Source organism: Kribbella sp. NBC_00359, from assembly GCF_036097425.1.
In the GTDB taxonomy this organism is placed as follows: Bacteria; Actinomycetota; Actinomycetes; order Propionibacteriales; family Kribbellaceae; genus Kribbella.
The window spans coordinates 6,072,517-6,129,467 of sequence record NZ_CP107975.1; the positions used below are offsets into that span (position 1 = coordinate 6,072,517).

Genomic DNA, 56,951 nt, shown 5'->3' on the forward strand with positions numbered 1-56,951 from the left:
TCGGCCGCGGCGCGTACGCACCGAGCCCGACCGAGGCCCGGGTGCCGAGTTGGATGAACGCCTTGTCCACGTCGTTCTGGATCGCCTTGACCTTCGGGTCGTCGGCGTTGATCGGTACGGCGTACTGCCCGTCGGCCTTGAAGTTGCGGCCCTCGATCCCGTTGGTGAGCAGGATCGAGCCCTCCTTGGACTCCAGCTTGTCCAGCGTCTGCAGCACCTGGTCGAGCTGCTCCTCGCTCCGGATGTGCTGCTTGGAGATCGCCATCACCATGTTGTAGCCGGTGAACGGGTAGGAGAACTTCTGGCCGTCGGAGCGCTTCAGGTTCCCGACCAGGGTGACCTTGTCGAAGTCCTTCGGGTTCTTCTCCTTGAACAGGTCGAGCAGCTGGGTGGCCCGCACGTTCACGTCGATGATCATGCCGCCCTTGCCCTGCACGAACGGGTCGTTCCAGTTCGCGCTGTCCAGGGTGGCGAAGTCCGGGTTGACCAGGCCTTCCGACACCCACTTGCGCAGCCACTCGTTAGCGGTCAGGAACTCGGGGGTGTCGAAGCCCGGGACCAGCTTGCCGTCGCGCTCACCCCACCCGTTCGGAGCGCCGAACCAGGTCTCGACCACGTCGTAGGGGCTGGCGCTGGCGTAGTTGCCGGGCCACTTCGGGATGATCAGGCCGTAGGTGTCCTTCTTGCCGTTGCCGTCCGGGTCCTGCTCGGTGAACGCCTTGGCGATCGTGTAGAGGTCGTCGACGGTCTGCGGTTCCTTCAGGCCGAGCTTGGCCAGCCAGTCCTTGCGGATCACGATGCCGGAGCGCAGCAGCGGGCGGACCCGGTAGATGCCGTAGGTCTTGCCGTTGGTCATCGAGTTCTTCGCGGTCTGCTCGTTGGCCGGCTTGAGGTTCGGGTACTTGTCGAGCTTGCCGGTCAGGTCCCAGAACGCGCCGGCCTCGGCGGCCTTGACGAACGAGGGGCTCTTCTCGTTCGCGACCATCACGTCCGGGATCTTGTCCGAGGCGAGCGTGACGTTCGACTTGTCGCCGTACTCGGCGTTCGGCACCCAGGTGATCTTGAGCCTCTTGCCGATCAGCTTCTCGACGGCCTGCTGCAGCTCGCCGCCCGGGTCGGGCGCGGTGCCGAACAGCGGCGCCATCACCGTGAGCTCGCTACTGGCCGCCTGGGCTTCTTTGCTGTCGCCGCCACCGGAGCAGGCGGAGGCGAGCAGTGCCGTCGTCAGGGCGACGGTGACGGCGAGGCGCCGTCGGGAGAGGATGGTCATGAGTTCCCTTTCAGGTGCAGGCGCGCCTCGTTCTCGGCGAAGAAGCGCAGGCAGAGCCAGGTGTTGAGCTGGATCCAGCCGCCGCCGGCCAGCACGATCCCGAGCACCGGGAACTTGGCTGACCCGTAGGCGATGGACACCGCGACGAACAGCAGGACCAGCGACGACGCCGGCCGCGCGAGCGCGACCAACGATGCCTTGGGCAACAACTCGCGGACCCGGAGGTCGTAGTGCACGGCCAGCGGGAGCAGGTAGGCGGCGATCACCCCGAGTGCGACCAGGGCGACGAGGCTGATCAGCCGGGGAAGTGACGCCTTCGCGCCGAGCGACGCGAAGTACAGGTAGTTGCCGATCAGGAGGACGGCGGCCGCGACGAGCGGCAGCACCACGAGCGAGCCGCGGCGGAACTCCCGGCGGACCGCGGAGCGGAAGGCAGGCAGAGCATGAAACGATTCACCGAAGGACCTGCGTCTGGCCAGGGAATACGCTGCGAGCGTGGCCGGGCCGATACCCAGCGCGACACCGCCGAGCAGGGTGAACAGGATCCAGAGGGCGTTCAGTTTGATCGCCCAGACGACCTCATCCGTTGCGTTGTAGAGCTTGATCGACCAGCCACTCATGCTGCCTGCCTAGGTGTTTCGGGCGAAAAGTGATGTGACCATATAGTTGAATCGTCTCAACGTCAACGCCTCGGAAAGCGTTTGTCAGGGAGTGGTCACGGGGAGCTGGATCGAGTGCGTGGACGAGGTGCTCAGGCCGGGAGAATCCGCAGGTTCGCGTACTCGCCGATCAGCGGCGCCATCTGGCGGAAGCCGATCTTGCCGCCGGTCAGCGGCTGGTCGTCGTACCACTGAAAGCTGATCAAATCGTTGACTGCGAACGTGATCAGGCCGCGGTCGACGGAAAGCCTCAGTTTGTAAGGACCTTGGGCGTCCTCGACGCCCGGGATGGGATCGGCGCCCTGCGCGACCAGGTGGAAGCCGTGGCTCTTGCGCAGGTTGCAGGTGTGGAAGGCGCGCTCGGCCGGCCAGCGGCGGCGGAAGTACGAGACGTGGTAGGTGTCCAGATCACCGTGGTGGTACTGCTCGTACGGGCCGGTGCGTGGACTCAGGTCGAAGAGGTCCTCGCCGCCGCGGCCCTTCGCGTGGAAGAACAGGATGCACAGGCCGGGCTCGCGGATGGGCCAGAAGTCCCACTCCACAGTGATATCCGGCGGGAAGTCGTCGGGACACCAGAGCACCACGTTGGCGTCCTGGCCGTCCTCGGCCGGGCGCACACTCTCCAGGCGAAGCCGGCCCAGCGGGAACGAGACGGCGCCGTCGCCTTCCATCCGGAAGCCGGCGAGATCGTCCGGCGACGCCAGTGGGTTCTCGTAGAGCATCAGCGGCGGGTGTGGTCGCTGGACTCGCGGACGATCAGATCCGGCTGGAAGATGACCTGCCGATGGCGATGCCGGTCGGCCGCCTCGACCTCCTCCTGCAGCAGTTCCATCGCGGACCGGCCGAGCAACTCGGCCGGCTGCCGCACCGACGACAGCGGTACGGCGGCCGCCCGCGCGAAGTCGATGTCGTCGTACCCGACGATCGCCATGTCCTCCGGCACGCGCAGGCCGGCCACGGACATCGCCTGCAGGAAGCCCAAGGCGAGCAGGTCATTGGCGAGGAAGGCCGCGGTCGGGCGTGATCGCGCGGGCATCGCGGCGAGCTGCTCACCGATCGCTCGGCCCTCGACCACGCCCATCACGTCGACCTCGTAGTACTGGAGATCGACGTTGTCCGCCTTCGCGACGGTTGCGGTGATGCCGGCCATCCGGTCGGACACCTGCTGCATCGTGAAAGGCCCACCGATAAAGGCGATCCGCCGATGGCCGGCCTCGATCAGATGGTTCCCGGCGAGGCGTCCGCCGAGCTGGTCGTCGACGCTCACCGAGCACAGTCCGCGGTCCGCGGCGCGGTCCACCAGGACGACCGGCGTACCGCGCGCGACCAGTGCGGTCAGGCGGGGATCGGTGCTGTCGAACGGCGTGATCAGTATGCCGAGGACGCGCTGCTGCTCGAGCTGGTCGAGGTGATGGCCTTCGCGCACCGGGTCTGTCTTGCTGTTGCAGAGCATCACCACGGTGTCGTGCTCGTAGGCCAGCGCTTCGGCGCCTTCGGCCAGGTCGGTGAAGAACGGGTTCGCGACGTCGAGCACAACCAGTCCGACAGTCCGGCTCCGCCCCGCCCGCAGGTGCCGCGCCGCCTCGTTCCGCACGAACCCGAGCGCCCGGATGCTGTCCTGCACCCGCTGCCTCGTCGCCGGCGCGACGATCCACGGCCGATTGAGCACATTGCTGACAGTGCCCACCGAAACCCCGGCCCGATGCGCAACCTCCTTGATGCTGGGCGTCGCCATCGTCCCCCGTCCAGCAGCCGTCATCGTCCGCCGCAGTCTATCCAGCCCCAATTGAATCGTCTAAATACGACCTACGGCCCCGCTTTCGCGCCCGCTGATCCTGACCACCTTCGGCCGAAGGGCCATGACAACGCCGTGCCAACCCTCCGACACCGCCACGCTGCTCGGCTGGATCGCGCCTCGGGGCCGCCGGACGGCGCCCCGAGCCCAAACGCCCTCATTCACCCCGGCTCGGCGAACCGTGAGCATCAACTGTCGCCAACTCCTCAGCATCTCGGCCGTCACGTCGTCGCATATCCACCCACCCTCGCCATCTCGGTGTGATGTTTCCCCTTGTGGATAAGGGTTTTCGGGGCATCATCGGATTTGCCGCCGCATGGTAGGTCTGCGTAGAATCGCACACATGTTCGAAGGAGATCTGGCGACGCTGTCGACGGCCGACCTGCTGGAATCGGCCGCCGAACACCGCGCCGAGGCCAACCGCATGGCCGCGCGACAACTCGAACACGCCCAGCTCTACGCCGACCGCCACCACCCCTCCACCCGCCCGGACCAACCCACCCGCCCCGGCCGCCGCCCGTACGACGGCCGCGAACGTGCCGTCGTGCTCGGAGGCGACGGCTGCCCCGAAGTCCTGGAATTCGCGATCGCCGAATTCGCCGTCGTCCTGGGCATCTCACCTCGGGTCGCCGCCGACTACCTCGGCCACGCCCTGGCGCTGCGCCACCGCTTCCCCCACACCTGGGCCCGTGTCCAAGCAGGCGACGCGACCCCCTGGAAGGCCTGCCGGATCGTCGCCGACTGCGCCAAGCTCTCCGAGGACGCCGCGCACTACGTCGACCACCGCATCGCCCGCCTGGTGGACTCGATCACCCCCTACCGGCTGCAGAAGATCGTCACCGCCGCCAAGCTCCATGCCGACCCCGACCTGGCCCAGACCGAGGCCGATGAGAAGGCCCGCGAACGCGGCGTGTTCATCGGCCGTTCCACCGAACACGGCACCAAATCCATGTACGTCAAAGCCGCCGCCGGCGCGATCATCCGCCACGACGCCACTCTCACCGCCATCGCCGACGCCCTCAAAACCTTCGGCGACCCCCGCCCCATCCAACACCGCCGCGCCGCCGCCATCGGCATCATCGCCGACCCCCGCTACACCCAAGAACTCCTCACCCAATCCCGCACCCACCACCAAACCCCCACCCCAGCCATCACCGCCACCCCAGTCACCGCCGCGCCAGTCACCGCCGCGCCAGTCACCGCCGCGCTCGGCGGGACCGCGCCAGCCAGCACCGCGCTGGGCGCGACGACGCCGGAGACCATTGCTCAGGAGGCCACCGGCCCAGACCTCGCCACTGCGGACCGCACGCGCCGCGACGCCGACGACAGTGCCCGTCACGCAGCCAACCCCGGCGCCGACGACAATGCGCGTCACGCAGCCAACCTCGGCGCCGCCCCGGCCCATGCTCGCCCCGACCACCCAGACCACCCCGACCGCCCCGATCGCCGCGTCGACTCAGGGGCGCCGGCCGCGGCCGCGGCACTCAGACACGATGCGGATCCCGGCTCGGGATCCGGTTCCTGGTGCGATGACGAGGACCTGCTTGACGACCAGGCGAGCATCTGGGCGAGTGCCTGCGACGAGCCCGGCCCGGGCGACGAGGCAGACCGCGACGCACCCCACCCCAGCACCAGCGACCTGCCCGACCCCCTCGACATCCCCTACACCGTGCCGATCGAACCACTCGACCCGCTCGACCCCGGCCTACACATCGACCCCGACCACAGCGACGAAGGCGAGCCCCTGGACGCCGCGGCCCAACGGGCCCTACACGCCCGTCTCGCCCAGATCAAGCTCGACGCCTACACCCACCCCATCACCGGCTGCACCGACCACGCCGGCTGCACCGAGCGCACCGGCTGCACCGCCGATCGCACCACCGGCTCTGGCGGCACCGACCACACCAGCGGCGGCGGCCGCAGCGGTGGACAGCTACGCCCGGGACAGACCCAGATCTACGTCCACCTCACCGACCACACCCTGGCCACCGGCACCGGCGTCCTGCGCGCCGAAGCCATCGGCCCGCTGCTCGCCGACCAACTGGCCGAACTCATCGGCCACGGCCCCTACAGCGTCAAGCCCGTCATCGACCTCAACGACGCCGTCAGCGTCGACGCCTACGAAATCCCCGACCGGATCCGCGAACGCGTCAAACTCACCCACCCCGTCGAACTCTTCCCCTTCGGCACCCAAGAAACCCGCCCCGCCATGGACCTGGACCACCTCCAGCCCTACGATCCTCTCGGCCCACCGGGTCAGACCAACACCAGCAACCTCGCGCCGCTGGGCCGGTACGGCCACCGGGTCAAGACCCACGCCCACGGCTGGAAGGTACGGCGCCTGGACCCCAAGACCCTGGAATGGAGCACACCCCACGGCTTCACCTTCCACGTCACCCCCACCGGCACCATCAGAGTCAACCGTCCCCGCCCCGGAGCCTGACCTGACCACCCTTCTGATCCGGCGCGTGACCGTTGCCCGGCTTCGACACCGCGCGACTACGTCAACGACCCCGGAATCGGCGATTTGCGCGATCGGCTCATGCACCAGCGCGGCCGTGTGAAGAGGTATCGCTAGCCGATGAGGTCGCCGCTTCAACGGAAGGTCGTGCGCCGCTGGGAGAGCCCGCCGCCTCAACGGAAGTCGCCCCGCCGCTGGGAGAGCAGCCCGGCGCTGGGTGGTCGTTTCCCTGGTGGTCTCGGCGGCGCGAACCCGTCGCGGTCAACGTAGACCCTCGAGCAGTAGACGGTGCCCGGGACGGCAGCCGACCGGTGCATCGTCAACAGGTGGTTGTCCTGGTCCTGACAGACGCACGCGGAGCGGGTAGGTCGCAGCCTCCGTGGGCAACAGGAGCCCTGTCATAACCGCCGAGGACGTCGACCGGTCACATGGTGCAAGGATCGGGTTGGCGAGGGTTGGTCGCCCGGAGCACCGCACAGAGTGCGAACCGAGCGTGCAGCTGGATTCGTCCTGCTCGTGTTCGGCAGGCAGATGGTGATGTGGTCGAGCCGGGGACTTCGACCGGTCGTATGGTGCAAACGATCGGGTTGGCGAGGTTGGTCGCCTTCTGCGCCGCTCAGGGTGCGATCCGCGCGTGCAGCTGGATTCGTCCCGCTGGTTCGGTAGGCAGATGGTGATGTGGTCGAGCCGGGGACTTCGACCGGTCGTATGGTGCAAACGATCGGGTTGGCGAGGTTGGTCGCCTTCTGCGCCGCTCAGGGTGCGATCCGCGCGTGCAGCTGGATTCGTCCCGCTCGTCTTCGGCAAGCAGATGGTGATGTGGTCGAGCCGGCAGGCTGCGGTCCAGGCTCATCCCGCTGGGCCTGTGGGGCGTTCCTCGCAGATCAGATCCAGTTCCTATGGCTGCGTCGCCGCGGGCAGTTGTTTCGCGGATTGCGTCCGGTCGTGTTGGGGCTGCGTGACTGCCACCGGAGGCGGCCGGATGACTGTCGCCGCGAAGCGGTGTCCTTTGGGCGGGTTCTCTCGACGGGATAAGTGACTCGTGGGTAACATCAACGCATGGCGAGTCAGGTGTTGGGGATGTGGGAGCGGTTGCGGGTGGTGCCTGGTGGGGAGCGGGTGTTTTCGCGGGCGTTCACGTGGCGGGCGCCGTACTTCCGGTCGATCCGGCCGCGGTTCGTGCAGGTGAGTCCGAACTATGCGGCGCTCGTGCTGCCGAAGCGGCGGGCGGTGCAGAACCACATCGGGACCGTGCATGCGATTGCCGTGTGCAACGGTTTGGAGGCGGCCATGGGGGCGTTGGCGGAGGCGACGACTCCGCGCGGCAAGCGGTGGCTGCCGAAGGGGATGGAGGTCAACTACCTGGCCAAGTCCACGTCCGACCTGACCTGCTCCGCCGAGACGGATCCGGGTGCGTGGAGCGCGGGTCCCGACGTACCCGTGAAGGTCAAGGCCACGCGCGACGACGGCACGGTGGTTGTGGAAGGCACGATCCACCTGTGGGTGACGGACCGGCCCGCGTCGTAGGGTCGACGGCGTGACTGATGCGCTGCGGTTGGTGGACATCACCGAGGACCACCTCGAGGACGTGTTGCGGGTCCGGAGGCAGTCGTTCGGGGGGATGGCGTCGGGGGCCCGGGACGAGTGGTGGAAGTACGCCGTGAAGTTCCTTGAGGACGGCCGGTACCTCGGGGTCGCCAACGGGGACGAGGTGGTCGCGGCGGCTCGGTTCTGGGACTTTGAGCAGTGGTGGGGCGGCCGGCGGGTCCCGATGGCGGGTGTGGCCGGTGTGGTGGTGGCACCGGAGTACCGCGGTCGTGGTGTCGGCAGCAAGTTGATGCGAGGGGTGCTGCGGCGCGCGGCCGAGAAGGGCTTCCCGCTGTCTGGGCTGTATCCGGCGACCACGGTGATCTACCGGCACCTCGGCTACGAGTTCGGCGGCTCGCGGTACAAGTTCGCCTTCCAGTCCGCGGATCTGCGCCGGCTCGGCGGCAAGGACGTCAGCATTCGGAGGGCCGGTCCCGACGACGCCGAGCGGTTCCGCGAGGTGGCGAGTCAGGTCAACGAGTCCCGGCGGGCGAACGGTCCGCTGATCTGGCCGCTCGACGAGATCGAGGAGTGGCTCGCGGACGAGGACAACACCGCGTTCCTCGCCGAGGACGGTTTCGTCCTCTACAACTGGGCTGGCGACGAGGAGTTGGGGATCGAGGAGTTGATCGCCGGCTCGGAGCGGACCGCCCGGGCGTTGTGGGCGACGGTCGGTTCGGGTTCGTCGACCGCGAAGACGGTGCATGCCTACCTTCCGCCGGCCGATCCGATCCACTTCATGGTCGAGACCGAGGCGGCGAAGGCGGTCGAGATCCAGCGGTGGATGCTGCGGCTGCTCGATTCCCCGGCGGCGATCGCGGCCCGCGGGTTCGCGGCGGGCGCCGTACTGGAGTTGGACGTGCGCATCGAGGATCCCGACGTACCGGAGAACAGCGGGGATTGGCATCTGTCGGTGGCTGACGGATCCGGGCAGCTGACGAAGGCGCAGCCGTCTGGCGACGCAATCGGGGTCGGGCCGCGCGGATTGGCTGCTTTGTACGCCGGTACGTCGCTCGCAGCGCTGCGGGGAGCGGGATTGCTTCAGGGTGGATCGGTGGCCGCGGATCCCGCCATCGAGGCTGCCTTCGCGGGGCCGACGTCGTACATGCTCGACTACTTCTGATCCGGCGCGTCGATTTCCGGCTGTCCGGGACCGCCGACTAGGGTTGTCGAACAAACGTTCGGAGGTGGTCCATGCGCGTGCTCGGCGTCGACCCGGGGCTCACCCGGTGCGGCCTCGGCATCGTCGAGGGCACACCGGGCAGGCCGCCGACGCTGGTCGCCGTCGGGGTGATCCGGACGCCGGCCGACCTGGACGTGGCCAAGCGGCTGGTCCGGATCGAGGCCGAGTTGGAGGAGTGGATCACCGAGCATCGGCCGGATGCGGTCGCGGTCGAGCGGGTATTCGCGCAGCAGAACGTCCGCACGGTGATGGGTACGGCGCAGGCGTCCGGAGTCGCCATGGTCGTCGCGGCCCGGCGCGGTCTGCCGGTCGCGTTGCATACGCCCAGCGAGGTCAAGGCCGCCGTCACCGGATCGGGTCGCGCCGACAAGGAGCAGGTGACCACGATGGTCACCCGGATTCTCAAGCTGGCCGAGCGCCCGACGCCCGCGGACGCCGCCGACGCGCTGGCGCTGGCGATCTGTCACGTCTGGCGTGGTGGAGTGACGAGCAAGTTGCAGGAAGCGGCCGCGAGCCGGACGAACCTCGAGGCCCTGGCGCAGGCGCAGTCCCGCCTGCAGCTGGCCAGGTTGCGGGCAGCGGTGGCAGCACAGGAAGGCAGGAGATGATCGCGTTCGTGCGGGGGCCGGTGGCGGCCATCGGGGTGGACAGTGCCGTGATCGAGGTCGGCGGAGTGGGGCTGCAGGTGTTCTGCCATCCCGGCACGCTGGCGGGGCTGCGGCCGGGGCAGGAGGCCCGGGTCGCGACCTCGATGGTCGTGCGGGAAGACTCGCTGACGTTGTACGGGTTCTCGGACGACGACGAGAAGGATCTGTTCGAGCTGCTGCAAACAGCGTCCGGCGTCGGGCCGAAGCTGGCGCAGGCAGCGCTGGCCGTGCTGAGCCCGGACCAGCTGCGACAGGCCGTTGCGACCGAGAATCTCGCCGTACTGGTGAAAGTTCCCGGCATCGGCAAGAAGGGCGCGCAGCGGATCGTGCTGGAGCTGAAGGACAAGATCGGTGCGCCGTCGAAGACGGTCACCGGCCGTCCGCTGCAGACGCACGAGGCCTGGCGTGACCAGGTGCACGCCGGTCTGGTCGGCCTCGGGTGGTCGGCCCGGGACGCGGAGGACGCCGTCACCGCGGTCTCACCGCTCGCTGCCGACAGCCCGAACCCGTCCGTCCCCGACCTGCTCCGCGCCGCGCTGCGCGTGCTCTCGAAGGCGTAATCCATGGAGGACAACGTCCGGCCGCTCGTGTCCGCGGACGCGGTGGATCTCGAGGAACGCAAGATCGAGTCCGCGCTGCGGCCGCGCACTTTGGCCGAGTTCGGCGGGCAGCGGCGGGTCAGCGAGCAGCTCGAGCTGGTCCTGCACGCCGCCCGCGGGCGTAACCGGGCTCCGGATCACGTCCTGCTGTCCGGCCCGCCCGGGCTCGGTAAGACCACGCTGGCGATGATCATCGCCAGCGAGATGTCCGCGCCACTGCGAGTGACCAGCGGTCCGGCGATCCAGCACGCCGGCGACCTGGCCGCGATCCTGTCGGGTCTGAGCGAGGGCGAAGTGCTGTTCCTCGACGAGATCCACCGGATGTCGCGGCCCGCCGAAGAGCTGCTCTACATGGCGATGGAGGACTTCCGGGTCGACGTGATCGTCGGCAAGGGGCCGGGCGCGACCGCGATCCCGCTGGAGATCCCGCCGTTCACGCTGGTCGGCGCGACCACGCGCGCCGGGTTGCTACCGGGGCCGCTGCGGGACCGGTTCGGGTTCACCGGTCACCTGGAGTTCTACGAGGCCGCCGAGCTGGAGAAGATCGTGAACCGGTCGGCCGCGCTGCTCGAGGTCGACATCACCCCGGAGGCCGCGGCCGAGATCGCGTCCCGGTCCCGCGGTACGCCGCGGATCGCGAACCGGCTGCTTCGCCGGGTCCGCGACTACGCGGAGGTACGGGCCGATGGCATCGTGACGATCGCGCTGTCGAAAGCCGCGCTGGAGCTGTACGAGGTGGACAAGATGGGCCTGGACCGGCTCGACCGGTCCGTTCTGGACGCGCTGTGCCGCCGATTCGGCGGGGGACCGGTGGGTCTTTCCACGTTGGCGGTTGCGGTCGGCGAAGAACGTGAGACCGTGGAGGAAGTGGCCGAGCCATTCCTGGTCCGGTCCGGTTATCTGGCCCGTACGCCGCGCGGCCGCGTCGCCACGCCCGCGGCCTGGCGGCACATCGGGCTCAAAGTCCCGAAGGGCGCCACCTTCGCGGACACTCTGTTCGACACCGACGACGACTGAAAGAGTTCGACCCAGACTGACACCGAGGGAACGTCCGTGGGTGCCGGTACGTAGACACTGCGTAGCGAGTAACTCAAACGTGACCCGGTGTCATGAGGTACTTGTTGCCGCTCAGGGTTAGACTCCCCGATGGCCTGACCTCAGGCCATTCCGCTGCGACCTGCGCGCTTGAGCAGAGCGTGCCGGACGCCCGTACTCCCGATCGACGAAGGATTCTGAGACCCGATGCAACTCCTCGCCGTACCGATGGCCTCTTCCGGCGGCTCCGGCATCACGCTGCTGCTGCCGCTGATCCTGATTGTCGGGATGATCTGGTTCATGAGCCGCACGCAGCGTAAGCAGCGCGCCCGGCAGGCCGAGACGGTGGCCGCGCTCACCCCCGGCACCAAGGTGATCACCACCAGCGGTCTGGTCGGCATCGTCGAGGAGACCGACGACGAGTACGTGACCCTGGAGATCTCCGAGGGCGTGCTGGTCCAGCTGGTCAAGGCCGCGGTCGGCCGGGTCGTCCCGGACGACGACGCCGCCGACGAGCCGGTTGAAGCGGACGAGCCGGTGATCGACGAGACCGCCAAGGACACCGTCGACGTACCGCAAGCCGGCAAGGACAAGGCCGACGGCAAGGTGCAGGACGCGCCGAAGCTGCCGCCGACCCACACCGAGAACTGATTTCCGTCCCAACGGCCTGCGGCGCGACGCCCGGCGTCCACTCGACGTTGCGGCGCGCCCAGAAGCACAAAGGTTGAATCTGACGTGGCAACGACGACGACATCCCGGCCCTGGCGGAACTTGATCGCCCTGGCGGTCATCGTGGTCCTGCTGTTCGGGATCATGGCGCTGACCAACACCTGGAAGCCCAAGCTCGGCCTGGACCTGCGCGGTGGCACCACCATCACGCTGACCGCGAAGCCGGTCGCCGGCAGCGGTTCGGTGACCGCCGATCAGCTGAACGAGGCGAAGAACATCATCTCTCAGCGGGTCAACGGCGCGGGTGTCGCGGAGGCCGACATCACCACCTCCGGCGGAAACCACATCAACGTGGCCGTCCCGGGCGCCACGCAGGACGCGCTGGTGAAGCAGGTCGGCCAGACCGCGCTGCTCTACTTCCGGATCGTGTACGACGCCCAGGCGCTCGCGCCGGCGGCGACACCGACGCCGACCCCGTCCGGGACGCCGAAGCCGAGCACGACGCCGAAGCCCAGTACGACGGTGAAGCCCAGCACCACGGTCAAGCCGAGCACCACCCCGAAGGGCCGGGCCTGGACCAGCGCGCTCGGTGAGGCCACGCCGACTCCGAAGCCGAGCACGACGCCGACTGCCAAGCCGAGTACGCCGGCCGCTACACCGACGGCGCCTGCGACGAACACCGGCGACCCGTTGACCTACACCCCGGACGCGGCGACGCAGGCCGCGTTCGCGGCGTACAAGTGCGGTGACCCGCAGACGCAGGACCCGAACCTGCCGCAGTTCTCCTGTGACCGCAACCAGCAGTACAAGTACCTGCTCGGCCCGGCGATCCTGAAGGGCACCGACCTGGCCGACGCCAGCGCGGGCATCCCGCAGGGCGGCTTCCAGTGGCAGGTGAACCTGAAGTTTACCGGCGAGGGCGGCGACAAGTTCCTCAAGGCCACCACGAACATCTCCCAGCGCGGCCAGGGCCAGAACCTCTTCGCGATCGTGCTCGACGGGGTGACGATCTCGACGCCGAGCGTGGAGAACCCGATCCCGGGCGGCCAGGCGCAGATCACCGGCACCTTCACCGAGGCCGAGGCGCGGGACCTGGCGAACGTGCTGAAGTACGGCGCCCTGCCGGTCTCGTTCGACATCTCCTCGGTCGAGACCGTGTCGCCGCAGCTCGGTGGTGACCAGCTGACCGCGGGCATCTGGGCCGGCATCATCGGCCTCATCCTGGTCGTCCTGTTCTGCTTCCTGTACTACCGCGGGCTGGGGATCGTGGTGGTGGCGTCGCTGGGGATCGCGGGCATCCTGACGTACCAGCTCGTCTGTCTGCTCGGCCATGCGATCGGGTTCACTCTGACCTTGGCCGGCATCGCCGGTCTGATCGTGGCGGTCGGTATCACCGCGGACTCGTTCATCATCTACTTCGAACGACTCCGCGACGAGGTGCGTGAGGGCCGCAGCCTGCGCTCCTCGGTGGAGACCGGGTGGGCCCGGGCCAAGCACACGATCATCGCGGCCGACTCGATCTCGCTGCTCGCCGCGGCGGTGCTCTACGTCCTGGCGATCGGCAGTGTGAAGGGCTTCGCGTTCACGCTCGGCCTGACCACGCTGCTCGACCTGCTGATCGTGTTCATGTTCACCAAGCCGCTGGTCACGCTGCTGGCCCGGACCGAATTCTTCGGTCACGGCCACAAGATGTCCGGTCTGGATCCCGAACATCTCGGTGTCGAGCGGCTGCCGGGTCAGACGAAACCGTCGTCCCGGCCTGCCAAGCCGTCGTCGAGGCCCAAGCCGGTTGGAGGGGAGGTCTGATGTCGAAGCTCGGACAGCTGGGTGCCAAGCTGCACCGCGGTGAGGTCTCGTACGACTTCATCGGTCATCGCAAGCTCTGGTTCGGCATCTCCCTGGCCCTGATCGTCGTGTCGCTGGTCGGCCTGTTCGCCCGGGGCCTGGCGCTCGGCATCGAGTTCAAGGGCGGCGTCGAGTACCAGGCGAACGTCAAGGTCACCGGTAGCACCGTCGACGACTTCACGAACGTGGTGAAGGCGACGAATGCCAAGGATCTCGGCGACCCGGTCGTGACCACCATCGGCTCCGACAAGGTGCGGGTGCAGACCAAGCCGCTGGCGCAGGACGACATTGCGAAGGTCCGTGCCGCGATCGCCAAGCAGGCCGGGATCCCGATCGAGCAGGTGACCTCACAGCAGATCGGCGCGTCCTGGGGCAAGCAGATCGCGGACAAGGCGATCTGGGCGCTGGGTGTGTTCCTCGGCCTGGTGTTCCTGGTGATCTGGGCCTACTTCCGAGAACCCAAGGCCTCAGCGGCCGCGATCATCGCGCTGATGCATGACGTGACCATCACGGTCGGCGTGTATGCGCTGGTCGGTTTCGATGTCACGCCTGCCACGGTGATCGGCGTACTGACGATCCTCGGATACTCGCTGTACGACACCGTCGTCGTGTTCGACAAGGTGCGGGAGAACACCCGGGGTATCACCGGGAACACCCGCTACACCTACTCCGAGGCGACCAACCTGGCCGTCAACCAGACCGTCGTACGGTCGATCAACACCACGGTGACCGCGTTGCTGCCGATCGCCTCGATCCTCGTCGTCGGCACCGTGGTGCTGGGGACCGGGCCGCTCAAGGACCTGTCGCTGGCGCTGTTCGTGGGTGTCGCGGTCGGTGCGTACTCGTCGATCTTCATCGCGCCGGCGCTGCTCGCGACCTTCAAGGAGCGCGAGCCGGGCATGCAGGCACTGCGCCGCCGGATCATGGCCAGGCGGGCCCAGGCGGCGAGCGCGGGTGCTCCGGTCGCGGTGGCGCCCGCGGGTGCTGGTGCGGCTGCGGGTGCGGCCGCCGCGCGGTCCGTCCAGGACACGCCGCGCAAGAAGGACCGGCCGGCAGGTACGGCGCCGACGCCGGCGGCACGCCCGATGAAGGCGACAGCGGCCGGCCGGCCGCAGCCGACGCGCAAGCCGCGGTCGAAGCGCGGTAAGTGATGCGGTCGCTCGAGCAGGTCCTGTCCGACGGCATCCGCGACATCCCGGACTACCCGCAGGCGGGGGTGGTGTTCAAGGACATCACCCCGCTGCTGGCCGACCACAGCGGGTTCGCCCAGGTGGTCGAGGCGCTGGCCGCCTCCGGGAAGGACGACGACGGGAACCCGGTGGTCGACAAGGTGGTCGGGATCGAGGCGCGCGGGTTCATCCTGGCCGCCCCGGTCGCGCTCGCCCTCGGCGCCGGGTTCGTGCCGGTGCGGAAGAAGGGCAAGTTGCCGGCTGCGACGTACGAGGAGTCGTACGCACTGGAGTACGGCGAGGCGACCATCGAGGTGCATCAGGACGCGTTCGCGCCGGGGGAGCGGGTGCTCGTGATCGACGACGTCCTGGCCACCGGCGGCACGGTCGAGGCGTGTCTGCGGCTGATTCGCCGCTGCGGCGCCGAGGTGCTGGGGACGGCGGTCCTGCTGGAACTTTCCTTCCTGCCGGGCCGCAAACGCCTCGCCGACGAGCAGTTGACCGCCCTCGTCACGGTTTGAATCAGTTGCTCTACCCGGCGTGTTGTCCACAGGGTGTTTCTGCCCCGTTGGCCGTCGCCCCCTAGACTGGTGGTCTGTCGGCGGAGGGACACAACGTGGGCGAAGACCCGGCGATGACATCGGCGGTGCCGAACGTGGTACCGCAGGAGCCCCCGCGCGCGCCCACACCCGTGCGCCCGGCGCCCGTGTCGCCGCCTGCCGCCCAACCGCCCCGGATCGCACCCGCCCGCGTTCGGGCCCGGCTCGCCCGCCTCGGCGGCACCAGGCACCCGAACCGCGCGCCGATGCTCGAGCCGCTGTTCCGGGTCGTCCGTGCGACCCACCCGAAGGCCGACCTCGGCATGATCGAGCGCGCCTACCGGACCGCGGAGAAGTACCACACCGGCCAGCTGCGCAAGAGCGGTGACGCGTACATCACGCACCCGCTCGCGGTCGCCACCATCCTGGCCGAGCTCGGTATGACCGCGCCGACCCTGTGCGCAGCGCTGCTGCACGACACCGTCGAGGACACGCCGTACACGGTCGCGGACCTGACGCGCGACTTCGGCGAAGAGATCGCAATGCTGGTCGACGGCGTCACCAAGCTGGACAAGGTCAAGTACGGCGAGTCCGCGCAGGCCGAGACGATCCGCAAGATGGTCGTCGCGATGGCCAAGGACATCCGGGTGCTGGTGATCAAGCTCGCCGACCGGCTGCACAACATGCGCACGCTCGGCTTCCTGCGGCAGGAGAAGCAGGAGCGGATCGCCCGCGAGACCCTCGAGATCTACGCCCCGCTGGCGCACCGGCTGGGTATGAACACGATCAAGTGGGAGCTCGAGGACCTGTCCTTCTCGACCCTGCACCCGAAGGTGTACGACGAGATCGTCCGGCTGGTCGCCGAGCGCGCGCCGTCCCGGGACGAGTACCTCGCCTCGGTCATCGACCAGGTGCACGAGGACCTGCGCGGAGCCAAGGTGAAGGCGACCGTCACCGGCCGGCCGAAGCACTACTACTCGATCTACCAGAAGATGATCGTCCGCGGCCGGGAGTTCGGCGACATCTACGACCTGGTCGGCATCCGCGTGCTGGTCGAGTCGGTCCGGGACTGCTACGCCGCGCTCGGCATACTGCACGCGCGGTGGAACCCGGTGCCCGGCCGGTTCAAGGACTACATCGCGATGCCGAAGTTCAACATGTACCAGTCGCTGCACACCACCGTGATCGGCCCGCAGGGCAAGCCGGTGGAGCTGCAGATCCGGTCGTTCTCGATGCACCGCCGGGCGGAGTACGGCATCGCCGCGCACTGGAAGTACAAGGAAGACCCGACGACGGCCGCGCCGGACGTGGCCGGTGCGCCGAGCACCGAGATCGGCGGGCCGAACGAGATGCCCTGGGTGCGGCAGCTCGTCGACTGGCAGCGGGAGACCTCCGACCCGTCGGAGTTCCTCGATTCGCTGCGGTTCGAGATCAACAACTCCGAGGTGTATGTCTTCACCCCGCGCGGCGACGTGATGTCGCTGCCGACGGGGTCGTCGCCGGTCGACTTCGCGTACGCGATCCACACCGAGGTCGGGCACCGCTGCATCGGCGCCCGGGTCAACGGCCGGCTCGTGCCGCTGGAGAGCACCCTCGAGAACGGTGACGTCGTCGAGGTCTTCACCTCGAAGGCGCAGGGCGCCGGTCCGTCGCGCGACTGGCTGACGTTCGTCAAGAGCCCGCGCGCGCGGAACAAGATCAAGCACTGGTTCTCGAAGGAGCGCCGCGACGAGGCGATCGAGCACGGCAAGGACGCGATCGCCAAGCAGCTCCGCAAGGAGGGCCTGCCGCTGCAGCGCCTGCTCTCGCACGAGACGCTCACCGCGGTCGCCAACTCGCTGCGCTATCCGGACGTCACCGGTCTGTACGCCGCGGTCGGCGAGAGCCACGTCAGCGCACAGGCCGTCGTACGGCGTCTGATCGAGACGTACGGCGGTGAGGAGGGCGCGGCCGAGGATCTGTCCGAGGGCGTGCGGCTGCCGGCCAGTCGGGAGCGCCGGAAGCGGACGGCTCGCGGCGACGCCGGTGTGATCGTCAAGGGCGCGACGGACGTGCTGTCGAAGCTGGCCCGATGTTGTACGCCGGTGCCGGGCGACGAGATCATCGGCTGGATCACAAGGGGCGCCGGGGTGTCGGTGCACCGGGCGGACTGCGCCAACGTCGAGAACCTGCAGACCCAGCCGGAGCGCATCGTCGAGGTCGAGTGGGCGCCGACCGCTCAGTCGGTCTTCCTGGTCGCGATCCAGGTCGAGGCACTGGACCGGGCCCGCCTGCTCTCGGACATCACCCGGGTGCTGTCGGACTACCACGTGAACATCCTGTCCGCGGCCCTCACCACCACCCGCGACCGCATCGCCAAGTCCCGCTTCACCTTCGAAATGGGCGACCCGACCCACCTCGGCCATGTCCTGAAGGCCGTCCGCTCCGTCGAAGGCGTCTTCGACGTCTACCGCGTCACGCAATAACTCGATCGACACCAGCGGTGGTGCTCGGCAAGCTGGCCCGGTGCCGTTTCCTGATGAGATCCACGCGGCGGTTTCAGTTGTCGACTATCAGCCGGGGTGGCCGGACGAGTTCGAGGTGATCGCCGGGAAGTTGGCTGCGGCGCTGGGCCATCGGGCGGTGGCGGTGGATCATGTCGGATCCACCTCGGTGCCCGGTCTGCCGGCCAAGGACTGCATCGACGTGCAGGTGCGGACTGCCGACCTGGACGACGATGGGCTGGTCGAAACGATGGAAGGGCTGGGCTTCCGGTTGAGGACGGAGCCGTGGAACGTTCTCGAGGTCTCCAGCGGCACGGAGAGCCGCAAGCGTGTCTTCGCACCACCGGTGGGCGCTCGGTCGTCCAACATCCATTTCCGGATCGCGGGTGGACCGAACGCTCGGTACGCGTTGCTCTTCCGGGACTACCTGCGCGCCGACGAGGCGGCGCGGGTCGGGTGGGGAGCGTTCAAGCAGCGGCTGGCGGTCAGCGTGACCGACTGGGCGGACTACGGGCAGATCAAGGCACCGGCGACGCAGGTGCTGATCGCGGGCGCCGAGCGGTGGGCGCGGGAGACCAGTTGGTCGCCCAGCTGACCCTGGCTGCGCTTGAGGGCCGGGGGAGACTGCGAGTATGAGCTCGTCAGGTCGACTTGGACGTCGCGGACTGTTGATCGCGGGTGCTGGGTTGCTGGCCGGGTGTAGTGGATCCTCGGCCGATAGTGGGCCGAGCAGTTCGGTCGCCTCGAGTCCGGCCGGGACGCCGAGTGCACCGGGTACGTCGAGTACGCCGACGGTGCCGAGTCCGTCGCGGACGTCTAGTGCGCCGGCCGCTACTCCCACGGTCGCGCTGCCTTCGGTGCGGGCGTGGACACCTGGGTCCGGGGAGATTCAGCCCGAGGCCAAGGCGGTGGCGGTGGCGGCTGTGGTGAAGCTGCTGCGGCCGGCTGGGACGCGGTCGGTGGTCGACGTGATCGACGCGCAGTACGGCGGGATCCTGAGTGACTCGGCGAGTGTGCTGGTGCCGTGCCGGGTGTACACGATCAGCGATGGGCATGTGGTCAGCGGTGGTACGACGGTCGACGTACGGCTGAGCAAGTCGCGGGGGAGTTGGCGGGTGACGGCGACGCATCCGGCGCAGCCTGGAGCGGCGGCCGCGCGGGTGTCGGCGGCGGCGCGGCAGGTGCTGGCGAGCGATCGGATCTCGTTGCCGCCGGCATCCGCGGCCGACATCAGGTCGGGGCAGGTGCATGGCAGCGTGCTCACTACGATGCTGCAGCTCGCCACGACGTACCGGATCGGGATCAGTGTGATCCGCTCCGGTCATCCACTGGATGTCTTCGGCACGAACCGGCCGAGTGATCACCCGCGCGGGCGCGCGTTCGACACCTGGCAGATCGACGGTCACCCGGTCGTTGCCCCGAGCACCTCACGGTCGCTGATCACGTCGTACATGCGGGCGGCGGAGTCGCTCGGCTCGTACAACGTCGGCGGGCCGTACCAGCTGTCCGGTGCGGCGTTCTTCTCCGACCAGACCCACCACGACCACGTGCACGCCGGCTTCCAGAGCTGAGCGTCAGTCCCACTCCCACGCGATGCCGACCGTACCCGGATCGGTGGATGGCTCCACGACGTGCGCTCGGCCGTCGGGAGTGAGCATCAGGTCGCGCCGGACGAGGTCGGGACCACTGGTGTGGCGCCGGCGGAACTCGTGCACCCGGACTGGCAGGGCGGCCCGATCGAACTGCACCTCGAGCACGTAGTGGGAGCCGCCCCACTCGTTGAACCGCTGATAGTCCATCGCCGGTAGGCCGGTCCGGTCCTCGATGTCGTAGTGCACGACGGCGGTGTCGCCGACTGCGAGCATGCGGTCGAGCAGGAGTTCGCCGAGCATCGCGCCGGTGTCGGGATGGCGTGCGATCCGGCCGGTCCGGCAGCCGCTCACCGCGCGCAGCGCGAGCTGGTCGACGTCACAGCCCGGCTCGCCCTGGGCGGCGATGATCAGGCGATCCACTGGTTGTACTGCGACGACGCTCTGGGTCACGCGTCTTCGGTGGCCGCTCCGGTCGGGGCCGAGGTGGAGCTCCTCGAGCACGGTCACGTTGCGCAGGCGACCGTGGGCGTCGCGGCGGAGCCGATCGAGCAGTTCGGTCAGAGCCACGGCGTAGTCGACGACGGCGTACGGGTGCGCGGAGCAGGCCGGCTCGCTGCGGGCGGGTGGGATGCGGACCGTCAGCCAGCCGGTGGGGAGCTGCAGGAGCTCCTCGAGCGCGGTGATGACGGCCAGTGAGTCGTCGCGAGGGATGCGGCGGCCGCTCTGCCACGTGCTGAGCGTGGCGACGCCGACCTGCAGGCCGCGGTCGGCGAGGTGGGTGCGGATCCGGTTCAGGGCGAGGCCGCGGCGCGCGATCGCCTGCCGCAGGGCCTCGGCGAACGACGTCTCAGGAGTCACAGCCGGCACCGACGACTCGATCATGGTGGCGCTCCTAGGAATGGCGGTCCGCGGCTCAGTGTAAACATTCACAGCACGGTCCGGAACTGGCTCGTCACCCGCTGTTCACGGCGGTTTCGCGTTCACAGCGGGCGGTGCCGCCGTACGCCGGTTCTTGCCGGGGTCCGGCCGGGTCCCGACGATGGACACCCACCACCCATCGAAGGAGGCTCCATGAGCAGGCTCCGCCCCCGCCGCTCCTGGTCATTGCTGCTGGCAACGATCCTCGGACTGGCCACGCTGGCAACGCTCGCGCCGCCGGCGTCGGCCGCGCCCGGCAGCTACTACCTGAACGTCACCGGGCAGTCCCAGCAGAAGTCGAACTGGTGCTGGGCGGCGAGCGGCAACAGCATCGCGGCGTTCTACGGACGCGCGTACTCGCAGAACCAGTTCTGCAACCTGGCCTTCGGCAACAGTCAGAACGCGACCTGCCCGAACAACCAGGCCACGCTGGCCAACGACCAGCAGGCCTTCCGCTCGATCGGGATCAGCGCCGGCAGCTACGTCTCGTCCACGCTCAGCTTCAGCACCCTCGTCGCCGAGATCGCGGCCGGGCGCCCGGTGATGACGCGGATCGGCTGGACGTCGGGCGGCGGTCACATGATGGACATCATCGGGTACGACTCGTCCGACGCCACGATCGAGTACTACAACCCCTGGCCGGACGACCCGCGCTACAACTACTCGACCTACAACTGGTACCGGTCGAACTCCCAGTTCATCTGGACCCACTCCCTGTACCGGATCGGAGCCTGACCATGCCCCGTCCCAAGAACATCCTGCTCCGCTGCGCCGCCGTACTGGCCGTCGGTCTCGGGCTGCTGATGACCTTCGCCGGTGCTGCGACTGCGGCGACCCCGCAACCGGTCTCCGCCACCGAGTTGTCCAAGGCAACCACCGCGGCTCAGTCACCGACCGCCCTCCGCCTGCTCGGCAAACTCGCCACCACGAACTCCGCGAAGACCGCGGGCAAACTCACCGTCGCGCCGGACACCCACGCGATCTACGCCCTCAACCCCGCCTTCGTCCGCGACGCCTCGGCGCCCGTGGCAACCTTCTGGTACGCCGCAACCACCGCCACCAAAGGTGATCAGTCGCTGACCGTCTTCACCGCCCCCGACGCGGCCACCGGCACGTGGCAGCCGGTGAACGTGGCCAGCGGCAACACCGAAGCCCGCATGAGCACCGCAGCCCGTGGCGCCCTCGTCTTCACCGAGCCCCAGATCGGCGCCTGGTACGCCCTCACCGGCACCAAGATCCGCCCCCTCAACCCCGCCGCCACCAAATCCATCGGCATCGCCCCCATCACCGTCGCCGCCTACCAGGACCTCGTCTCCACCCGCTACTCCGACAAGCTCCCCGGCACCCACTACGCCAACCAAGGCACCGCCGGTGGCTACGACCCCACCGCCACCGCACCCGCGGACACCTACAACGACCTGATCCTCCCGGCCACAGGTGCAGTGGCAGGCGCGGTCCTCCTGCTGGCGCTCATCGTTATCCGCCACCGTGCGCAGAAGAGGCCGGCAACCGCCAACTGACGGCTAGGCCGCGCCCGCCGCACAGCTCAGTCGGTGCGGCGGGCGCTGCACGTCAACGAGCGGCACGCGCGGCGTCCCCGTCTACCAGCGGCGGGGGAGGCGGGGGTGTTGGCAGAGGAAGGCGCCGACGGCGAGTTCTAGCGCGGGGTAGGAGCCCCAGAGGTCGGGGCGGCGCACTGAGATGACGTGCCAGCCGAGGGTGTCCAGGTCGGTGCGGCGGGTTTCGTCTCGTCGTTGTTGTCTGGCGGTCGAGTGCCATTGGTCGCTGTCGTATTCGAGGCCTATGCGGCGGCCGTCGATGGGGCGGTCGGGGTAGCCGAGGTCCAGGCGGTAGGTGCGGGATGGGCCGTCTACGCGGATCTGGAGGTCGGGACGGCCGAAGCCGGCGTCGAGGAGCCGCAACCGCAACCAGGACTCGGCGGGTGAGGCGGCGCGACGGTCGGCGTAGTGGAGGATGTCTTGGCTCTGGCGGTAGCCGGGGCGGCCTTCGTAGGCAGCGGAGGCGGAGCGCAGCGCCCAGCGGTCAGCGCGGCCGGAGCGCAGGAAGGCGTCCACGGCGGAGAGGGCGAAGGGCCGCGGCAGTTGCATCGCCAGCGCGAGTGCGGTGGCGGCGGGGCTGGTGACCTGGAGCCCGTCGACCTCGACAACGTCGAGGTCGACCACCTGGCGGGTCCACTGGGCCTGCATCAGGTCCTCGGGACCCAACGCCGTGGTGTCGATGCCGTGGAGCCACGCGGCCGCTCGGCCGCACACGACGGCGTCTCGTGGGACGACCAGGCGCAGGGCGTCGGCTCGCAACTGGGGTGAGTCCCGCACCCGGACGTCGAGGTAGACGCCTTTCAGGTATTGGCGGATTTCGCCGCGAGCCAGCAGCCAGGCGAGTTTGCGCGGCACTTGACGGGCCGTGAAGGGCAGCCCGGCGAAGTAGTACGGCAGGTCGTACTCGAACATCCCAGCAGGATGGCTGATGTTCGTCTAAGGGTGCTGGGGGTTATCCACAGGGTTAGCTGAAGTCGGTGAGGGCGTTTTGGGCTTGGGTCAGCCATTCGCGGCGGGCGGCGATGGCTTCGCGGGCCTCGTTGGCCTTGCGGGCGTTGCCTTGGGACTCGGCCTTGGCGGCCTGCTTCTCCAGGTCGGCGATGAGGGACTGGAGCTGCTTGACCGTGGCTTCGGCGCGGGCGCGAGCCTCGGGGTTGCTGCGGTTCCAGACCTCGTCCTCGGCGGCCTTCACGGCCTGCTCCACGGCACGCAGGCGGGAGTCGATGGCGCGCATCGAGTCGCGCGGGACCTTGCCGATCTGGTCCCAGCGGTCCAGCAGCTCGCGGAGCTGCTCACGGGCGACCTTGGCGTCCTCGACCGGCAGGATGGCCTCGATTTCGACCAGGAGCGTCTCCTTGGCCTGGAGGTTCTCCACCTGCTCGGCGTTCTCCTCCGCCTGTACGGCGTCCCGTGCGCCGAAGAAAGTGTCCTGGGCGGCCCGGAAACGCGCCCACAGCTTGTCGTCCACCTCGCGCGGCGCCGGACCGGCGGCCTTCCACTGCCGCATCAGGTCCCGGAAGCGCCCCGACGTCGGACCCCAGTCGGACGACGACGCGAGCGTCTCCGCCTCCGCTGCGAGCCGCTCCTTCACCACAGCGGCTTCCTCACGCTTGGAGGAGAGCTCGGCAAAATGCTGCTTGCGGTGCCGGGTGTACGTCGTCCGCGCGGAGGAGAACCGGTGCCACAGCTCGTCGTCGCTGGACTTGTCGAGCCGGGGGAGTGCCTTCCACTCGTCGAGCAGTTCGCGCAGCCGGGTCACGCCGTGCCGCCAGTCGGTGCCGGCCGCGATGGTCTCGGCCTCGGTGGCGATCTTGGTCTTGGCGGAGCGCGCCTCCTCGACCTTCGCAGCCCGCTCGGCCTTGCGCTTCTCGCGCTGCTGGGCGACCAGCGGGGTGAGCGCCTCCAGCCGGGACCGCAGGCCGTCGAGGTCGCCGACCGCCTGCGCCTCGTCGATCGAGCTGGTCACCTTCTTCACCGCGGCTCGCGCGTCGTCCGGCGACACCGTGCCCGCCTGGACCCGCTGCTCCAGCAGCTCCACCTCGAACGCCAGCGCGTCGTACCGGCGGGTGTAGAAGGCGAGGGCCTCCTCGGGGTTCGCGTCCGGCCACTGGCCGACCGCCCGCTCACCGTCCTTGGTCCGTACGAAGACCGTTCCGTCCTCAGCTACCCGGCCCCAACTCTCTCCGGCCACAACTCGCCCCTTCCGGCGGTATGCACTGCGCTCGTGCCCATTCTGGTCAGTCCCCGGTCCATCCGCGCGAACAGGGTCCGCCTGGGCGCGTCGGGCGCTGTCCCGACGCTTATCCCTGAACAATCACAAACTCCCAGCCGTGACGCAACGGTGTTGCGTCACAATCCGGTTCGAACTCACCGCCCGCGCACCGGTAGCCTTGGGTGGTCCGGAACCGTTTCAGGAAGGTCTGTCGTGCTCATCGCCGGGTTCCCCGCGGGTTCGTGGGGTACGAACTGCTACGTCGTCGCCACCGGCCAGGGCGCGGAATGCATCGTCATCGACCCCGGTCAGGACGCGACCACCGGCGTCGAGCGGGTGGTCCGGGAGAACAAGCTCAAACCCATCGCCGTGCTGCTCACACACGGTCACATCGACCACATGTTTTCCGTACTCCCGGTCTGCGGGACGTACGACGCCACCGCCTGGATCCACCCCGACGACCGGCATCTGCTGTCGGACCCGATGGCCGGGCTCAGCCCGGAAACGGCGCGGATGCTGCTCGGCGGGACGCACGAGTTCGCCGAGCCGGACGACGTCGCCGAGCTCACCGACGGCCGGAGCCTCGAACTCGCCGGCCTGACCTTCACCGTCGACCACACCCCTGGCCACACCAGAGGGTCGGTCACGTTCACCACGCCGTACGACGGGCCGGAAGACGTGCCCGCGGTTCTTTTCTCCGGTGACGTGTTGTTCGCCGGGTCGATCGGCCGGACGGATCTGCCTGGGGGCGACCATCCGGCGATGCTGCATACCTTGGCCACCAAGATCCTGCCGATGCACGACGAGATCGTCGTCCTGCCGGGTCATGGTGGCCAGACCACGATCGGCCGGGAGAAGGCGACCAACCCCTACTTGCAGGACCTGGAGATTCAACCGATATGAGCAAGGTGACCCCACTCAGCGGGTTCCCCGAATTCCTTCCGCAGGACCGGATCGTCGAGCAGCGGTTCCTCGACGTGATCCGGGAGACGTTCGAGCTGCACGGGTTCGCGTCGATCGAGACCCGCGCGGTGGAGCCGGTCGAGCGCCTGTCCAACCAGGGCGAGGACGCCGACAAGGAGATCTACGGCGTACGGCGCCTGGCCGCCGGAGCCGACGAGGACGCGGCGCTCGGGCTGCACTTCGACCTGACCGTGCCGTTCGCCCGTTACGTGCTGGAGCACAGCGGGAAGCTGGTCTTCCCGTTCCGCCGCTACCAGATCCAGAAGGTCTGGCGGGGTGAGCGCCCGCAGGAGGGCCGCTACCGCGAGTTCACCCAGGCGGACATCGACATCGTCGACAGCGGCGAGCTGCCGACGCACTACGAGGTCGAGCTCCCGCTGGTGATCGCGGACGCGCTGCGCAAGCTGCCGGTGCCGGAGTTCGTGATCAAGGTGAACAACCGCAAGATCCCCGAGGGGTTCTACCGCGGACTGGGCCTGGACGACGTGACCACGGTGCTGCGGATCGTCGACAAGATCGACAAGATCGGTCCGGAGAAGGTGGTCGAGCGCCTGATCGAGGCCGGCGCGACCGACAAGCAGGCTCGGCTCGCGGTGCAACTGGCCGACATCTCCAGCACGGACACGTCGTTCGCCGACCAGGTCCGCGCGCTCGGTGTCGAGCACCCGACGCTGGACGAGGGCCTCGAGCAGCTGAGCCAGGTGATGGCCGCGGCCGCCGAGCACGCGCCCGGTCTGCTGATGGCCGACCTGCGGATCGCCCGCGGCCTGGACTACTACACCGGCGCGGTCTACGAGATCTACCTGGTCGGCCAGGAGTCGTTCGGCTCGGTGGGAGGCGGTGGGCGGTACGACTCGCTCGCCTCCGACGGCAAGACGACGTACCCGGGCGTCGGGATCTCGATCGGTGTGTCCCGGCTGGTGCACCGGCTGGTCAGCCAGGGTCTGCTCCAGGGCAGCCGCAGTACGCCGACCGCCGTGCTGGTCGCGTTGAACGCCGAGGAGGACCGCGCCGACGCGATGCGGACGGCCGCGCAGCTGCGGAGCCGGGGGATCCCGGTCGAGGTGGCGCCGGCGGCGGCGAAGTTCGGCAAGCAGATCCGGTTCGCGGACCGGCGTGGGATCCCGTTCGTGCTCTTCAGCACCGAGAACGGCCCGGAGATGAAGGACATCCGCAGCGGCGAGCAGGTGCCCGCCGACCCGGCCACCTGGACGCCTCCGGCGGCCGACGTACGACCTCAGATCGACACCCTTCAGGAGAACTCGTGATCCGTACCCATTCCGCAGGCTCGTTGCGCGCGGAGAACGCCGGCCAAGTCGTGATTCTGGCGGGCTGGGTGGCGCGGCGACGCGATCACGGCGGCGTGGCGTTCCTCGACCTGCGTGACTCCACCGGCACCGCACAGGTCGTCATCCGGGATGAGGACGCCGCGCACGAGCTGCGCGCGGAGTACTGCCTGAAGATCGTCGGCGAGGTCGCTCTCCGCCCGGAGGGCAACGCGAACCCGAACCTGCCGACCGGCGAGATCGAGGTCCTCGCCACCGAGGTCGAGGTGCTGAACGAGTCCGCCCCGCTGCCGTTCCCGGTCGAGGAGCACCACACGACGCCGGTGAACGAGGAGGTCCGGCTGAAGTACCGGTACCTCGACCTTCGCCGCCAGGGTCCCGGTTCGGCGCTCCGCCTGCGCAGCCAGGTGAACCGCGCGGCCCGGGAGGTGCTCGCGAACCACGACTTCGTCGAGATCGAGACGCCGACGCTGACCAAGTCGACGCCGGAAGGCGCGCGGGACTTCCTGGTCCCGGCCCGGCTGCAGCCTGGCTCGTGGTACGCGCTGCCGCAGTCGCCGCAGCTGTTCAAGCAGCTGCTGATGGTGGCCGGGATGGAGCGGTACTACCAGATCGCCCGCTGCTACCGCGACGAGGACTTCCGCGCCGACCGGCAGCCGGAGTTCACCCAGCTCGACATCGAGATGAGCTTCGTCGACCAGGACGACATCATCGCGCTGTCCGAGGAGATCCTGACCGCGCTGTGGAAGCTCGTCGGGTACGACGTGCAGACGCCGATCCCGCGGATGACGTACGCCGAGGCGATGGCGCGGTTCGGCAGCGACAAGCCGGATCTGCGGATGGGCCTCGAACTGGTGGAGTGCACGGAGTACTTCAAGAACACGCCGTTCCGGGTGTTCCAGGCGCCGTACGTCGGTGCCGTCGTGATGCCGGGTGGCGCCGACCAGCCGCGGAAGCAACTGGACGCGTGGCAGGACTGGGCCAAGCAGCGCGGTGCGCGTGGTCTGGCCTATGTGCTTGTCGGCCAGGACGGTGAGCTGGGCGGTCCGGTCGCCAAGAACCTGTCGGACGAAGAGCGTGCGGGAATCGCCGACCACGTCGGCGCGAAGCCGGGGGACTGCATCTTCTTCGCTGCCGGTCCGGTGAAGTCGTCGCGGGCGCTGCTCGGCGCGGCCCGGCTGGAGATCGGCCGCCGCGGCGGGCTGATCGACGAGTCGGCCTGGTCGTTCGTGTGGGTCGTCGACGCGCCGCTGTTCGAGCCGGCCGACGAGGCGACCGCCGCCGGTGACGTCGCAGTGGGGTCCGGCGCGTGGACCGCCGTACACCATGCCTTCACGTCGCCGAAGCCGGATTCGCTGGAGACGTTCGACACCGATCCGGGGTCGGCGCTGGCGTACGCCTACGACATCGTCTGCAACGGCAACGAGATCGGTGGTGGATCGATCCGTATCCACCGCGAGGACGTGCAGAAGCGGGTCTTCAAGGTGATGGGTCTGACCGACGAGGAGGCCACGGAGAAGTTCGGGTTCCTGCTCGACGCGTTCAAGTTCGGCGCGCCGCCGCACGGCGGGATCGCGTTCGGCTGGGACCGGATCACCGCACTGCTGGCCGGCACCGAGTCGATCCGCGACGTGATCGCGTTCCCGAAGTCCGGCGGCGGGTTCGACCCGCTGACCGCCGCGCCGGCGCCGATCACGCCGGAGCAGCGCAAGGAGGCCGGCGTCGACGCCAAGCCCGAGAAGAAGGGCGACTAGCGCAGGGTCCGGGTGCCGGGGTCAGAGCGCTCCCATCGCTTTCGTATACGATGAACCGGGTGACCACGAACCCGGTTCTCGTCGGCGACGGCCATCGGCCACTGCGCGACGTGGTCGCCGCGGAGTTGCGACGCCTCATCCTGGACGGCTCACTGCCGCCGGGTGAGCGCCTGGTCGAGGACCGGCTCGCCCAGCAGTTGGGGGTGTCCCGCAACCCGATCCGGGAGGCGATGCGGGTGCTCGAGGCCGAGGGGTTCCTCGACGTGACAGCACGGCGGGGTGCCTTCGTGGCCAAGTTGTCGGCTCAGCAAGCCGAGGACCTGTTCCACGTCCGGATCGCCCTCGAGCCGCTGGGCGCCCGGCTGGCGGCGTCGGTCGAGAACCCCGAAACCGCCTTGATCGCAAGGGCTTGGGCCATTCTCGACCTGGTCGGCGAGTCCGGGCCGGATCAGGATCTCGACGCCCTGTCCACGCTGCACACCGAACTGCACTCGCTCATCTTCGAACTGACCAGGAACGACTACCTGATCGCCCTCGCGATCCCGATGGTCAAGCGTGGTCAGTGGTTGTTGCGGCAGAGCGCCCCATTACAGAACCCGGCCGCCTGGGCCGAGCACCACGGGTTGATCGCGGCGATCGCCGCGGGTGACGCCGACCTGGCCGAAGCGGCCGCCCGCCACCACGTGCTCAGCGTCCGCAACGCGCTCCGGCCCTACCTGGAGCCCGTCAGCCCGCACCGCAACCCAGCGTGATCTGACCATTCTGTATACGAATCGGCACTTCTGAAACCATCGCGTGCCTGGGCTGAAACATGCGCGTAGCAGAAGCCGTATACAACATACGGAATAGTCTTCTCCTGCCTGCCCAAGGAGCACGTTCCATGAACCTCACGCTTCCAGGTCACATCTCCCGCCGCAGGCTGCTCGGCCTGGGCGGCGGGCTGGCCGCCGGGATCGGCCTCGCCCCGATGCTCACGGCCTGCGGTGACAGCACCTCGTCCGCGGCCACCTCCGCCGGTGGTGGCACGTTGACGATGGGGATCAACGCCACCCCCGACACTCTCGACCCGGGCGCCACCGGCCTCGCGCTCACGTTGCTGATCTCGTTCGCGCTGTTCGACCCGCTGGTCTACTGGTTGCCCGACGGAAAGGGTGGCAGCGCCTTCCACCCCGGCCTGGCGGAGTCGTGGACGATCTCGCCCGACGCCTCGGTGTACACCTTCAAGCTGCGCAAGGGCGTGACGTTCCACGACGGGACGACGTTCGACGCGAAGGCGGTCAAAGCGACGTACGACCACGTGGTCGACCCGAAGACCAAGTCCAAGAGCGGTCTTGGTGCGCTCGGGCCGTACAAGGAGACGAAGATCCTCGACGACTACACCGTGCAGATCGTCTTCACGGCGCCGAACGCGTCGTTCCTGCACCAGCAGGCGGCCGGCAACTTCGGCATCTCCTCACCGACCGCGCTGGCGAAGTACGGGCCGACCGGTTTCGGGAACAATCCCGTCGGGACCGGGCCGTTCAGCTTCCAGAGCTACCAGGCCGGTAGCCAGCTGACGCTGCTGAAGAACCCGAAGTACACCTGGGGTCCGAAGGCCCTGGGCGACGGCCCGGCCAAGCTCGACAAGCTGATCTTCCGGATCGTCACCGATGACAGCGGCCGCTACAACGCCTTGCAGAGCGGGCAGTTGCAGATCGCGATGAACCTGCCGCCCAACAACTTCTCCGCGGCGCAGAAGTCCGGCAAGTACCAGGGACTGCTGGTGCCGTCCATCGGCACGCCACTGGGGATGCCGATCAACGTGACCAAACCGCCGACCGACGACCCACTGGTGCGGCAGGCGATCATGTACGCCGTCGACCAGGACGCGCTCGTGAAGAACGTCCTGTATGACGTGTACAAGCCGGCGCACAACGTCCTGACCCCGATCACGCCGGGTTTCAGCGAGGCGGCGAGCAAGACCTACTCCTACGACCCGGACAAGGCCGGTAAGCTGCTCGACCAGGCCGGCTGGACGGTCGGCGACGGCGGGACCCGGACCAAGAACGGCAAGAAACTGAACCTCGACATCATCTTGTTCAGCGGTGGCGGGCTGGAGTTGCCGACGCAGTTCGTGGTGTCGGAGCTGCAGAAGGTGGGGTTCAGCGCGAACACCGGAGTACAGCCGTTCGCGACGGCGCAGGCAAGCTTCAACTCCGGCGCGCACAACCTGGGCTCCTTCGGCTACTACGGCGCGGACCCCTACCTCCTCAACATCTGGGTCAACTCGAACGCGATCCAGTCCGGCTTCAACTGGTCGCACTACGCCAACCCGGCGGTGGACAAGCTGATCGCCACGGCGAACGCGACCGCCGCCGACGCCACCCGCAACGGCCTGTACGAACAGGTCGGCGCGAAGCTGATGCAGGACTCGATGTATCTGCCGCTGTGGGACGTGGCCGGGGCGTTCACGCTGTCGCCGAAGGTCAAGGACCTGCACCAGACCCTGAACGGCTACCTGGCGTTCCACAGCGCCACGCTCGGCTGATGGCGCTGTTCGTGCTGCGACGGCTGGGCGCGGCGATCCCGGTCGTCATCGGCATCACCCTGATCGCGTTCGTCCTGGTGCACGTCGTACCGGGTGATCCGGCCAAAGTGATCCTGTACGGCGCGAACGCGTCGCCGGAGCAGATTGCCACGCTGCGCCGGCAACTCGGACTCGACGATCCGTTGTGGCGGCAGTACGCCGACTTCGCGATCAACCTGGTGCACGGCAACCTGGGTACGTCGTTCCTGACCCAGACCGCGGTCAGCCACGAGTTGTTGTCCCGGGCTCCGAGCACGCTGATCCTGACCGCGACCTCGATGCTGGTGGCAGTGCTGGTCGGCGTACCGCTGGGACTGGTCGCGGGGATGCGTCCCGGCTCGATCCTGGACACCGCGGCGCGGTGGATCTCGTTCGCGGGGGTCGCGGTGCCGTACTTCTTCCTCGCCCTGCTGCTCGTGCTGGTGTTCAGCGTCAAGCTGCACCTGCTGTCCGCGATCGACGACGGCACCGCGAAGAGCCTCGTGCTGCCGGCGGTCTCGCTGGGCTGGGGCTACGCGGCGATCCTGACCAGACTCGTCCGCGGCCGCGTGATCGACGAGCTGCGCAGCGACTACGTGAAGTCTGCCCGGGCGCGTGGCAGTGATGAGCTGCGGGTGCTCCTGCGGCACGTACTGCGGAACTCCTCGGTGCCGGCGGTGACCACGATCGGCCTGCAGTTCGGCAACATCCTGACCGGCGCCGCCATCACCGAGGTGATCTTCGGCCGGGCCGGGCTGGGGAGCTTCCTGGCCACCTCGATCACCAGCAAGAACATCCCGGTCGTCCAGGGCGCTGTGGTCGTGATCGGGATCGCCTACGTGGTGATCAATCTGGGTGTGGACCTGATCGTCGGTGCCATCGACCCACGCACCCGGCAGGAGGCCGCCGCATGAGCCGGCTCAAGTGGGCAGCGCTGAGTCTCGCCGTCCTGCTGGTGCTCCTCCTGCTGATCGCGCCCGGCCTGCTGGCTCACGTCGACCCGGTCGCGACGAGCGACGCGCACCTCGAGGGACCCAGCGGCAGCCATCTGTTCGGTACCGATCTGCTCGGCCGGGATGTCTACAGCCGCACCGTGTACGGCGCACGTCCGGTGCTCGTCGCGAGTTTCCTGGGAGTGCTTCTCGCCACCGCGGCCGGTGTCGCGATCGGCGTACTGGGCGGCGTGGCTCCGCGCCCGCTCAACGCCGTGGTGATGCGGCTGGTGGACGTGTTCCTCGCCCTGCCGGTACTGCTGATCGCGTTGATCCTGATCGCCACCGCCGGATCGGGGGTCCGCAGCATCGTGCTGGCGATCGGGGTCGCGTTCACCCCCGGTTTCGCCCGGGTGGTCGAGTCCTCGGTCCGTCGGCTCCGCCGGGCCGAGTACGTCGAGGCGGCCCGGGTGTTCGGCTCCACCACGCTACGCACCTCGTGGCGGCACCTGCTGCCCAATCTGCTGACCGAGGTGGTCGTGCTCGGCAGCAGCGCGATCGGCTGGGGCGTCCTGACCGCCACCACGCTGAGCTTCCTCGGTCTCGGTGTCCGGCTGCCGGCGCCGGACTGGGGGAGTGACCTGGCGGCCGGCGCGACCAATCTGGCCGACGCCTGGTGGCTGTCGACCTTTCCCGGGCTCGCGATCATGGCGACCATCCTGCTCGCGAACTTCTCCGGCGATCACCTGATGCGGGTCCTGGATCCGCGGTCCGGGATCAGATTCGGGCGGAGCTTCCGCCGGCTCGCCGTCCGGCTGTCCCGTCATGGAGGTGACATCGCAGATGAGGCTGCTTGAGGTGACCGGACTGCGGACCGAGATCGACACCGCACAAGGCCGGATCTGTCCTGTCGACGGGGTGAGCTTTGCCGTCGAGGCCGGGGAGACCCTCGGAGTGGTGGGGGAGTCCGGGTCCGGCAAGACGATGACCGGGATGTCGATCATGCGGCTGCTGCCACCCGGTGGGTCGATCGCCGGCGGCTCGATCCGGCTGGACGGCCGCGAGCTGACCGAACTGGACGAGCCGGCCATGCGCAAGGTGCGCGGCAGCGAGCTGGCGATGATCTTCCAGGACCCGATGACCTCGCTGAACCCCGTCCGGACGGTCGGCAGTCAGTTGCGAGAGGCGTACCGGATCCACGTCGACAGTGGCCGCGCCGCGGCGACGGCCCGGGCGACGGAGGTGCTCGGACTGGTGGGGATGCCGCGGCCGCGCGAGCGGCTCGACGACTACCCCCATCAGCTGTCCGGCGGGATGCGGCAACGTGTGATGATCGCGCTCGGCCTGATGTGCGATCCGAAGCTGCTGATCGCCGACGAGCCGACGACCGCACTGGACGTCTCGATCCAGGCCCAGATCCTGACCTTGATCGACGACCTGAAGTCGCAGCTGTCGATGGGCGTCCTGCTGATCACCCACGACATGGGGGTGATCGCCGAGTATGCCGATCGGGTCGCCGTCATGTACGGCGGACAGGTGGTCGAGCAGAGCGGCGTACGGGAGTTGTTCGAGGCGCCGCGCCATCGGTACACCGAGGCGTTGCTCGCGGCGATGCCGACCTTGGAACTCGACCGGAACGCGGAGCTGGCCACGATTCCCGGCAGCCCGCCGAACCTGCTCGACCTGGCGCCGGGGTGCCGGTTCGCGCCGCGGTGTGCGTTTGCGCAGGACGACTGCCGCAGTACTGATCCGTCCCCGATCGGCGGGGATCACCGGCACGCCTGCTTCCATCCGGCCGATGGACGTACTCGGGCCGCTGCCGCGGTCGCCGGCGCCCGGGATGCCTGGGAGCCGCGCGGCACCGATTCGCTGGTGCAGCTCTTCGATGTGCACAAGCGGTTCGGGGTGCGCTCGAAGCGGCCTTTCGCCGCGTCGCGGGCGGTGCAAGCGGTGTCGGGCGTGACGCTGACCATCGCGGCCGGGGAGACACTGGGCATCGTCGGTGAGTCGGGCTGCGGCAAGACCACCCTCGGGCGAATGCTGGTCGGCCTGGAACAGCCGACCAGCGGATCCGTCAGCTTCGACGGCCGGGACCTGTCGGCGCAGAGCCGGACCGGATTCCGGAAGCGCCGCCGTGATCTGCAGATGATGTTCCAGGACTCGGCTGCCGCGCTCGACCCACGGATGACCGTTGCCGCGCTGATCGCGGAGCCGCTGGTGGCGCAGGGAGTCGGCACCCGGCGCGAACGACGCCGTACCGTGGCCGAACTGCTGGCGGCGGTCGGACTGCCACCCGAGGCGGCCGAGCGGTATCCGCACGAGTTCTCGGGTGGCCAGCGGCAGCGGATCGCGATGGCCCGGGCGCTGGCGCTCCGGCCGAAGGTGATCGTCGCGGACGAGCCGGTGTCCGCGCTGGACGTCTCGGTCCAGGCGCAGATCCTCAACCTGATGCGGTCGCTGCAGGAGCGGTACGGCCAGACGTACGTGGTCATCTCGCACGATCTGTCGCTGCTGAAGTACCTGGCCGACCGGATCGGCGTGATGTACCTCGGCCGGCTCGTCGAGCTCGGAGCCGGCGAGGACGTCCACAGCGCACCGCGCCACCCGTACACGGCCGGGCTGATCAAGGCGATCCCGGTGCCGGAGTCGGCGAAGAACCGGGAGGCGGCTGTCCGTTCGGCCGGACTCGGCGGAGAGTTGCCGTCGGCCATCGATCCGCCGAGCGGCTGCCACTTCCGGACCCGGTGCCCGCTCGCGACCGAGCGCTGTGCCGCGGAGGTGCCAGTGCTGAAACCCTCTGACGGCCTGCATGCGGTCGCCTGCCACCATCCCCTGACCACGCACGTCCTGACGCCCGTGAGGTAGACGATGGATCACAAGCTCGACGCAACCCCACAGACCACCGTCGACGTGTTCAGCGCTGAGCTGCCGCCGGTGCTGACGATCGAACCCGGCGACACGCTGACCGTCCACTCACTGGATGCTTCGGGCTACCTGTCACCGCAGACCACTCCCGGTGAGCAGCAGCCGAAGATGTTCGACGAAGCGCGCGGCCATTGCCTGACCGGGCCGATCGCGGTCCACGGCGCACAGCCCGGCGACGTGCTCGCGATCCACCTGGTCTCGCTCACTCCCGACCCTTGGGGCTGGACCGTCGCCGGCGCCCTGCAATCGCTGGTCACCGAGCGGCTGGGCGTCACCGGTCAGCCGTCGTGGCTGCTCTGGGATCTCGACCCTGACGGTGGAACCGGTCGCTGCAATGGCGGCTTCACCCGTGACCTCGCACCGTTCCTCGGCGTCATCGGCGTGGCCCCCGAGGGCCGCGGCGAGCACTCCACGATCCCGCCCCGAACCGTCGGTGGCGGCAACATCGACTGCAAGTCGCTGGTCGCGGGGTCGACGCTCTACCTGCCGGTCGCAGTCGCGGACGCGATGCTCAGCCTCGGCGACGGGCACGCCGCGCAAGGCGACGGCGAGGTGGGCGGTACGGCGATCGAGTGCCCGATGACCACGACGCTGACCGTGGACCTGGTCCGGGAGCCGCGTCCGATCGGGTCGATCCACGCGGAGACCCCGGCCGGCCGGATCACCTTCGGGTTCGACGCCGACCTCAATGTCGCGACCGGCGACGCGCTGGACGCGATGGTGCGCTGGATGCAGGCGATCCTCGACGTCGGCAAGAGCACCGCCCTGGCGCTTGCCAGTACCGCCGTCGATCTACGCATCACTCAGGTCGCGAACCAGACCTGGGGAGTCCACGCCCTGCTCCCGGCCGGCGTGCTGGCATGACCCCGGTGCGTTCCGGCAGCTTCGAGCTCGGGGACCTCGAGGTCGAGAACGGCGGCGTCATCCGCAACGCCAAGCTCTCCTGGCAGACCCACGGCACGCTGTCCCCGGCGCGCGACAACGTGATCGTCTACCCCTGCAGTTACGGCGCGACGCACGAGACGCAGGAGTGGCTGATCGGGCCCGACGGTGTGCTCGACCCCGAGCGGTGGTTCATCGTCATCCCGGACATGTTCAGCAACGGGCTCTCCTCGAGCGCGTCGACGGACCGGGAGTTCCCGTCGCTCGTCACGATGGCCGACAACGTGCACGCGCAGCATCGGCTGCTGACCGAGCTGTTCGGGATCGATCGACTCGCCGCGGCGTACGGGTTCTCGATGGGCGCCGGTCAGGCGTACCACTGGGCGGCTCTCTATCCCGACTTCGTCGAGCGCGCGATCCTCGTCTGTGGGAGCGCGCGGACCTCGCCGCACAACCGGGTCTTCCTGTCCGGCTTGCTGCGGATCCTCGAAGCCGCCCCCGAGTACGACGGTAAGGGGCGGTTCACGGCTGAGCCGGTCGCCGCCAAGCGCGCTTTCGCGCACGTGTACGCCGGGTGGGGGCTGAGCCAGGACTTCTACCGGGCGCGGTTGTTCGAGTCCGCCCTGGGAGCGCCGGATCTTGACTCGTACCTGCAGACCGACTGGGTGGATCGCTTCGCCGAGGGCGGTGCCGCCGATCAGTACGCGCAGGCGCTCACCTGGCTGGAGGCCGACATCAGTACGTCGTACGACGGCGACCTGGACGCTGCGCTCGGGGCGATCACCGCCCGCGTGCTGCTGATGCCGTCGGCCACCGACCTCTACTTCCGCACCGCGGACAACGAGCTGGAGCTCGCCTCGCTGGGTAAGGCGGAACTGGTGGAGATCCCCAGTGTCTGGGGGCATCGCGCGGGCTCACCTCGCGACATTCCCGCCGACCTCGACTTCCTCCGCCGGCACGTGCGCGACTGGCTGAACACCTGAAATCAGGTCGGTTGCGCTCGTACCCAGGTTTTGTCGGGGGTGAGGTAGTCCGTCAGGGTCAGGCCGGCCTCGGTCAGTTGGGTAGCCAGCTGTTGGTCGGTGAGGTTCTGGGTGAGGATCCGTTGCGACCAGGAGCGGTCGCCGATGGTGTGGGTCAGGGTCGCGGCCTGGCGATTGCCGGGGAGTTCCTCGACGTCGGAGACCACCAGGCGGCGGCGGTCGTTCTCCATCACGGCGGGACCGCGCAGCATGCCGGGGATCTGCTGCTGGAGGAGGACGGCGCCGCCGGGGCGGACGTGGTGGGCGCAGGTCTGCAGCAGGCGCCGGCGTTCCGCGTCGTCGGCGACGTTGATCAGGTACGACATCATTAGCACCACATCGAAGCGGCGGTCGAGCCGGAGGTCGCCGATCGTCGAGCAGATCGTCTCGGTCTCGGTGACGCGCGCGATCATGTCCGGCGACTCGTCGACCGCGACCACCTGATGCCCGAGGGCGAGGAGCGGCCGGGTGATCCGGCCGGTACCGCAACCCAGCTCGAGAATGCTGCTGCCCGGATCGATCGCGGCGTTGATCAACTGGTCCTCACCGTGCACCGGCGTGACCTCGTAGAGTTCGATCGCACTGCCGTCCGGCGTGTGCGGTCCCGGCCCGGTTCCACCTTGTCCGACTCTCATCCCACCACCTTCGAGCAGGCCGTCGGGCAGCTCCAAGCTTTCGGTACCCGCCGAAAGTCCGCTCTGGGCCTAGGCTCGGAGGGTGGCGATCGTCGTACCGGTGGGGCTGCTGGGGCATCTGCGGCGTGCGCGGGATGTTGCTGACCGCAACTATGCGGAGCCGCTCGACCTGGCCGGGCTGGCGGCGGCTGCCGGGGTGTCGAAGTACCACTTCCTGCGGTGCTTCGCGGCCGAGTACGGCGAGACGCCGATGCAGTACGTGACCCGGCGGCGGATCGAACGCGCGACCGATCTGCTGCGGGCGACGAACCTCACCGTGACCGAGGTGTGCGGGCTGGTCGGGTACAGCAGCCTCGGGTCGTTCTCGCAGCGGTTCACCGAGCTCGTCGGGATGACGCCGAGCGAGTACCAGCGGACGCAGACCGGGGCGCGGATCCCCGGGTGCTTCGTGTTCATGCTCGGGCTGAACTCCGCAATTCCGGAGAAGCAACCAGGGGCGGCTGCCGCCTACCGTCGTACTGACGACGACCAAGAGGAGGAGCCGTGATCACCAACGTCAGCCTGGTAACCGTCTATGTGAACGACATCGACGAGGCGAAGGCGTTCTACACCGACAAGCTCGGGTTGGTGCTGGGGGAGGACATCACCCTCAGCGAGGACTTCCGCTGGTGCACGGTGCACCAGGCCGATCATCCCGAGCTGGAACTGGCGCTGATGCTGCCCGGACCGCCTCTCGACGAGGAGTCGGCCGGCTGGATCCAGCGGATCATGGCGAAAGGCTCGATGCACGGTGTCGGCCTCGCCACGGACGACTGCCACAAGACGTTCGCCGACCTGGTCGCCAAGGGGGTCGAGTACATCCAGGAGCCGGCCGATCGCCCGTACGGCGTGGAGGCGGTGCTGCGGGACAACTCGGGCAACTGGCTCGTCCTGGTCGAGCAGAAGCCCTACACCACGGACGACTTCGGCTGATGCCATGCTGACCTGATGGACATCTCAGTCGACCCGGTCAGCGTGACGCCGCCGTACGAACAGGTGCGTACACAGATCGAGGCGCTGATCCGCGCCGGCGAGCTGGCCCGGGGGACTCGGCTGCCGACGGTCCGTCAGCTGTCGCTGGATCTGGGACTCGCGGTGAACACGGTCGCACGCGCCTACAAAGAACTCGAGGCCGACCGGCTCGTCGAGACACGCGGGCGGAACGGCACCTTCGTACTCGCGTCCCGCAGCCAGGTCGACGACGAGGACACCCGTGCCGCCGCCACCGCCTTCGCCCGAGCCGCCCGCCGCGCCGGAATCAGCCTCGCCGAGGCCACCGAAATCCTGCACCGAACCTGGTAAGGCGTACTGGAGTCCAGCCCACACGTGCTACGCAGGCACTCCACCGTCGCGCCCGCTCCGCTCCCACCCCCCGACTCATTGCCGGTGCATCCGCGCCGGCTACCGCCGGGCGCTTCGGACTCAGGCTCGGGTCTGGTGGCGGAGTTGGGTCAGGATCACTGGGTCCAGCTTGCCGGGGACCAGGCGTTCTTCGAAGTTCTCGGTGCCGGCCCAGGTGTCTAGCGCCTCGGTGAGGCTGGTGGCGGTGGGATAGCCGAGGGATTCCAGTCTGGTGGCTACCTCGGTGGCCAGGTCTCCTTCCAGTGGCAGCAGGGCGGCTGGGTCGGGCTTGCCGAAGTACAGGTCGTGGAGGTCTAGCTGTACTCGGTCATGAGGTTGGTGGCAGCCGGGTGATGGGTGGTTGGCCTCCGAGTGCGCTGTGGCGGCGTTGATTGTTGTAGTGGTCGAGCCAGGGTGCAAGGGCTGCTGTTCGGGCGGTGTTGGTGAGGTAGGGCCGGCGGTAGGCCCACTCGGTGGCGAGGGTGCGGTTGTAGCGCTCGACCTTGCCGTTTTGCCAAGGGCAGTGGGGTTTGATGAACAGGTGTTTGGCGCCGAGGACGGTGACGGCGTCGCGCATGTCGTTGGAGCGTTTGTAGCTCATGTGGTTGTCGGTGATGACGCGCTCGATCACCGCGATGCCGGCCTGGGTGAACGCCTGCGCGGCGCGGAGCAGGAACGCCGCGCAGGTGGCGCCTTTCTCGTCGGGTAACACTTCGGAGTAGGCGAACCGGGAGTGGTCGTCGACCAGTGAGTGGATGTAGTCGTAGCCGATCTTGGCCCGCTTCTGTTGCGCGGTCTGTCCGTGCTCTCGGCCCTTGGCCTTCCAGCCACCACCGTCGTGGATCCGGCCCAGCTTCTTCACGTCCATGTGCACCAGCTCGCCCGGACGGTCCCGCTCGTACCTCACCGCGGTGGTCTTGGACGCCCGAATGACCTCCCCGGTCATCGGGTCACACTCGCGCAAGTACGCCACCCGGTGGCGGCGCAGGATCCGCGCCACCGTCCGTGGCGCCACACCGAGCTCCGGCCCGATCCAGTCCTGCCCACGCCGCGCCGTACGACGCAACTCCACCACCTGCTGCTCCACCCCGGCACCGGTCCGCCGCGGCGACGTGTGCGGCCGCGACGACCGGCCCCGCAACCCCGCCTCACCCTCGGCAGCGAACCGCTCGATCCAAGTCTTCACACACTTACGCGACACCCCCATCGCCGCCGCGATATGCGCCTGCCTCCAGCCAGCCCGATACCGCTCAACAATCAACCGCCGACCATGAACAGTCAGCCGCGCACTACCGTGGGACACGAGAACCTCCGGTTGCTGCAGTGGGCCCTAGACAAGCCACACCCCAACCGGAGGTTCTCCTCACGTCAACCCCAAACCACCGCCACCAACCTCATGACCGAGTACATCTAGCAGGCGGCCGAGTTCGTCAATGGGTGCTGGGTGATCGTCGGCGCGTAGGTCGATGGCGGTGTCGAGCACGCCGCCGTACGCTGCCCCTTCGCGCCACACGCGTAGCGCCGCACTCTGGCGGCCGCGGCGGTCTCCACCGGCGTGGTCACCGGCTGCTAGCGCCGACAGCAGCCGTCGCTCGAACGCCTCACCGACAGAGGCCTTCCAGGCGTCCGCCATGGCAGCCACCACGGGCGGACCGGCCAAGATGTTGCCCTGGATCGCATACCCGTCACCGGCCTGGCCTCCCGCCCAGTCCAGGCTTGATCCGCCCGTGAAGGTAGCGCCCTGCCCCTGGGCGTCGACGATGCCAACCTGCCGGTGCTCGCGCTCGTCGTCGGCGTTCGTCAGTTTCGCCACCACCTGATCAGCCGGGAGGCCGTCGGCCAGCAGATCGAGGCCGCTTGGCCCGTACGAGAGGTTCGCCGCGGCCTGGGTGGCGACAGCGCCGGCGCCGGCCCGTCCCCAAGGCACCACGGCGCCGACGGCCAGGAACTTCGACGCGACCGCGATACCCCAGGAGCCGGAGTCCGGATCAAACGCCACGATCGAGAAGGTCATCGCACTCTCCAGTCAGTTGGACCGAACACATATTGCCTGGCACCAGTCGCTTGCCGGCTCGTAGTCTGCGGTGCCGCCGCCTGGTGTGCACAGGTGGGGGAGGAAGGAAGCCGACATGACTGGCGCGACGTCAGCCAACCTGATCCCGCTGTCGCTGGCTGACAGGATCCGCGCCCATCACTCGGCCGGCGCAGCTTGGCTGCAGGAGTTGCCTGACTTGATAGCGAGCTGCGTCAGTCGATGGGAGCTCACGGTGCTTCCCGCCTTCGAACCGGGAGGGGATTCAAGCTGGACCGCGCCGGTCAAGCGAAGTACGGGTGATCCGGCAGTGCTCCAGATCACCGTGCCGATGCCGGTCCGTCATGATCACCTCACCGCACTGCAGGCATGGGCAGGTCGAGGCGCCGTGAAGGTGTTCGCGCACGACGCGGCGATCCGGGCAACGTTGATGGAGTTGTGCTTGCCTGGCACGGATGCCGCCGACCTGTCTCCAGCTGAGGCCGATGACATCGCGGTCGACGTCTTGCCGCAGCTCTGGGCGGCCGAAGTCCCCGGTTCGACGGAGTCCCTGGCCGACAACGCTGCCGAACGAGCGCAGCTGATGCATGCACGTGCCGACCAGTTCAGCGACGTTGTCGACCCTGGACCGTTTCGTGAGGCGGCCGAACCCGGCCTCGATGGCCGGCGACCCGTCGTTCGATGTCGCGCGGTTCCTGATGAACGAAATGAGTGATGCCGCCACCGCACTGCGAGCTGATGCGATGGCGGACCGGCTCGGGCTGGACCGAGACCGGACCAGAGCCTGGCTATTCGCCCTGGCCACCCAGGCGGCTTCCTGGTTCCTGTCCACCGGAGACAAGCCGACCCACGACGCCTACCACCACGTCACCTCGACGCTGTTGCGCGCTTGAGCACACCTTGCCTCGGAAACGATTCCAGGTTTGGGTGACGAGCTATGTACACACCGTCGTGGGGTTGCTACTGTCCCGCCCAGATTTGACATCGATGTCAGCGACAGGGGAGTGGTCACGATGGTTTCGAGACGAGCGTTCCTGGCGGGCAGCGGTGCGGTGACCGCGGGTGGACTCGGGTTGGTCCCGGGGCTCGCAAGCGACGCACAGGCTGCGGTTTCATCGACGTCCGGCAGTCCCGCCCGGCTGCTGCCGGCCTTCAGCCGCCCGAAGCACCTGGACTACGGCGATGTGAGCAAACTCAGCGGTGGAGACCAGACACTGCTGACAACGTTGCAAGGCATCGTCAACCGGACCGAGCCAGAGCTGTACTTCATCTACGACACAGGCACCGAGAGCGTTCCGGACGCCAGGTGGCTGTCCGACATGCACCTGCCGAAGAAGCTGTACGCGAACCCGCTCGACCTGGTCGCGAAGTATCGCAACCGGGTTCGTGGCGCGATCGTGCACGACCCGGCGGTCCCGGACTCGATCAACGTGGCGACCACGCTGGCCGGTCTCGAGAACGCGGTGGTCGCCGACGCCGACCAGGCCAAGGCGCACGGTCTGCGGATCGTGAAGGACCTGCGCGGGATGTTCGACGACGACCGGGTCAAGACGTACCGGTGGCAGCTGGACAACCTGTTCCCGAAGGTCACGCACAAGTGGCTGGCCGGCCTGCCGCCGACCCGGGTGGTCGACGTGGAGGGTGTGGTCTGGCAGGAGATCGCCCGCGAGACCCGGCAGATCCGGGACTCGTCGAACCGCGGCACCTACAACCTGGACGTCTCCAGCAAGCTGGGTAAGGAGACCGTGTACGTCCGGTTCGCGGACTCGTTCACCGATGACGGCTGGGGAGCGTCGGTGATCCACGTGTCGGTGAAGGCCAACGGCACCGAGATCGCCCGGTTCGAGCCGAACACACCGGAAGAGGCGCCGTACCTGTTCGACGGCTCACACTCGTCGATCGGCGGCGAGGCAAACCGCTTCGCCGACGGCGGCAACTACTGGATCTACGCCTTCAACCCACCCGCGGGTACGACGTCCCTGGTCGTGACCGTGGAGATGTGGAACCAGTACCTGGTGTCGGCCACCGACACCTCGCCCACGCGGATCGAACCGTTCCCGTACTTCCGCGACTACGTGGTGGCCACCAAGGCCCTGGTGAGCTGGCTGCCGCCGGGAGGTGCGACGGGCGACCTGCTGATCGAGCACTTCGCCAAGTGGCCGACCCTGGCGCCGTACATGGGCTGGTTCGCGAACGATGTCTCCGGTGAATGGGACGGCGTCGACCTCGCCTCGAAGGGCGGTTCGCCGGTCGTCGCGGCCGACTTCTACATGAACGGCACCGTGCACGCCGGGTACACCGCGCCGATATCGGACAAGGTCCGGCCGGTCCGGCGGATCAGCAAGCCCGAGAACAAGGTCTACCTGACCCTGACCTTCGGCGAGGGCGACAACATCCAGTACTGCCAGCGCCGGCTGCGCGAGATCTGGGACGACCCGAAGCGCGGTCAGGTGCCGACGAACTGGACGATCAGCCCGCTGCTCGCCGAGGCGGGTCCCGGGCTGTACAGCTACTACCAGCGGACCGCGACCTCCAACGATCTCCTGGTCTGCGGTCCGTCCGGTGGTGGCTACACGTACCCCGCGTCGTGGCAGTCCGCCGAGTTGACGGAGTACCTGAAGATGACCGGCTCGTTCATGCGGCGCACCGGTCTCGACGTGGTCTACGCGTACAGCGGTCGCCAGGACAGCACATGGGTCGAGCTCTCCGAGGAGATCGCCGGCGGCTACGCGACGTACACACCGACCAAGGGGATCATGCAGACCTGGGACGGCGACCCACTGACGGTTCGCCACGGTGGTGTGCCGATCACCGGTGGTTGGGGTGCACCCGGTAGAGCAGCCGAGTTCAAGGCCGCGCTGGACCAGCGGATCGCGAACTGGGACGGTGCGAGCCCGCTGTTCGTGTCGGGTCTGATCGGTGCGTGGTCATGGAGCGCGTCCGACATGGCCGAACTCGGGCCACTGCTCACCGATCCCTACGAAGTGGTTCTCGCCAACACCTTCTACGACCTGCTGAACCGCGTGCTGTAGCAGACGAAAGCGGTCGCCCGGTGGGGGAACCGGGCGACCGCGGGGTGAGGGCTTACCAGTGGTGCGCGACGTCGATCACGAGGCGGGTGTTCGATCCCGGCCCCGCGAGCGTGTAGACGCGGAACGGGAGTCGGGCGCGGACGCCGACGCCGATCGTGGTCTGCCCCTCGAAGCTGCCGGCGGAGGCAAGCTGGCGGAGCGTCGTGTAGCCGGCCACGTTGGTCAGCTCACGATCGTTCTTCGGCAGGTACGTCGCCTTTCCGTTGTCGTCGTACGCCGGGGCGCGTACGACGATCTGCAGCTTCGCGCCACCGCGGAGCGGGACGAGGAAGCCTGCGCCGTCGGTGTAGACGTTCTTGACGTAGCGGACGTCGTAACCGGCTGCTCGGCCGCGCACGTCGACGACGATCCTGTCGAAGCACGCATGCCGTCCGGTGCGGACGTTCGTGACCGGCGCCGGCGTCATCCGGCTGTTTGCCTCGGGCAACGATCCCCAGCCGCTCGGGCAGGAGGCGGCGGCGACCGTGGCGGTCGAGGCGGTACGCGGTGCGGTGGATGATCCGGTGAGGGCCGGCGCGGCGAACGCGGCGGCCGGGACGGCCATCACCGCGAGTGCGGCGAGGATCGTCTTGGGTGTGATGTGGTGGATGTTCATGATGGTGTTCCCCCTTGTATGGACAATTACTTGGACGACACCAGTTGCCAACTGGTTTACTTTCGAGCCTGGTGATTTCTGGTAGTCGATCGGGCACGATGTGCGGATGACGCCTGACGAGTTGCTCGAGGTGTTCCACCGCCGGATCCGGCTGCCGGACGCCGACGCCATCCCCGGCTGGAAGCAGGAGCACGACGGCCTGGTGCATCGCTCGTACGACGACGGTCCTGACGGAGCCGGGTTCGTCGAGACGCCGCGTGGTCTGGGCGACGACCCGGACGCGGTGATCGCGGACCAGGTGGCGTTCTTCCGTGACCGTGGCCTGCCGTTCGAGTGGAAGACGTACGCGTACGACGAGCCGGCCGACCTCGGCGAGCGCCTGGTCCGGGCCGGATTCAGCCGGGAGGAGCCGGAGACGCTGATTCTCGGCGAGGTCGACCGGATTCTGGAGCGGCCGTCGGCGCTGCCGTCGAAGGTGCGGCTGCGGGAGGTCGAGGGACCGGAGGACTTCCACCGGATCGGCGTACTCACCGACACGTTGTGGCACAACGGGGTGGATCGGATCGTGGAGCGGCTGGCGGCCGAGGCGCGGATGTTCCCCGACCGGTTGTCCGTGTTCCTGGTCGAAGACGTGCTGAAGGGGCCGGACGGGCCGGCGGTGTCGGCCGCGTGGGTCCGGTTCCACCCCGGGACCGGGTTCGCCAGCCTGTGGGGTGGCGGGACGTTGCCGGAGTGGCGGCGACAGGGGTTGTACAGCGCGCTGTTGGTGCACCGGGCCCGGCTGGCGAAGGAGCGTGGATACCAGTTCCTTCGGGTGGACGCGTCCGAGGACTCCCGCCCCATCCTGCAGAAGCTGGGTCTGTACGGTGTCACGATCACCACGCCGTACGAGTGGACACCGTGACCTGACGCGCGGAACGACGGTCCGACGCTGTACGTTTCCGGATCATGGCCCTGAAAATCGCGTCTCGCTTCCGCCGGCTGCTGCAGCGCCCCGGCTCGATCGATCTCGGCCCGTACGAGCGGCTCACCCAGCTGGTCGGCGAGGCGGAGGAATCGGTCCAGCCCCTGACCGACGAGGAGCTCACCGAGGCGGTCGCGGAGCTGCGCACCACCGGCGGGCTGCACGAGGACGAGCAGATCGAGTTCCTCGCGCTGGCGCGGGAGGCGGCCCAGCGGGCGATCGGCGAGCGGGCGTTCGACGGCCAGGTCGTCGGCGCGCTGGCGATGCTGCAGGGCCGCGTGGTCGAGATGGCCACCGGTGAGGGCAAGACGCTGGCCGGCGCGTTCGCCGCCGCCGGGTACGCGGTCGGTGGCCGCAAGGTCCAGGTGCTCGCGGTGAACGATTACCTGGCCCGCCGCGACGCCGAGTGGATGGGCCCGGTGTACGAGCTGCTCGGCGTGACGGTGTCGCACATCGGTCAGGCGTCCACGCCGGAGGAACGGCGTACGGCGTACGAGGCGGATGTCTGCTACGCGCCGGTGAGCGAGATCGGGTTCGACGTACTGCGCGACCGGCTCGTCACCGATGTCGCCGACCGCGTCACGGTCGAGCCGGACGTCGCGCTCGTGGACGAGGCCGACTCGGTGCTGATCGACGAGGCTCGCGTGCCGCTGGTGCTGGCCGGTGCCACCCGGACCGAGGAACTGGACGAGGACGTGGTCCAGCTGGTCCGGACGCTGCGCGCGGGCGTGGACTACGAGATCGACGGCGACGGCCGGACGGTCGCGCTGACCGACAAGGGCACGGACAGGGTCGAGGAGACGCTCGGCGGGATCAACCTCTACGAGGACGACAACCTCGACCGGCTGACCCAGATCAACGTCGCGCTGCACGCCGAGGTGCTGCTGCGCAAGGACGTCGACTACCTGGTCCGCGACGGCAAGGTCAGCCTGATCAACAACAACCGCGGCCGGATCGCCAAGCTGCAGCGCTGGCCCGATGGTCTGCAGGCCGCCGTCGAGGCGAAAGAGGCCGTTCCGGTCAGCGACTCCGGTGAGGTGCTGGACAGCATCACCGTGCAGGCGCTGGTCAAGAGCTACAAGACCCTGTGCGGCATGACCGGTACGGCGGTGGTCGTCGGGGAGTCGCTGCAGGAGTTCTACGAGGTCGACGTGGCCGTCGTACCGCCGAACAAGCCGAACATCCGCAAGGACGACCCGGACCGGCTGTACCTGACCGCCGAGCAGAAGAACGTGGCCCTGGTCGAGCACATCGCCGAGGTGCACGAGACCGGACGGCCGATCCTGATCGGCACGCACAGCGTGGAGGAGTCCGAGCAGCTGAGCGACCGGCTCGAGGCGGCCGAGGTCACGCACGTCGTACTGAACGCGAAGAACGACGCCGAGGAGGCGGCGATCATCGCCGAGGCCGGTGTGCCGGGGACGGTGACCGTGTCGACGCAGATGGCCGGCCGCGGTACCGACATCCGGCTGGGCGGCAAGGACGAGTCGCACGACAAGGACAAGGCCATCGAGCTCGGCGGCCTCTACGTGATCGGGACCGGTCTGCACGCCTCGCGCCGGCTGGACGACCAGCTGCGTGGGCGCGCCGGGCGGCAGGGCGACCCGGGTGGGACGCTGTTCTTCGCCAGCCTCGCCGACGAGCTCGTGACGCGGTACTCCGTCTCGTCCGGTCTGCGGCCGCATCCGGACGAGAGTGGGCGGCTGACGGACCGGAAGTCGGTCGGGATGCTCGAGGGTGCCCAGCGGGTCGCCGACGGCGCGAACGCCGAGCTGCACCGGACGACGTGGCAGTACCACCGGCTGACCGGTCAGCAGCGAGCGATCCTGCTCGACACCCGGGAGAAGGTGCTGGTCGACGACCTCGCGGCCGAGGAACTGGCCGAGCGGGCCAAGGAACGGTACGACGAACTGGTCGACGAGGTCGGCGAGGACGTTGTGAAGGACGCGGCCCGGCGGATCGTGCTGGGTCACCTCGACCGGCGCTGGACGGACCACCTGGCGTACCTGGCGGATCTCCGCGAGGGGATTCACCTGCGGTCGCTGGCCGGCGGCATCGTGCATCTGAAGCCGATCGACGAGTTCAACAAGTCGGCGATCGCGTCGTTCGACACGCTGATCGCGGACGCATGGGCGGACGCCGTCGAGACCTTCCAGGACGCCGAGATCACCGCGGACGGGCTGGACGAGGATGCCAGCGGTATCCCGCGGCCGACCGCGACCTGGACCTATCTGGTCAACGACAACCCGTTCGGCACCGAGGCGGACCGGATCCTGGGTCGCCTCCGCAACGCGATCAAACCCGAGTCGGTGGCGGAGTCAGAGGAGATCCTCCCCGAGGAGTTCGACCAGGACGACCTCCCCGAAGAGCTCCGCGACGCGGACGACGAGGACGAGCTCCCCGAGGAGCTGCGTGACGCGGACGACGACGCGGACGAGCTGCCCGAGGAGCTGCGTGACGCCGACGAGGACGAAGAGAAGCCGGACCAGAAGGCGTAGACCTTCGACTTTGGTCTGATCGGCCGCAGCCGTCCGCCCGATGCCAGGCACCGGCCCGGCGGGCGAGTCTCGGGTCATGTCCCGCACCCGCGACCGCGTCCGGTTTCTCGTCTTCGACATAGCCACACCGCTCGCGCTGTACTACGGCCTCCGAGCCGCCGGCGCGAGCAACGTGACCGCTCTACTGGCCGGCACGGTGCCCGGTTTAATCAGTTCGGGGATCTCGATCGCGCGTCGCCGCCGTACCGATCTCCTCGGGGTGGCGGTGATCGTCACCATGCTGGGGAGCGCGGTGGTGGCGGTGCTGGGCGGGGACGCCCGGCTCCTGCTCGTCCGCAACGCCTGGATCAGCCTCCCGTTCGCCGGGATCACGCTGTGGTCCCTCAGGCATCCGCAACCGCTCTGCTACACGTTCACCCGCGCGATCTTTTCGTGGCGGGCGGCCGTGATGGACCGCCTGTGGGACGAGGATCCGCGGTTCCGGCAGGCGTGGCGGAGGATCACAGTGCTCTGGGGGATCACGTCCGTCCTGGACGCCGTGATCCGGGTCGTCGTCGCGTACACGCTGCCGATTCCCGTCGTACCTGCGATGGAGCCGGTGATCACGGTGGTCACGATCATCGCGCTGCAGATCCCCACCCAGGTGCTGCTCCGCCGCAGCGGCACCTGGCACCTGGTCTTCGCCCCGCGGGCGGCGGCACGGCGAGCAGGCGCGCAGCTGTAGCGCCGGGCTCATAGATGCGGGCGCTGTCGGTGCCGGCGGATAGGCTCGGGACGTGAGTGATGGGTTGTTCGACCTTCCGGGAGCGCCGGCGCCGGCCAGGGGCGGCGGGAGCCTGGCGGACGTGGACCATACGGCGGCTCCGCTGGCCGTGCGGATGCGGCCGCGGAGCCTTGACGAGCTCGTCGGGCAGCAGCACCTGCTCGCACCCGGGTCGCCGTTGCGGCGGCTGGTGGAGGGTGACCAGCCGATGTCGCTCCTGCTGTGGGGTCCGCCGGGGACGGGGAAGACGACGATCGCGGCGGTGGTGTCGCATCAGACCAACCGGAAGTTCGTTGAGTTGTCGGCTGTCACGGCCGGGGTGAAGGACGTCCGTCAGGTCATCGACGGCGCCCGCCGGGATCTGTCCCGCGGGACCGGCACGGTCGAGACCGTGTTGTTCATCGACGAGGTGCATCGGTTCACGAAGGCCCAGCAGGACGCGCTCCTTCCCGGCGTGGAGAACCGCTGGGTGACGCTCGTCGCGGCGACCACCGAGAACCCGTTCTTCTCGGTCATCTCGCCGCTGCTCTCGCGGAGTCTGCTGCTCACGCTGGAATCCCTGACCGACGAGGACATCTCGACGCTCCTCGACCGGGCGCTGACCGACGAGCGTGGACTGGACGGAGAGTTCGAGCTCGCCGAGGACTCGCGGGCGCATCTGCTGCGGATGGCCGGGGGAGACGCGCGGCGCGCGCTGACCTATCTGGAGGCCGCCGCCGGGGGAGCGCGGGCGAAAGGCGCCAAGGTCATCGACCTGAAGACGTTGGAGACCGCGGTCGACCGGGCCGCGGTGCGGTATGACCGAGCCGGGGATCAGCACTACGACGTCACGTCGGCGATGATCAAGTCGATCCGGGGTTCGGATGTGGACGCGGCCATGCACTACCTGGCGCGGATGATCGAGGCCGGCGAGGATCCGCGCTTCATCGCCCGCCGGCTGGTGATCTCCGCCAGCGAGGACATCGGCATGGGGGATCCGACCGCGCTCGGTGTCGCGGTGGCCGCGGCCGAGGCGGTCCAGCTGATCGGCATGCCCGAGGCGCGGATCAACCTCGCCCAGGCCGTCGTCGCGCTGGCCCTGGCGCCGAAGTCCAACGCCGTGATCATGGCCGTCGACGCCGCCATCGCGGACGTCAAGGCCGGCAAGGTCGGCCCGGTCCCACCCCACCTGCGCGACGCCCACTACGCCGGAGCCAAGAAGATCGGCCACGGCTCGTCGTACCAGTACTCCCACGACGACCCGCGCGGCATCGTCCCGCAGCAGTACGCACCGGACGTCGTCGACCGCACCGACTACTACAAGCCCACCCGTCGCGGCGGCGAAGCGGCGTACGCCGACCGCGTCGCCAACATCCGCAAGATCCTCAGGGACCGCGAGTGAGCCGGACCAGCGACCACGTCGACGCCTTCAACCACGCGGTCACCACCGGCGACTGGGAGACCTTCGCGGATCGCTTCGCCGAGGACTCCTCCATGTCCTTCGTCGGCGTCCCGGCCGGTCCCTTCCACGGCCGTACGGCGATCGCGGCGGCGTACCGGGAGAATCCGCCGGCCGAGACCATGACGCTGCTCGAGGACGGCGATCACCTCGCCCGGTTCCAGTGGTCGGGTGGTGGCACCGGGACGATGGAGCTGGCCTGGGCACCGGATGGGACCGTTCAGGCACTCGCGGTGAGCTTCGATTGAAGCGTTCGAGTAGGTAGGCTGCCTCTCGGCCTGGGGGTGAAGGGTTAGCACGTGTTGCAGTTCCACCTCGGACGACATATCCGCAGTTCCGGTCCGCGACACAGCCGCCGGCGGCTACCGGCCCTGAAGTTGGGCGCACTCGCCGCGGTCGTGGTCGCACTGGCCGCCATATTGTTCTTCGTTCCGTTCGGGTCACACGACTCGGCAACTACCCAAGCACCTCCGAGCACGACCTTGTTCAGCCCGCAGGTCGAGCGGACCTCGGGTGCGACGCGGTCGGGCAAGCGGCCGACTCTCCCGGTGGGGAAGCCGTTGCTTCCGGTCACCACCACCTGGTTCCCGTCGACCCGGCCGACGCCGACCCCCAGCGCGCCGGCCCCACCGTGGTCGGGCCCGCTCTCGGGGCCGACCCGGTCCAGCACTCCCGTCCCGCCGACCATTCGGGCGAAAACCACCCCGTCGAAACCCACCTCGACGACTCCGGCCCCCGCGAAACCGGCCCCGACGACGCCCAGCCCGACGGCGCCGAGCTCAACGACACCCAGTCCGACGACACCGAGCTCGACGACGCCCAGCCCAACTGCGCCGAGCGCGACCACACCCAACCCATCGACACCCAGCGCGACCACCCCGGCGACACCCAGTACGCCGGACCCCACTCCGACCGAACCCAGTGCCACGGAGCCGTCACCGACCGGTTGACCGGGTTTGGTGAGCGACTGTGATGTGAGGGATGGTGTCCTGGAGCGGAGTGCGGTAGTGGCGCGCGATAAGGTCGGGCGGTCCACGAGGTCGCAACGGAAGGTGGATCGTTTCCATGAGCGTCGGTGAAGTCGCGGGGTTGATAGCCGCCTGCGCGCTGCTCATTCTGGTGGGCTTGCTGGCCTATCCGATCCTGAAGCTGGGCAAGGTCTTCGACGAGACCCGCATCCTGGTGAAGGGCGTCTCCGACGAGACCATCCCGTTGCTCGGCGAGGTGACCACCACCGTGACCACCACGAACGCTCAGCTGGCCAAGGTGGACACCATCACCGACAACGCGACCACGGTGACCACCAACGCGGCCGCGCTGATGTCGCTGTTCTCGGCCACCGCCGGCGGCCCGCTGGTGAAGGCGGCCGCCTTCAGCTACGGCGTCCGTCGCGCGCTCGGTGACCAGCAGCGCAAGGACGTCAGCCGACGGGTGAAGGAAGAGATGAAGGCCGAGCGGAAGGCGCGGAAGCGGTGAAGCGGATTATCTGGCTGATCATCGGGATCGCCGTCGGCGTCTACGCCGTCACCCGGCTGAAGAAGCGTGTTCAGGTGCTCACCCCGGAGAGCATGCAGGAGTCCGCGGCCAAGCTCGCCGCCGCGGTCCGGCACTTCGGCGACCAGGTCCGCGAGGGCATGGAGGAGCGGGAGACCGAACTGCGCGACTCCCTCGGCATCGACACCAACGGCGCCATGCCTTCGGCCCCACCCACAACCCACCCGGACACGCGTGAGGACTACCGGTAACACCCATGGAAACCAGTGAGATCAGGCGGCGGTTCCTGCAGTACTTCGAGGACCGGGGCCACACCGTGGTGCCGAGCGCACCGCTCCCGTCACCGGACCCGAACCTGCTGTTCAACGTCGCCGGCATGGCCCAGTTCGTGCCCTACTTCGTCGGCCAGCAGACGCCGCCGTACGCGCGGGCGACGAGCGTGCAGAAGTGTGTCCGGACCCTCGACATCGACGAGGTCGGCAAGACCACCCGGCACGGCACGTTCTTCCAGATGAACGGCAACTTCTCCTTCGGCGACTACTTCAAGGAGAAGGCGATCGAGTACGCCTGGGACCTGGTCACCCGGTCCCAGAACGACGGCGGCTACGGCTTCGACGAGTCGGTCCTCTACGCGTCGGTGTACTACGACGACGACGAGGCGATCGACCTGTGGAAGCGGATCGCCGGCCTGCCCGACGACCGGATCGTCCGGCTCGGCATGAAGGACAACTTCTGGTCGATGGGCATCCCCGGCCCGTGCGGCCCGTGCTCGGAGATCCTGATCGACCGCGGCCCGGAGTTCGGCGCCGACCGGGACTGGGAGGCGGGCGACCGCTACCTGGAGTTCTGGAACCTGGTCTTCATGCAGAACATCCGCGGTGAGGGTGGCGGCAAGGACGGCTACGAGATCCTCGGCGAGCTGCCGAAGAAGAACATCGACACCGGTCTCGGCCTCGAGCGCGTCGCGTACCTGCTGCAGGGCGTCGACAACATGTACGAGATCGACGAGATCTACCCGGTGATCGAGCGCGCGTCGGACCTGAGCGGCCGCAAGTACGGCGTGGAGCACGTGGACGACGTGCGGTTCCGGGTGGTCGCCGACCACGTCCGCAGCGCACTGATGCTGATCGGCGACGGCGTCACCCCGGGCAACGAGCAGGGCGGCTACGTGCTGCGGCGGCTGCTCCGCCGCGCGATCCGCTCGATGCGCCTGCTCGGCTACGAGGACCCGAGCCTGGTCGAGCTGCTGCCGGTCAGCCTGGAGCAGATGAAGAAGTCGTACCCCGAGCTGGAGCCCGACTTCGGCCGGATCAGCCAGGTCGCGTACGCCGAGGAGGAGGCGTTCCGCCGGACTCTGACGGCCGGGACGAGCATCTTCGACGTCGCCGTCCGCGAGACCAAGTCCGGCGGTGCGCACCAGCTCGAGGGCGCGAAGGCGTTCCAGCTGCACGACACGTACGGCTTCCCGATCGACCTGACCATCGAGATGGCCGCCGAGCAGGGCCTGCAGGTGGACACCGAGGGCTTCAAGGCCCTGATGAAGGAGCAGCGCGAGCGGGCCAAGGCCGACGCCCGGGCGAAGAAGGCCGGTCACGCGGACACCTCGGGTTACCGGGAGCTGCGGGAGAAGGGCGTCACCGAGTTCACCGGCTACCAGGAGCTGGCGACCGACTCGCAGGTCCGTGGCCTGCTGAAGGAAGGCGTGGTCGCGCCGGCCGCCGAGCAGGGCGAGACCGTCGAGGTCGTGCTGGAGAAGACCCCGTTCTACGCCGAGTCCGGTGGCCAGATCGCCGACGAGGGCCTGATCGTTGCCGACGGCGTCAAGCTGAAGGTGCTCGACGTCCAGCGCCCGGTCAAGGGCCTGATCGTGCACAAGGTCGAGGTGCTCGAGGGTGTCCTGCAGCCGGGCCAGGACGTGCACGCCGAGGTCAACCACGAGTGGCGGGTCTCGGCCTGTCAGGCGCACTCCGGCACGCACGTCGTGCACGCTGCGCTGCGCCAGGTGCTCGGCCCGAACGCGCTGCAGAGCGGTTCGTACAACAAGCCCGGCTACCTGCGGCTCGACTTCGCTTGGTCGTCGGCGCTGGATCAGGCGACCCGCTCTGAGATCGAAGAGGTCGCGAACCTCGCCGTCCGGAAGGACCTGCCGGTCTCGGCGCAGTACATGACGCTGCCGGAGGCCCGGGACTGGGGTGCGCTGGCGCTGTTCGGCGAGACGTACGACGAGCAGGTCCGCGTGGTCGAGATCGGTGGCCCGTGGTCCCGCGAGCTCTGCGGTGGCACGCACGTGAAGCACTCGTCCCAGGTCGGCGCACTGACCGTCACTGGCGAATCGTCGGTCGGAGCGGGCGTCCGCCGGATCGAGGCGTTCGTCGGCCTGGAGGCGCTGCACTACCTCGGCCGCGAGCGGGCGCTGGTCCGGCTGCTCAGCGAGAACCTGAAGACCCGGCCGGAGGAGCTGCCCGCGAAGGTCGCCGACCTGAGTGAGCGGCTACGCGCGGCCGAGAAGGAGCTCGAGCGGATGCGGGCCTCGCAGGTCCTCGCGGCCGCGGCCGAGCTGGCGAGCAACCCGCGAGACGTCTTCGGCGTCCAGTACGTCGGTCACCGCGCCCCCGACGGGGTGAACGGCGGGGACCTGCGCAAGCTGGCCCTCGACGTGCGCGGCCGGATGCCGAGCGACAAGCCGGCCGTGGTCGCTGTACTCAGCGTGAACGACGGCAAGCCCGGTGTGGTGGTCGCGCTCAACGACACCGCGCGCGAGTGGCGGCTGAAGGCCGGCGACCTGGTCCGGGTCGCGGCCGAGAAGCTGGGCGGTCGCGGCGGCGGCAAGGACGACGTGGCCCAGGGTGGTGGCACCGATCCCGGTGGCTCCGACGAGGCACTGGCCGCGGTGGAACACACCGTCGGCCAACTCGTCACTGGCTGATGAGACGGGGCGTGCGGCTCGCGCTGGACATCGGCGATGCCAGGATCGGCGTTGCGAGCAGCGATCCGCACGGAATCCTGGCCACCCCGGTGGAGACTGTCCACAGAGGGCCTGGTGATCTGGATAGGATCGCGGCACTCGCTGCTGAACTGGAGGCGGTCGAGATCGTGGTCGGGCTGCCCCGCTCCCTGTCCGGGGGCGAGGGGCCGGCGGCGGTGAAGATCCGGGAGACGGCGGAGCTGGTGCGGGCGAAGGTGCAGGCGGGCAACGCGGACACGGCGGTGCGGCTGGTGGACGAGCGGTTCACCACGGTCACTGCCGAACGCATGCTGCGGGAACGGGGAAAGAAGGGTTCCAAGCGGCGCGCGGTGGTCGACCAGGCCGCCGCGGTCGTGATTCTGCAACACGCGCTCGACCTCGAGCGTGAGACCGGCAACCCACCCGGGAGGCCTCTGTGAACGGACCATCGTTGGACGAAGAGCTGAGCGAGAGCGACGACCTCGGCTCCGGGCTCGGGTTACGCCCGGAGACCCGGGTCGAGCGCCGGGCGAACCGGCGCAAGGCCCGCGGCCGGCGCGCGTTCGGCTGCTTCGCCGGCCTGATCTCGCTGCTGGTGGTCGGCGCCCTGATCGCGGGCGCGGTGATCGGGTTCGGCAAGGGCAAGGACGCGATCGAGCAGATGTTCGCCGCGCCGGACTACTCCGGCACCGGCAGCAAGGAGACGGTGGTCGTCGAGATCGCCAAGGGTCAGGCGGCCGCCTCGATCGCGGACACGCTGGAGAAGAAGGGCGTGGTGAAGAGCGCCCGCGCGTTCGAGAAGGTGGCCAAGGCCGACTCGCGCTCGCTTCAGATCCAGGCCGGCACCTATACGCTGCACAAGCAGATGTCCGCCAAGGCCGCGCTCGACCTGATGCTGGACACCGCCAAGTCGATCCTGATCGCCCGGATCAGTTTCCGGTCCGGCCTGACCAAGGCCGAGGTCAGCGAGACCTTACAGAAGTCGAAGCTGAAGCTGCCGCCAGGCGCCGCAGCGGGCGCGCTGGCGAAGCCCGCCGCGCTCGGGTTGCCGGCGTACGCGCACAACAACGCCGAGGGCTTCCTGTACCCGGGGACGTACGACGTGCCGAAGGGTGCGACGGCGTACACGATGCTGAAGCTGATGACGGCGCAGTACGCGAAGAACGCGGCCGAGCTCGACCTGGTGAAGACCGCGCAGCGCAAGAAGCTGGACCCGTACCAGGCGGTGATCGTCGCCAGCATCATCGGCGCCGAGACGAACCGCCCGCAGGACTACGCCAAGGTCGCCCGGGTGATCTACAACCGGCTCCGGGTCGGGATGAAGCTCCAGATGGACTCGACCATCCACTACGTCGTCGGCAAGGACGGCGGGGTGTTCACGACGCCCGAGCAGCGCGAGATGGACTCGCAGTACAACACCTACAAGAACAAGGGCCTCCCGCCGACGCCGATCAACTCGCCGACCAAGGAGACCCTGCGGGCGGCCATCAACCCGGCGCAGGGGACGTGGCTCTACTTCACGCTGATCAACCTCGACACCGGTGAGACGGCGTTTGCGAGCACACCGGAAGAGCACATGCAGAACGTGAAGAAGCTGCAGACCTGGTGCGCGGGCCATAAGGGCCGCTGCTAATGACCCGTTGCGCCGTGCTCGGGTCGCCGATTGCGCACTCGTTGTCTCCGGCGATGCACCGGGCCGCGTATGCCGCGCTCGGTCTGGACTGGCAGTACGACGCGTTCGAGGTCGAGGAGGACGAGCTCCGCGGCTTCGTGGCGACCCTCGGCGAGGACGTCCGCGGGTTGTCGCTGACCATGCCGTTGAAGCGGGTGGCGCTCGACCTGGTCGACACCGTCGATCCGGTCGCGGAGCTGATCGGCGCGGCGAACACGATGCTGTTCGAGCCGGACGGATCACGGTCCGCGCACAACACCGACGTACCGGGGCTGGTGAACGCATTCGCCGAGCACGGCATCACCGCGGCCGATACGGCCGTCGTGCTCGGTGGCGGTGCGACCGCCGCGTCCACGTTGGCGGCGTTGCGCGCGATGATGGTCACAGAGGTGACTGTCGTCGTGCGGGACGTCGCCAAGGCCGAGCGGCTGCGGGACCTGGCGGCAGAGCTCGGGCTGCGGACCTCGGTCGCGGACTTCACCCAGGTCGAGCAGATCGGTGGGTTCGATCTGTGCGTTTCGACGCTGCCCGGCGGCGCCGTCGACCCGTGGGCCGAGCACTTCGCAGGCGTCGCGCCGGTGGTGTTCGACGTCGCCTACCACCCGTGGCCGACCCGGCTCGCGATCGCGGCCCACCGGATCGGTACCGAGCTGTTGAACGGTCTTGACCTGCTCGTGCATCAAGCTACGCTCCAAGTGGGGATGATGACCGGAAAGTCGCCCGCACCTCTGGCGGCCATGAGGGCAGCCGCTCGTGAGGAGCTCGGGGATCGTGAGTCACCTTGACCGCCGTACTCTGCTGAGAGCCGGCGGTGCTGTCGCCGTTGTCTCGTTGGCCGGTTGCTCGGACACGAACGATCCGGACGCGACGGTCGATCCGACGACGAGCAGTGCGAGTGCGTCCAGTACGCCGA

At 68.7% G+C, this 56,951-nt stretch carries 56 protein-coding genes (2 of these 56 only partly in view); 43 read left to right on the forward strand and 13 right to left on the reverse strand.

The window, feature by feature from the left end; translation table 11 throughout:
• The 4 genes from OG876_RS29725 to OG876_RS29740 form a co-directional block, all read right to left on the reverse strand.
• A protein-coding gene (locus tag OG876_RS29725) for an extracellular solute-binding protein (RefSeq protein WP_328519955.1) crosses the window boundary here: on the reverse strand, positions 1-1,270 show its 5' portion. The gene continues 278 nt to the left of window position 1, outside the view; 1,270 of the gene's 1,548 nt are visible here — the first part of the coding sequence; the start codon lies at positions 1,268-1,270; its stop codon lies beyond the left edge, outside the window.
• Positions 1,267-1,890 carry a YesL family protein gene (locus tag OG876_RS29730; RefSeq protein ID WP_328519956.1) on the reverse strand — a complete coding sequence of 208 codons (624 nt, stop codon included), beginning with the start codon at positions 1,888-1,890 and terminating at the stop codon, positions 1,267-1,269. The genes OG876_RS29725 and OG876_RS29730 overlap by 4 nt, the downstream gene beginning before the upstream one ends.
• A gap of 131 nt (positions 1,891-2,021) precedes the next feature.
• A complete protein-coding gene (locus tag OG876_RS29735) occupies positions 2,022-2,651 on the reverse strand; it encodes a DUF1961 family protein (RefSeq protein WP_328519957.1) in 630 nt (209 codons plus the stop codon).
• Positions 2,651-3,688: a LacI family DNA-binding transcriptional regulator gene (locus OG876_RS29740; RefSeq protein ID WP_328519958.1), complete on the reverse strand. Its 1,038-nt coding sequence runs from the start codon at positions 3,686-3,688 to the stop codon at positions 2,651-2,653. Before OG876_RS29740 ends, OG876_RS29735 begins: the two co-directional genes overlap by 1 nt.
• Before the next feature lie 379 nt (positions 3,689-4,067).
• On the opposite strand from OG876_RS29740, the gene OG876_RS29745 reads away from it, so the two are divergent.
• The 13 genes from OG876_RS29745 (at position 4,068) to OG876_RS29805 (ending at position 19,512) form a co-directional block, all read left to right on the forward strand.
• Positions 4,068-6,167, forward strand: a complete 2,100-nt coding sequence (locus tag OG876_RS29745; protein ID WP_328519959.1) for a hypothetical protein — start codon at positions 4,068-4,070, stop codon at positions 6,165-6,167.
• A 1,077-nt stretch (positions 6,168-7,244) separates the two neighbouring features.
• Positions 7,245-7,712: a hotdog fold domain-containing protein gene (locus OG876_RS29750; protein ID WP_328519960.1), complete on the forward strand. Its 468-nt coding sequence runs from the start codon at positions 7,245-7,247 to the stop codon at positions 7,710-7,712.
• A 10-nt stretch (positions 7,713-7,722) separates the two neighbouring features.
• Complete coding sequence (locus OG876_RS29755; RefSeq protein WP_328519961.1) at positions 7,723-8,895, forward strand: GNAT family N-acetyltransferase; 1,173 nt, start codon at positions 7,723-7,725, stop codon at positions 8,893-8,895.
• A gap of 71 nt (positions 8,896-8,966) precedes the next feature.
• Positions 8,967-9,563 carry a crossover junction endodeoxyribonuclease RuvC gene (gene ruvC, locus OG876_RS29760; RefSeq protein WP_328519962.1) on the forward strand — a complete coding sequence of 199 codons (597 nt, stop codon included), beginning with the start codon at positions 8,967-8,969 and terminating at the stop codon, positions 9,561-9,563.
• Positions 9,560-10,162, forward strand: coding sequence for a Holliday junction branch migration protein RuvA (gene ruvA, locus OG876_RS29765; protein WP_328519963.1), 603 nt, complete (start codon positions 9,560-9,562; stop codon positions 10,160-10,162). The genes ruvC and ruvA overlap by 4 nt, the downstream gene beginning before the upstream one ends.
• Before the next feature lie 3 nt (positions 10,163-10,165).
• A complete protein-coding gene (gene ruvB / locus OG876_RS29770) occupies positions 10,166-11,218 on the forward strand; it encodes a Holliday junction branch migration DNA helicase RuvB (RefSeq protein WP_328519964.1) in 1,053 nt (350 codons plus the stop codon).
• A 225-nt stretch (positions 11,219-11,443) separates the two neighbouring features.
• Positions 11,444-11,887: a preprotein translocase subunit YajC gene (yajC, locus tag OG876_RS29775; protein WP_328519965.1), complete on the forward strand. Its 444-nt coding sequence runs from the start codon at positions 11,444-11,446 to the stop codon at positions 11,885-11,887.
• Between the two features lie 123 nt (positions 11,888-12,010).
• Complete coding sequence (secD, locus tag OG876_RS29780) at positions 12,011-13,711, forward strand: protein translocase subunit SecD (protein WP_328526980.1); 1,701 nt, start codon at positions 12,011-12,013, stop codon at positions 13,709-13,711.
• On the forward strand, positions 13,711-14,901 hold the full coding sequence (secF, locus tag OG876_RS29785) for a protein translocase subunit SecF (RefSeq protein ID WP_328519966.1): 1,191 nt from the start codon (positions 13,711-13,713) through the stop codon (positions 14,899-14,901). The genes secD and secF overlap by 1 nt, the downstream gene beginning before the upstream one ends.
• On the forward strand, positions 14,901-15,440 hold the full coding sequence (locus OG876_RS29790; protein ID WP_328519967.1) for an adenine phosphoribosyltransferase: 540 nt from the start codon (positions 14,901-14,903) through the stop codon (positions 15,438-15,440). Before secF ends, OG876_RS29790 begins: the two co-directional genes overlap by 1 nt.
• Before the next feature lie 284 nt (positions 15,441-15,724).
• Positions 15,725-17,923, forward strand: coding sequence for a RelA/SpoT family protein (locus OG876_RS29795; protein ID WP_328526981.1), 2,199 nt, complete (start codon positions 15,725-15,727; stop codon positions 17,921-17,923).
• Positions 17,924-17,963: 40 nt separating this feature from the next.
• Positions 17,964-18,536: a GrpB family protein gene (locus OG876_RS29800; RefSeq protein ID WP_328519968.1), complete on the forward strand. Its 573-nt coding sequence runs from the start codon at positions 17,964-17,966 to the stop codon at positions 18,534-18,536.
• Positions 18,537-18,573: 37 nt separating this feature from the next.
• Complete coding sequence (locus tag OG876_RS29805) at positions 18,574-19,512, forward strand: hypothetical protein (protein ID WP_328519969.1); 939 nt, start codon at positions 18,574-18,576, stop codon at positions 19,510-19,512.
• Positions 19,513-19,515: 3 nt separating this feature from the next.
• Here OG876_RS29805 and OG876_RS29810 read toward each other — a convergent pair whose 3' ends face one another.
• A complete protein-coding gene (locus OG876_RS29810) occupies positions 19,516-20,415 on the reverse strand; it encodes a hypothetical protein (protein ID WP_328519970.1) in 900 nt (299 codons plus the stop codon).
• A 189-nt stretch (positions 20,416-20,604) separates the two neighbouring features.
• On the opposite strand from OG876_RS29810, the gene OG876_RS29815 reads away from it, so the two are divergent.
• Positions 20,605-21,186 carry a papain-like cysteine protease family protein gene (locus OG876_RS29815; RefSeq protein ID WP_328519971.1) on the forward strand — a complete coding sequence of 194 codons (582 nt, stop codon included), beginning with the start codon at positions 20,605-20,607 and terminating at the stop codon, positions 21,184-21,186.
• Positions 21,187-21,188: 2 nt separating this feature from the next.
• Positions 21,189-21,971 (forward strand): hypothetical protein, encoded by a 783-nt coding sequence (locus tag OG876_RS29820; protein ID WP_328519972.1) that lies wholly within the window; start codon positions 21,189-21,191, stop codon positions 21,969-21,971.
• 81 nt (positions 21,972-22,052) lie between these two features.
• Here the strand turns inward: OG876_RS29820 and OG876_RS29825 are convergent, their stop codons facing one another.
• Complete coding sequence (locus OG876_RS29825) at positions 22,053-22,922, reverse strand: hypothetical protein (protein ID WP_328519973.1); 870 nt, start codon at positions 22,920-22,922, stop codon at positions 22,053-22,055.
• A gap of 52 nt (positions 22,923-22,974) precedes the next feature.
• Positions 22,975-24,201, reverse strand: a complete 1,227-nt coding sequence (locus tag OG876_RS29830) for a DUF349 domain-containing protein (RefSeq protein ID WP_328519974.1) — start codon at positions 24,199-24,201, stop codon at positions 22,975-22,977.
• A 234-nt stretch (positions 24,202-24,435) separates the two neighbouring features.
• Between OG876_RS29830 and OG876_RS29835 the strand changes: the two genes are divergently transcribed.
• From OG876_RS29835 to OG876_RS29880, 10 genes are all read left to right on the forward strand, one after another.
• Positions 24,436-25,125 (forward strand): MBL fold metallo-hydrolase, encoded by a 690-nt coding sequence (locus OG876_RS29835; RefSeq protein WP_328519975.1) that lies wholly within the window; start codon positions 24,436-24,438, stop codon positions 25,123-25,125.
• Positions 25,122-26,453 (forward strand): histidine--tRNA ligase, encoded by a 1,332-nt coding sequence (gene hisS / locus OG876_RS29840; protein WP_328519976.1) that lies wholly within the window; start codon positions 25,122-25,124, stop codon positions 26,451-26,453. Before OG876_RS29835 ends, hisS begins: the two co-directional genes overlap by 4 nt.
• A complete protein-coding gene (aspS, locus tag OG876_RS29845; protein WP_328519977.1) occupies positions 26,450-28,225 on the forward strand; it encodes an aspartate--tRNA ligase in 1,776 nt (591 codons plus the stop codon). The genes hisS and aspS overlap by 4 nt, the downstream gene beginning before the upstream one ends.
• Positions 28,226-28,284: 59 nt before the next feature.
• A complete protein-coding gene (locus OG876_RS29850) occupies positions 28,285-28,977 on the forward strand; it encodes a GntR family transcriptional regulator (protein WP_328519978.1) in 693 nt (230 codons plus the stop codon).
• A 128-nt stretch (positions 28,978-29,105) separates the two neighbouring features.
• A complete protein-coding gene (locus tag OG876_RS29855; protein WP_328519979.1) occupies positions 29,106-30,752 on the forward strand; it encodes an ABC transporter substrate-binding protein in 1,647 nt (548 codons plus the stop codon).
• Complete coding sequence (locus OG876_RS29860) at positions 30,752-31,684, forward strand: ABC transporter permease (protein ID WP_328519980.1); 933 nt, start codon at positions 30,752-30,754, stop codon at positions 31,682-31,684. The genes OG876_RS29855 and OG876_RS29860 overlap by 1 nt, the downstream gene beginning before the upstream one ends.
• The gene (locus OG876_RS29865) at positions 31,681-32,559 is read left to right on the forward strand and encodes an ABC transporter permease (RefSeq protein ID WP_328519981.1); all 879 of its coding nucleotides are present in this window, start codon (positions 31,681-31,683) and stop codon (positions 32,557-32,559) included. The genes OG876_RS29860 and OG876_RS29865 overlap by 4 nt, the downstream gene beginning before the upstream one ends.
• Positions 32,546-34,567 carry an ABC transporter ATP-binding protein gene (locus OG876_RS29870; protein WP_328519982.1) on the forward strand — a complete coding sequence of 674 codons (2,022 nt, stop codon included), beginning with the start codon at positions 32,546-32,548 and terminating at the stop codon, positions 34,565-34,567. Before OG876_RS29865 ends, OG876_RS29870 begins: the two co-directional genes overlap by 14 nt.
• Before the next feature lie 3 nt (positions 34,568-34,570).
• Positions 34,571-35,491, forward strand: coding sequence for an acetamidase/formamidase family protein (locus OG876_RS29875; RefSeq protein WP_328519983.1), 921 nt, complete (start codon positions 34,571-34,573; stop codon positions 35,489-35,491).
• Positions 35,488-36,492, forward strand: coding sequence for an alpha/beta fold hydrolase (locus tag OG876_RS29880; RefSeq protein WP_328519984.1), 1,005 nt, complete (start codon positions 35,488-35,490; stop codon positions 36,490-36,492). The genes OG876_RS29875 and OG876_RS29880 overlap by 4 nt, the downstream gene beginning before the upstream one ends.
• Positions 36,493-36,494: 2 nt before the next feature.
• Here the strand turns inward: OG876_RS29880 and OG876_RS29885 are convergent, their stop codons facing one another.
• Positions 36,495-37,166: a class I SAM-dependent methyltransferase gene (locus OG876_RS29885; RefSeq protein ID WP_328519985.1), complete on the reverse strand. Its 672-nt coding sequence runs from the start codon at positions 37,164-37,166 to the stop codon at positions 36,495-36,497.
• 82 nt (positions 37,167-37,248) lie between these two features.
• Between OG876_RS29885 and OG876_RS29890 the strand changes: the two genes are divergently transcribed.
• From OG876_RS29890 to OG876_RS29900, 3 genes are read left to right on the forward strand one after another with little or no spacing between them, the layout of a single operon-like run.
• Positions 37,249-37,713, forward strand: coding sequence for a helix-turn-helix transcriptional regulator (locus OG876_RS29890; protein ID WP_328519986.1), 465 nt, complete (start codon positions 37,249-37,251; stop codon positions 37,711-37,713).
• On the forward strand, positions 37,710-38,138 hold the full coding sequence (locus tag OG876_RS29895) for a VOC family protein (RefSeq protein ID WP_328519987.1): 429 nt from the start codon (positions 37,710-37,712) through the stop codon (positions 38,136-38,138). Before OG876_RS29890 ends, OG876_RS29895 begins: the two co-directional genes overlap by 4 nt.
• Before the next feature lie 15 nt (positions 38,139-38,153).
• Entirely contained in the window at positions 38,154-38,507 is a 354-nt protein-coding gene (locus tag OG876_RS29900; protein WP_328519988.1) for a GntR family transcriptional regulator, read from the forward strand.
• A 120-nt stretch (positions 38,508-38,627) separates the two neighbouring features.
• On the opposite strand, the gene OG876_RS29905 is transcribed toward OG876_RS29900, so the two are convergent.
• The 3 genes from OG876_RS29905 to OG876_RS29915 are packed head-to-tail and all read right to left on the reverse strand — an operon-like array spanning position 38,628 to position 40,560.
• Complete coding sequence (locus OG876_RS29905) at positions 38,628-38,966, reverse strand: putative peptidoglycan binding domain-containing protein (RefSeq protein WP_328519989.1); 339 nt, start codon at positions 38,964-38,966, stop codon at positions 38,628-38,630.
• Positions 38,875-39,849: an IS481 family transposase gene (locus OG876_RS29910; RefSeq protein ID WP_328519990.1), complete on the reverse strand. Its 975-nt coding sequence runs from the start codon at positions 39,847-39,849 to the stop codon at positions 38,875-38,877. The genes OG876_RS29905 and OG876_RS29910 overlap by 92 nt, the downstream gene beginning before the upstream one ends.
• Positions 39,850-39,909: 60 nt before the next feature.
• A complete protein-coding gene (locus OG876_RS29915; protein WP_328519991.1) occupies positions 39,910-40,560 on the reverse strand; it encodes a DUF1028 domain-containing protein in 651 nt (216 codons plus the stop codon).
• 115 nt (positions 40,561-40,675) lie between these two features.
• On the opposite strand from OG876_RS29915, the gene OG876_RS29920 reads away from it, so the two are divergent.
• From OG876_RS29920 to OG876_RS29930, 3 genes are all read left to right on the forward strand, one after another.
• On the forward strand, positions 40,676-41,293 hold the full coding sequence (locus OG876_RS29920) for an aminoglycoside phosphotransferase family protein (RefSeq protein WP_328519992.1): 618 nt from the start codon (positions 40,676-40,678) through the stop codon (positions 41,291-41,293).
• Positions 41,286-41,471, forward strand: a complete 186-nt coding sequence (locus OG876_RS29925; RefSeq protein WP_328519993.1) for a hypothetical protein — start codon at positions 41,286-41,288, stop codon at positions 41,469-41,471. The genes OG876_RS29920 and OG876_RS29925 overlap by 8 nt, the downstream gene beginning before the upstream one ends.
• Positions 41,472-41,591: 120 nt before the next feature.
• A complete protein-coding gene (locus tag OG876_RS29930) occupies positions 41,592-43,610 on the forward strand; it encodes a GxGYxYP domain-containing protein (protein ID WP_328519994.1) in 2,019 nt (672 codons plus the stop codon).
• A gap of 52 nt (positions 43,611-43,662) precedes the next feature.
• Here the strand turns inward: OG876_RS29930 and OG876_RS29935 are convergent, their stop codons facing one another.
• Positions 43,663-44,265: an AMIN-like domain-containing (lipo)protein gene (locus OG876_RS29935; RefSeq protein WP_328519995.1), complete on the reverse strand. Its 603-nt coding sequence runs from the start codon at positions 44,263-44,265 to the stop codon at positions 43,663-43,665.
• A gap of 106 nt (positions 44,266-44,371) precedes the next feature.
• On the opposite strand from OG876_RS29935, the gene OG876_RS29940 reads away from it, so the two are divergent.
• From OG876_RS29940 to OG876_RS29960, 5 genes are all read left to right on the forward strand, one after another.
• On the forward strand, positions 44,372-45,169 hold the full coding sequence (locus tag OG876_RS29940; RefSeq protein ID WP_328519996.1) for a GNAT family N-acetyltransferase: 798 nt from the start codon (positions 44,372-44,374) through the stop codon (positions 45,167-45,169).
• A 44-nt stretch (positions 45,170-45,213) separates the two neighbouring features.
• Positions 45,214-47,727: an accessory Sec system translocase SecA2 gene (gene secA2 / locus OG876_RS29945; RefSeq protein ID WP_328519997.1), complete on the forward strand. Its 2,514-nt coding sequence runs from the start codon at positions 45,214-45,216 to the stop codon at positions 47,725-47,727.
• Between the two features lie 76 nt (positions 47,728-47,803).
• Positions 47,804-48,451, forward strand: coding sequence for a VC0807 family protein (locus OG876_RS29950; protein WP_328519998.1), 648 nt, complete (start codon positions 47,804-47,806; stop codon positions 48,449-48,451).
• A gap of 52 nt (positions 48,452-48,503) precedes the next feature.
• Positions 48,504-49,871, forward strand: a complete 1,368-nt coding sequence (locus OG876_RS29955; RefSeq protein ID WP_328519999.1) for a replication-associated recombination protein A — start codon at positions 48,504-48,506, stop codon at positions 49,869-49,871.
• Positions 49,868-50,176 (forward strand): nuclear transport factor 2 family protein, encoded by a 309-nt coding sequence (locus OG876_RS29960; RefSeq protein ID WP_328520000.1) that lies wholly within the window; start codon positions 49,868-49,870, stop codon positions 50,174-50,176. The genes OG876_RS29955 and OG876_RS29960 overlap by 4 nt, the downstream gene beginning before the upstream one ends.
• A 44-nt stretch (positions 50,177-50,220) precedes the next feature.
• On the opposite strand, the gene OG876_RS29965 is transcribed toward OG876_RS29960, so the two are convergent.
• The gene (locus tag OG876_RS29965) at positions 50,221-50,856 is read right to left on the reverse strand and encodes a hypothetical protein (protein ID WP_328520001.1); all 636 of its coding nucleotides are present in this window, start codon (positions 50,854-50,856) and stop codon (positions 50,221-50,223) included.
• Between the two features lie 137 nt (positions 50,857-50,993).
• Here OG876_RS29965 and OG876_RS29970 point away from each other — a divergent pair, with 137 nt between their 5' ends.
• The 7 genes in view from OG876_RS29970 to OG876_RS30000 are tightly spaced (at most 11 nt apart) and all read left to right on the forward strand, a layout consistent with a single transcriptional unit that may run on beyond the window.
• Entirely contained in the window at positions 50,994-51,404 is a 411-nt protein-coding gene (locus OG876_RS29970) for a DUF948 domain-containing protein (RefSeq protein ID WP_328520002.1), read from the forward strand.
• Complete coding sequence (locus OG876_RS29975) at positions 51,401-51,673, forward strand: DUF6167 family protein (RefSeq protein WP_328520003.1); 273 nt, start codon at positions 51,401-51,403, stop codon at positions 51,671-51,673. The genes OG876_RS29970 and OG876_RS29975 overlap by 4 nt, the downstream gene beginning before the upstream one ends.
• Positions 51,674-51,678: 5 nt before the next feature.
• The gene (gene alaS / locus OG876_RS29980; protein WP_328520004.1) at positions 51,679-54,348 is read left to right on the forward strand and encodes an alanine--tRNA ligase; all 2,670 of its coding nucleotides are present in this window, start codon (positions 51,679-51,681) and stop codon (positions 54,346-54,348) included.
• A complete protein-coding gene (gene ruvX / locus OG876_RS29985) occupies positions 54,348-54,806 on the forward strand; it encodes a Holliday junction resolvase RuvX (RefSeq protein WP_328520005.1) in 459 nt (152 codons plus the stop codon). Before alaS ends, ruvX begins: the two co-directional genes overlap by 1 nt.
• An 11-nt stretch (positions 54,807-54,817) precedes the next feature.
• Positions 54,818-55,999 (forward strand): endolytic transglycosylase MltG, encoded by a 1,182-nt coding sequence (mltG, locus tag OG876_RS29990; protein ID WP_328520006.1) that lies wholly within the window; start codon positions 54,818-54,820, stop codon positions 55,997-55,999.
• Positions 55,999-56,823: a shikimate dehydrogenase gene (locus OG876_RS29995; RefSeq protein WP_442914037.1), complete on the forward strand. Its 825-nt coding sequence runs from the start codon at positions 55,999-56,001 to the stop codon at positions 56,821-56,823. The genes mltG and OG876_RS29995 overlap by 1 nt, the downstream gene beginning before the upstream one ends.
• Positions 56,810-56,951, forward strand: the beginning of a protein-coding gene (locus OG876_RS30000) for an FAD-dependent oxidoreductase (protein ID WP_328520008.1). 1,451 nt of this gene lie beyond the right edge of the window; the window shows 142 of its 1,593 coding nt (coding positions 1-142); it begins with the start codon at positions 56,810-56,812; its stop codon lies off the right edge, out of view. The genes OG876_RS29995 and OG876_RS30000 overlap by 14 nt, the downstream gene beginning before the upstream one ends.

Coding starts and splice junctions, on each gene's coding strand:
- OG876_RS29900 (WP_328519988.1), top strand. CDS start 38,154: ATGGACATCTCAGTCGACCCGGTCAGCGTGACGCCGCCGTACGAACAG.
- OG876_RS29920 (WP_328519992.1), top strand. CDS start 40,676: ATGACTGGCGCGACGTCAGCCAACCTGATCCCGCTGTCGCTGGCTGAC.
- hisS (WP_328519976.1), top strand. CDS start 25,122: ATGAGCAAGGTGACCCCACTCAGCGGGTTCCCCGAATTCCTTCCGCAG.
- OG876_RS29970 (WP_328520002.1), top strand. CDS start 50,994: ATGAGCGTCGGTGAAGTCGCGGGGTTGATAGCCGCCTGCGCGCTGCTC.
- OG876_RS29825 (WP_328519973.1), bottom strand. CDS start 22,922: ATGTTCGAGTACGACCTGCCGTACTACTTCGCCGGGCTGCCCTTCACG.
- OG876_RS29750 (WP_328519960.1), top strand. CDS start 7,245: ATGGCGAGTCAGGTGTTGGGGATGTGGGAGCGGTTGCGGGTGGTGCCT.
- OG876_RS29815 (WP_328519971.1), top strand. CDS start 20,605: ATGAGCAGGCTCCGCCCCCGCCGCTCCTGGTCATTGCTGCTGGCAACG.
- OG876_RS29940 (WP_328519996.1), top strand. CDS start 44,372: ATGACGCCTGACGAGTTGCTCGAGGTGTTCCACCGCCGGATCCGGCTG.
- OG876_RS29995 (WP_442914037.1), top strand. CDS start 55,999: ATGACCCGTTGCGCCGTGCTCGGGTCGCCGATTGCGCACTCGTTGTCT.
- OG876_RS29730 (WP_328519956.1), bottom strand. CDS start 1,890: ATGAGTGGCTGGTCGATCAAGCTCTACAACGCAACGGATGAGGTCGTC.
- OG876_RS29950 (WP_328519998.1), top strand. CDS start 47,804: ATGTCCCGCACCCGCGACCGCGTCCGGTTTCTCGTCTTCGACATAGCC.
- ruvC (WP_328519962.1), top strand. CDS start 8,967: ATGCGCGTGCTCGGCGTCGACCCGGGGCTCACCCGGTGCGGCCTCGGC.
- ruvX (WP_328520005.1), top strand. CDS start 54,348: ATGAGACGGGGCGTGCGGCTCGCGCTGGACATCGGCGATGCCAGGATC.
- secA2 (WP_328519997.1), top strand. CDS start 45,214: ATGGCCCTGAAAATCGCGTCTCGCTTCCGCCGGCTGCTGCAGCGCCCC.
- OG876_RS29930 (WP_328519994.1), top strand. CDS start 41,592: ATGGTTTCGAGACGAGCGTTCCTGGCGGGCAGCGGTGCGGTGACCGCG.
- OG876_RS29735 (WP_328519957.1), bottom strand. CDS start 2,651: ATGCTCTACGAGAACCCACTGGCGTCGCCGGACGATCTCGCCGGCTTC.
- OG876_RS29795 (WP_328526981.1), top strand. CDS start 15,725: ATGCTCGAGCCGCTGTTCCGGGTCGTCCGTGCGACCCACCCGAAGGCC.
- secF (WP_328519966.1), top strand. CDS start 13,711: ATGTCGAAGCTCGGACAGCTGGGTGCCAAGCTGCACCGCGGTGAGGTC.
- ruvB (WP_328519964.1), top strand. CDS start 10,166: ATGGAGGACAACGTCCGGCCGCTCGTGTCCGCGGACGCGGTGGATCTC.
- OG876_RS29745 (WP_328519959.1), top strand. CDS start 4,068: ATGTTCGAAGGAGATCTGGCGACGCTGTCGACGGCCGACCTGCTGGAA.
- OG876_RS29855 (WP_328519979.1), top strand. CDS start 29,106: ATGAACCTCACGCTTCCAGGTCACATCTCCCGCCGCAGGCTGCTCGGC.
- alaS (WP_328520004.1), top strand. CDS start 51,679: ATGGAAACCAGTGAGATCAGGCGGCGGTTCCTGCAGTACTTCGAGGAC.
- OG876_RS29740 (WP_328519958.1), bottom strand. CDS start 3,688: ATGACGGCTGCTGGACGGGGGACGATGGCGACGCCCAGCATCAAGGAG.
- OG876_RS29935 (WP_328519995.1), bottom strand. CDS start 44,265: ATGAACATCCACCACATCACACCCAAGACGATCCTCGCCGCACTCGCG.
- OG876_RS29885 (WP_328519985.1), bottom strand. CDS start 37,166: ATGAGAGTCGGACAAGGTGGAACCGGGCCGGGACCGCACACGCCGGAC.
- OG876_RS29810 (WP_328519970.1), bottom strand. CDS start 20,415: ATGATCGAGTCGTCGGTGCCGGCTGTGACTCCTGAGACGTCGTTCGCC.
- OG876_RS29870 (WP_328519982.1), top strand. CDS start 32,546: ATGAGGCTGCTTGAGGTGACCGGACTGCGGACCGAGATCGACACCGCA.
- OG876_RS29860 (WP_328519980.1), top strand. CDS start 30,752: ATGGCGCTGTTCGTGCTGCGACGGCTGGGCGCGGCGATCCCGGTCGTC.
- OG876_RS29875 (WP_328519983.1), top strand. CDS start 34,571: ATGGATCACAAGCTCGACGCAACCCCACAGACCACCGTCGACGTGTTC.
- OG876_RS29790 (WP_328519967.1), top strand. CDS start 14,901: ATGCGGTCGCTCGAGCAGGTCCTGTCCGACGGCATCCGCGACATCCCG.
- yajC (WP_328519965.1), top strand. CDS start 11,444: ATGCAACTCCTCGCCGTACCGATGGCCTCTTCCGGCGGCTCCGGCATC.
- OG876_RS29880 (WP_328519984.1), top strand. CDS start 35,488: ATGACCCCGGTGCGTTCCGGCAGCTTCGAGCTCGGGGACCTCGAGGTC.
- OG876_RS29915 (WP_328519991.1), bottom strand. CDS start 40,560: ATGACCTTCTCGATCGTGGCGTTTGATCCGGACTCCGGCTCCTGGGGT.
- ruvA (WP_328519963.1), top strand. CDS start 9,560: ATGATCGCGTTCGTGCGGGGGCCGGTGGCGGCCATCGGGGTGGACAGT.
- OG876_RS29925 (WP_328519993.1), top strand. CDS start 41,286: ATGAGTGATGCCGCCACCGCACTGCGAGCTGATGCGATGGCGGACCGG.
- OG876_RS29820 (WP_328519972.1), top strand. CDS start 21,189: ATGCCCCGTCCCAAGAACATCCTGCTCCGCTGCGCCGCCGTACTGGCC.
- OG876_RS29865 (WP_328519981.1), top strand. CDS start 31,681: ATGAGCCGGCTCAAGTGGGCAGCGCTGAGTCTCGCCGTCCTGCTGGTG.
- OG876_RS29805 (WP_328519969.1), top strand. CDS start 18,574: ATGAGCTCGTCAGGTCGACTTGGACGTCGCGGACTGTTGATCGCGGGT.